General features: G+C 42.5%; 40 protein-coding genes, 2 pseudogenes and 2 riboswitches (2 of these 44 only partly in view). Of the genes and pseudogenes, 19 read left to right on the forward strand and 23 right to left on the reverse strand.

From position 1 onward, the window contains the following. A protein-coding gene (locus tag NBH01_RS06370; RefSeq protein ID WP_074859600.1) for an asparaginase crosses the window boundary here: on the reverse strand, window positions 1-510 show its beginning. 528 nt of this gene lie to the left of the window's left edge; the window shows 510 of its 1038 coding nt (coding positions 1-510); its start codon is at window positions 508-510; its stop codon lies beyond the left edge, outside the window. A 400-nt stretch (window positions 511-910) separates the two neighbouring features. On the opposite strand from NBH01_RS06370, the gene thrA reads away from it, so the two are divergent. The 4 genes from thrA to NBH01_RS06390 are packed head-to-tail and all read left to right on the forward strand — an operon-like array spanning window position 911 to window position 6490. Continuing rightward, entirely contained in the window at window positions 911-3346 is a 2436-nt protein-coding gene (thrA, locus tag NBH01_RS06375; protein WP_011108282.1) for a bifunctional aspartate kinase/homoserine dehydrogenase I, read from the forward strand. A 15-nt stretch (window positions 3347-3361) separates the two neighbouring features. Further along, on the forward strand, window positions 3362-4585 hold the full coding sequence (locus NBH01_RS06380) for a cofactor-independent phosphoglycerate mutase (RefSeq protein WP_118337533.1): 1224 nt from the start codon (window positions 3362-3364) through the stop codon (window positions 4583-4585). Next, window positions 4582-5883: a threonine synthase gene (gene thrC / locus NBH01_RS06385; protein ID WP_008764077.1), complete on the forward strand. Its 1302-nt coding sequence runs from the start codon at window positions 4582-4584 to the stop codon at window positions 5881-5883. The genes NBH01_RS06380 and thrC overlap by 4 nt, the downstream gene beginning before the upstream one ends. 34 nt (window positions 5884-5917) lie before the next feature. Further along, window positions 5918-6490, forward strand: coding sequence for a DNA-3-methyladenine glycosylase I (locus NBH01_RS06390; protein ID WP_008764076.1), 573 nt, complete (start codon window positions 5918-5920; stop codon window positions 6488-6490). Window positions 6491-7208: 718 nt separating this feature from the next. Here NBH01_RS06390 and NBH01_RS06395 read toward each other — a convergent pair. The 6 genes and pseudogenes from NBH01_RS06395 to NBH01_RS06420 form a co-directional block, all read right to left on the reverse strand. Further along, window positions 7209-7832 carry a thiamine diphosphokinase gene (locus tag NBH01_RS06395; RefSeq protein WP_016268791.1) on the reverse strand — a complete coding sequence of 208 codons (624 nt, stop codon included), beginning with the start codon at window positions 7830-7832 and terminating at the stop codon, window positions 7209-7211. Beyond that, window positions 7829-8395 (reverse strand): nicotinamide riboside transporter PnuC, encoded by a 567-nt coding sequence (gene pnuC, locus NBH01_RS06400; protein ID WP_032813667.1) that lies wholly within the window; start codon window positions 8393-8395, stop codon window positions 7829-7831. Before pnuC ends, NBH01_RS06395 begins: the two co-directional genes overlap by 4 nt. Window position 8396: 1 nt before the next feature. Beyond that, a riboswitch (TPP riboswitch) is annotated at window positions 8397-8493 on the reverse strand. 141 nt (window positions 8494-8634) lie between these two features. Continuing rightward, a complete protein-coding gene (locus NBH01_RS06405) occupies window positions 8635-9531 on the reverse strand; it encodes a BT_3044 domain-containing protein (RefSeq protein ID WP_250700035.1) in 897 nt (298 codons plus the stop codon). A gap of 54 nt (window positions 9532-9585) precedes the next feature. Further along, complete coding sequence (locus NBH01_RS06410; protein WP_010535408.1) at window positions 9586-11565, reverse strand: RagB/SusD family nutrient uptake outer membrane protein; 1980 nt, start codon at window positions 11563-11565, stop codon at window positions 9586-9588. A gap of 12 nt (window positions 11566-11577) precedes the next feature. Then, window positions 11578-14661: pseudogene (locus NBH01_RS06415) on the reverse strand (SusC/RagA family TonB-linked outer membrane protein). A gap of 16 nt (window positions 14662-14677) precedes the next feature. Further along, window positions 14678-15997, reverse strand: coding sequence for an NHL domain-containing protein (locus NBH01_RS06420; protein WP_022471391.1), 1320 nt, complete (start codon window positions 15995-15997; stop codon window positions 14678-14680). A gap of 361 nt (window positions 15998-16358) precedes the next feature. Between NBH01_RS06420 and NBH01_RS06425 the strand changes: the two genes are divergently transcribed. Together NBH01_RS06425 and NBH01_RS06430 are read left to right on the forward strand one after the other, a co-directional pair. After that, window positions 16359-18302 (forward strand): ligand-binding sensor domain-containing protein, encoded by a 1944-nt coding sequence (locus tag NBH01_RS06425; protein WP_250700036.1) that lies wholly within the window; start codon window positions 16359-16361, stop codon window positions 18300-18302. A 109-nt stretch (window positions 18303-18411) separates the two neighbouring features. Beyond that, window positions 18412-20463, forward strand: a complete 2052-nt coding sequence (locus tag NBH01_RS06430) for a hybrid sensor histidine kinase/response regulator transcription factor (RefSeq protein ID WP_250700037.1) — start codon at window positions 18412-18414, stop codon at window positions 20461-20463. Between the two features lie 53 nt (window positions 20464-20516). Here the strand turns inward: NBH01_RS06430 and NBH01_RS06435 are convergent, their stop codons facing one another. Beyond that, window positions 20517-22748 carry a TonB-dependent receptor gene (locus NBH01_RS06435; protein WP_225710294.1) on the reverse strand — a complete coding sequence of 744 codons (2232 nt, stop codon included), beginning with the start codon at window positions 22746-22748 and terminating at the stop codon, window positions 20517-20519. Then, window positions 22749-22845, reverse strand: a riboswitch (TPP riboswitch). It lies immediately after the preceding gene. 134 nt (window positions 22846-22979) lie between these two features. Between NBH01_RS06435 and NBH01_RS06440 the strand changes: the two genes are divergently transcribed. After that, window positions 22980-23891 carry a mechanosensitive ion channel family protein gene (locus NBH01_RS06440; RefSeq protein ID WP_008763771.1) on the forward strand — a complete coding sequence of 304 codons (912 nt, stop codon included), beginning with the start codon at window positions 22980-22982 and terminating at the stop codon, window positions 23889-23891. Between the two features lie 99 nt (window positions 23892-23990). On the opposite strand, the gene NBH01_RS06445 is transcribed toward NBH01_RS06440, so the two are convergent. Together NBH01_RS06445 and NBH01_RS06450 are read right to left on the reverse strand one after the other, a co-directional pair. Continuing rightward, window positions 23991-24230, reverse strand: coding sequence for a hypothetical protein (locus NBH01_RS06445; protein WP_008763772.1), 240 nt, complete (start codon window positions 24228-24230; stop codon window positions 23991-23993). A 124-nt stretch (window positions 24231-24354) separates the two neighbouring features. Next, window positions 24355-25641 carry an O-acetylhomoserine aminocarboxypropyltransferase/cysteine synthase family protein gene (locus tag NBH01_RS06450; RefSeq protein WP_250700038.1) on the reverse strand — a complete coding sequence of 429 codons (1287 nt, stop codon included), beginning with the start codon at window positions 25639-25641 and terminating at the stop codon, window positions 24355-24357. Window positions 25642-25819: 178 nt separating this feature from the next. On the opposite strand from NBH01_RS06450, the gene NBH01_RS06455 reads away from it, so the two are divergent. Beyond that, entirely contained in the window at window positions 25820-26290 is a 471-nt protein-coding gene (locus NBH01_RS06455) for an Lrp/AsnC family transcriptional regulator (RefSeq protein WP_008763774.1), read from the forward strand. A 47-nt stretch (window positions 26291-26337) separates the two neighbouring features. On the opposite strand, the gene NBH01_RS06460 is transcribed toward NBH01_RS06455, so the two are convergent. After that, complete coding sequence (locus NBH01_RS06460) at window positions 26338-27207, reverse strand: RsmD family RNA methyltransferase (protein WP_250700039.1); 870 nt, start codon at window positions 27205-27207, stop codon at window positions 26338-26340. 277 nt (window positions 27208-27484) lie between these two features. Between NBH01_RS06460 and NBH01_RS06465 the strand changes: the two genes are divergently transcribed. Continuing rightward, window positions 27485-28108 (forward strand): CatB-related O-acetyltransferase, encoded by a 624-nt coding sequence (locus NBH01_RS06465; RefSeq protein WP_008764064.1) that lies wholly within the window; start codon window positions 27485-27487, stop codon window positions 28106-28108. A gap of 73 nt (window positions 28109-28181) precedes the next feature. Here the strand turns inward: NBH01_RS06465 and NBH01_RS06470 are convergent, their stop codons facing one another. Continuing rightward, window positions 28182-28925 (reverse strand): acyltransferase, encoded by a 744-nt coding sequence (locus NBH01_RS06470; protein WP_008764063.1) that lies wholly within the window; start codon window positions 28923-28925, stop codon window positions 28182-28184. Window positions 28926-29526: 601 nt separating this feature from the next. On the opposite strand from NBH01_RS06470, the gene NBH01_RS06475 reads away from it, so the two are divergent. Next, complete coding sequence (locus tag NBH01_RS06475) at window positions 29527-30975, forward strand: glycosyl hydrolase family 28 protein (RefSeq protein ID WP_250700040.1); 1449 nt, start codon at window positions 29527-29529, stop codon at window positions 30973-30975. Between the two features lie 154 nt (window positions 30976-31129). Continuing rightward, window positions 31130-32503 carry an MATE family efflux transporter gene (locus tag NBH01_RS06480; protein WP_054959726.1) on the forward strand — a complete coding sequence of 458 codons (1374 nt, stop codon included), beginning with the start codon at window positions 31130-31132 and terminating at the stop codon, window positions 32501-32503. Between the two features lie 46 nt (window positions 32504-32549). Here NBH01_RS06480 and NBH01_RS06485 read toward each other — a convergent pair whose 3' ends face one another. Then, window positions 32550-32708: a hypothetical protein gene (locus tag NBH01_RS06485; RefSeq protein WP_155249858.1), complete on the reverse strand. Its 159-nt coding sequence runs from the start codon at window positions 32706-32708 to the stop codon at window positions 32550-32552. Between the two features lie 299 nt (window positions 32709-33007). After that, on the reverse strand, window positions 33008-33433 hold the full coding sequence (locus tag NBH01_RS06490) for a DUF3788 domain-containing protein (protein WP_008763789.1): 426 nt from the start codon (window positions 33431-33433) through the stop codon (window positions 33008-33010). 602 nt (window positions 33434-34035) lie between these two features. Between NBH01_RS06490 and NBH01_RS06495 the strand changes: the two genes are divergently transcribed. Next, entirely contained in the window at window positions 34036-35991 is a 1956-nt protein-coding gene (locus tag NBH01_RS06495) for a DUF3857 domain-containing transglutaminase family protein (protein ID WP_225719554.1), read from the forward strand. Between the two features lie 6 nt (window positions 35992-35997). Further along, on the forward strand, window positions 35998-37560 hold the full coding sequence (locus tag NBH01_RS06500) for a DUF3857 domain-containing protein (protein WP_250700041.1): 1563 nt from the start codon (window positions 35998-36000) through the stop codon (window positions 37558-37560). Window positions 37561-37740: 180 nt separating this feature from the next. Here NBH01_RS06500 and NBH01_RS06505 read toward each other — a convergent pair whose 3' ends face one another. After that, window positions 37741-38688 carry an AraC family transcriptional regulator gene (locus NBH01_RS06505; RefSeq protein WP_008764058.1) on the reverse strand — a complete coding sequence of 316 codons (948 nt, stop codon included), beginning with the start codon at window positions 38686-38688 and terminating at the stop codon, window positions 37741-37743. Window positions 38689-38914: 226 nt separating this feature from the next. Here NBH01_RS06505 and NBH01_RS06510 point away from each other — a divergent pair, with 226 nt between their 5' ends. Then, window positions 38915-39493 (forward strand): DJ-1/PfpI family protein, encoded by a 579-nt coding sequence (locus NBH01_RS06510; protein WP_008764057.1) that lies wholly within the window; start codon window positions 38915-38917, stop codon window positions 39491-39493. A gap of 144 nt (window positions 39494-39637) precedes the next feature. Here the strand turns inward: NBH01_RS06510 and NBH01_RS06515 are convergent, their stop codons facing one another. Further along, window positions 39638-40108 (reverse strand): DinB family protein, encoded by a 471-nt coding sequence (locus NBH01_RS06515; RefSeq protein ID WP_008764056.1) that lies wholly within the window; start codon window positions 40106-40108, stop codon window positions 39638-39640. A 197-nt stretch (window positions 40109-40305) separates the two neighbouring features. Between NBH01_RS06515 and NBH01_RS06520 the strand changes: the two genes are divergently transcribed. Both NBH01_RS06520 and NBH01_RS06525 read left to right on the forward strand, forming a co-directional pair. Next, a complete protein-coding gene (locus NBH01_RS06520; protein ID WP_225679676.1) occupies window positions 40306-40935 on the forward strand; it encodes a hypothetical protein in 630 nt (209 codons plus the stop codon). A gap of 532 nt (window positions 40936-41467) precedes the next feature. Next, the gene (locus NBH01_RS06525; protein WP_008763800.1) at window positions 41468-41692 is read left to right on the forward strand and encodes a winged helix-turn-helix domain-containing protein; all 225 of its coding nucleotides are present in this window, start codon (window positions 41468-41470) and stop codon (window positions 41690-41692) included. A 168-nt stretch (window positions 41693-41860) separates the two neighbouring features. Here NBH01_RS06525 and NBH01_RS06530 read toward each other — a convergent pair whose 3' ends face one another. The 6 genes and pseudogenes from NBH01_RS06530 to NBH01_RS06555 form a co-directional block, all read right to left on the reverse strand. Next, complete coding sequence (locus NBH01_RS06530; protein ID WP_061473696.1) at window positions 41861-43009, reverse strand: acyltransferase family protein; 1149 nt, start codon at window positions 43007-43009, stop codon at window positions 41861-41863. Between the two features lie 109 nt (window positions 43010-43118). After that, window positions 43119-43672 (reverse strand): annotated as a pseudogene (locus NBH01_RS06535) (Crp/Fnr family transcriptional regulator). 262 nt (window positions 43673-43934) lie between these two features. After that, window positions 43935-45428, reverse strand: a complete 1494-nt coding sequence (locus NBH01_RS06540) for a RagB/SusD family nutrient uptake outer membrane protein (protein ID WP_250700042.1) — start codon at window positions 45426-45428, stop codon at window positions 43935-43937. A 33-nt stretch (window positions 45429-45461) separates the two neighbouring features. After that, window positions 45462-48539, reverse strand: a complete 3078-nt coding sequence (locus NBH01_RS06545; protein WP_215709822.1) for a SusC/RagA family TonB-linked outer membrane protein — start codon at window positions 48537-48539, stop codon at window positions 45462-45464. 242 nt (window positions 48540-48781) lie between these two features. Beyond that, on the reverse strand, window positions 48782-50614 hold the full coding sequence (locus tag NBH01_RS06550) for a RagB/SusD family nutrient uptake outer membrane protein (RefSeq protein WP_250700043.1): 1833 nt from the start codon (window positions 50612-50614) through the stop codon (window positions 48782-48784). Window positions 50615-50632: 18 nt separating this feature from the next. Then, complete coding sequence (locus NBH01_RS06555; RefSeq protein ID WP_250700044.1) at window positions 50633-53719, reverse strand: SusC/RagA family TonB-linked outer membrane protein; 3087 nt, start codon at window positions 53717-53719, stop codon at window positions 50633-50635. 330 nt (window positions 53720-54049) lie between these two features. On the opposite strand from NBH01_RS06555, the gene NBH01_RS06560 reads away from it, so the two are divergent. The 3 genes from NBH01_RS06560 to NBH01_RS06570 all read left to right on the forward strand — a co-directional run bounded on the left by NBH01_RS06560 (window position 54050) and on the right by NBH01_RS06570 (window position 57395). Next, complete coding sequence (locus tag NBH01_RS06560) at window positions 54050-54457, forward strand: helix-turn-helix domain-containing protein (protein ID WP_008764049.1); 408 nt, start codon at window positions 54050-54052, stop codon at window positions 54455-54457. A 37-nt stretch (window positions 54458-54494) separates the two neighbouring features. Beyond that, window positions 54495-54905, forward strand: a complete 411-nt coding sequence (locus NBH01_RS06565; protein ID WP_008764048.1) for a helix-turn-helix domain-containing protein — start codon at window positions 54495-54497, stop codon at window positions 54903-54905. A gap of 1092 nt (window positions 54906-55997) precedes the next feature. Then, window positions 55998-57395 carry a bacteriophage abortive infection AbiH family protein gene (locus NBH01_RS06570; RefSeq protein WP_032840461.1) on the forward strand — a complete coding sequence of 466 codons (1398 nt, stop codon included), beginning with the start codon at window positions 55998-56000 and terminating at the stop codon, window positions 57393-57395. Window positions 57396-57625: 230 nt separating this feature from the next. Here NBH01_RS06570 and NBH01_RS06575 read toward each other — a convergent pair whose 3' ends face one another. Next, window positions 57626-57671: the 3' portion of a DUF6463 family protein gene (locus tag NBH01_RS06575; protein ID WP_008764046.1), read on the reverse strand. The gene runs 323 nt beyond the window's last position; 46 of the gene's 369 nt are visible here — the last part of the coding sequence; its start codon lies beyond the right edge, outside the window; it ends in the stop codon at window positions 57626-57628.

Consider the following 57671-nt stretch of genomic DNA (forward strand, 5'->3'; position numbering starts at 1 on the left):
CTTTGTCGTACGGTTTCCCCTCATCAGATGATTCTCAAAGAAGATACAGACTTCCGGAACGAGTGCTTTCCCGTCCTTATCCTGTGCGGCGGCAATTTCGATACTTGTCATCAGGTTTTCCTTTCCGTCCGTGCGGAGCACCCCTATCGGGAGTTGGGAACCCGTAAGGATCACAGGTTTGTCCAGTCCTTCCAGCATAAAACTCAGGGCGGAGGCTGTATAAGCCATCGTATCCGTTCCGTGCAAAATGACGAAGCCATGATAGAGATCATAGTTCTCATGAATAATGTGTACCAGCTTTCTCCACATATCGGGTTCCATGTCCGAAGAGTCCATCGGAGGGTCAAACTGATAAGTATCAATCGGGAAGTTGAATTTTTGCAATTCGGGGATATGCCTTTGGAGTTGCTCGAAGTTGAAGTTCTCCAATGCGCCTGTTGCGGTGTTTTCAATCATTCCAATTGTTCCACCGGTGTATATTAACAATACGGAAGTATTTAACGGGGTCATATGCTGGTTTTATGCTGTTGTTTTTGCAAATATAATAATATAAACGATATATAAATAGCAAAATGTCATAAAAGTGCAGGACTTTTATGGGAGGAAAAAGAGACGGGATGTTCTTTTTATCAGAAAAAAACCGAAAAAAGTGATAGATTGAACGTTTTTATTATTACTTTTGCGACACTTATCAAAAACAATGGTAGAAACAGAGACTATGATGAAGTACTATCCACATACAGTCACATCCATGTGTACCATGACCCTTTGGGGTTAATGGATAGTATTTGTGTATCTACGTGATTCACGCCTGTGTAAGTAGGCAAAACTCAAATTTAATTTTTTCGTAAACAACCAATCACCCTGTAATAACTATACTCGAGGGGATTGTATTTAAATATGTATCTTCATGAAAGTAATGAAATTCGGCGGAACGTCCGTAGGTTCCGTGAACAGCATTTTAAGTGTAAAGAGAATTGTAGAGTCGGCCGGCGAGCCGGTAATTGTAGTTGTTTCCGCGTTAGGGGGCATCACTGACAAATTGATTAATACATCGAAGATGGCGGCAGCCGGAGATTCGGCCTACGAAGGAGAGTTCCGCGAAATCGTCTATCGTCATGTGGAGATGATTAAAGAAGTGATACCTGCCGGAGCAGGGCAAGTGGCATTGCAACGTCAGATTGGCGAATTGCTGAATGAGTTGAAAGACATTTTCCAGGGTATCTATCTGATCAGAGACCTTTCCCCGAAAACATCGGATACCATTGTCAGCTATGGCGAACGTCTTTCGTCCATCATCGTTGCCGAACTGATCGATGAGGCAAAATGGTTTGATTCACGTACTTTTATCAAGACTGAAAAGAAGCATAATAAACATACGATTGATGCCGATCTGACTAATCAGTTGGTAAAAGAGGCTTTCCATTCCATTCCGAAAGTGTCGTTGGTTCCCGGATTTATTTCTTCGGATAAGGTGTCGGGAGACGTAACGAATCTCGGTCGTGGTGGTTCGGATTATACGGCTGCCATTATTGCCGCAGCGCTCGATGCCAGCAGTCTGGAGATATGGACCGATGTAGACGGCTTTATGACTGCCGATCCGCGTGTGATCTCAACAGCTTATACTATTTCCGAACTGAGCTATGTAGAAGCAACCGAACTCTGTAACTTCGGTGCGAAAGTTGTTTATCCGCCGACGATCTATCCGGTATGTCATAAGAATATTCCTATTATAATAAAGAATACGTTCAATCCTGACGGAGTGGGAACAGTTATCAAGCAAGAGACTTCCAATCCGCAGAGTAAGGCCATTAAAGGTATTTCCTCTATCAATGATACGAGTCTGATCACTGTTCAGGGGCTGGGTATGGTAGGTGTGATCGGTGTAAACTACCGTATCTTCAAGGCTTTGGCAAAGAATGGAATCAGTGTATTCCTTGTTTCGCAGGCTTCATCAGAGAACAGTACCTCTATCGGTGTTCGGAACGCTGATGCCGATCTGGCTTGTGAAGTGCTGAATGAAGAATTTGCGAAAGAGATCGAGATGGGAGAGATTTCTCCGATCCTTGCAGAGAGAAATCTGGCTACGGTGGCAATCGTTGGCGAGAATATGAAGCATACACCGGGTATAGCAGGGAAGCTCTTCGGTACACTGGGACGTAATGGTATCAATGTAATCGCTTGTGCGCAGGGAGCTTCGGAAACCAACATTTCTTTTGTTGTCGATTCCAAGTCATTGCGTAAATCTCTGAACGTTATCCATGACTCTTTCTTCCTGTCCGAATATCAGGTATTGAATCTCTTTATCTGTGGTATCGGTACGGTTGGCGGCAGTCTGGTAGAACAGATTCGTTGCCAGCAACAGAAACTGATGATGGAGAACGGATTGAAGTTGCACGTCGTAGGTATCATCGATGCTGCGAAAGCCATGTTCAGTCGTGAGGGATTTGACCTTGCCAATTTCCGTGAGGAGTTGCAGAAGAAAGGCAAGGATAGTAACTTGCAGACGATCCGTGACGAAATAGTCGGAATGAATATCTTCAACTCCGTATTCGTGGATTGTACGGCAAGCCCCGACATTGCATCACTTTACAAAGACCTTTTACAGCACAACGTTTCCGTAGTGGCAGCCAATAAGATCGCTGCGTCTTCGGCTTACGAGAACTATCGCGAACTGAAAACGATTGCCCGTCAACGGGGTGTGAAGTACTTGTTTGAAACAAACGTAGGTGCGGGACTGCCGATTATCAATACCATCAACGACCTGATTCACAGTGGTGATAAGATACTGAAGATTGAAGCTGTACTTTCGGGTACATTGAACTATATCTTTAATAAGATCAGCGCTGACATTCCTTTCAGCCGCACGATCAAGATGGCACAGGAAGAACGCTATTCCGAACCGGACCCGCGTATCGACCTGAGCGGAAAAGACGTGATCCGCAAACTGGTGATTCTGGCACGTGAAGCCGGATATCACATCGAGCAGGAAGACGTAGAAAAGAATCTCTTTGTCCCGAACGACTTCTTCGAAGGTTCGCTGGATGACTTCTGGAAACGAGTGCCGAGCCTCGACGCAGACTTCGAAGCCCGTCGTCAGGTATTGGAGAAAGAACATAAACATTGGCGCTTTGTTGCCAAACTGGAAGACGGAAAAGCCTCTGTCGGCCTGCAGGAAGTGGGTGCCAACCATCCGTTCTACGGACTGGAAGGCAGCAACAACATCATCTTGCTGACTACGGAACGCTATAAAGAATATCCGATGATGATTCAAGGATACGGTGCCGGTGCCGGAGTAACGGCTGCGGGAGTATTCGCTGATATCATGAGTATCGCAAACGTTTAAATAAGGGGTGTTAAAATGAAGCATATTATCATACTGGGAGACGGAATGGCCGACTGGCCAGTGAAGTCATTGGGGGACAAGACGCTCCTGCAATATGCGAAGACGCCTTATATGGATAAGTTAGCCCGCATGGGACGCAATGGACGTTTGATAACTGTTGCCGAAGGTTTCCATCCGGGTAGTGAGGTTGCCAATATGTCCGTGTTGGGATATAATCTTCCGAAAGTGTACGAAGGACGCGGGCCGCTCGAAGCAGCCAGTATCGGTGTAGACCTGAAACCGGGAGAAATGGCGATGCGTTGTAATCTGATTTGTGTGGAAGGAGATATTCTGAAGAATCACTCTTCCGGACATATATCTACGGAAGAAGCGGATGTACTGATCCAGTATCTGCAAGAGAAGCTGGGGAATGACCGCGTACGCTTCCATACAGGAGTTCAGTATCGTCATCTGCTTGTTATCAAGGGGGGGGATAAAGAACTGGATTGCACCCCTCCGCACGATGTCCCGTTGAAGCCTTTCCGCCCGTTAATGGTGAAACCCTTAGTGCCGGAAGCGCAGGAAACGGCGGACCTTATCAATGATCTTATTCTTAAATCACAGGAACTGCTGAAGAACCATCCGTTGAATCTGAAACGGATGTCGGAAGGCAAGGACCCTGCAAACAGCATCTGGCCCTGGAGCCCCGGCTATCGTCCGCAGATGCCTGCTTTCTCCGAAACCTTTCCGCAAGTAAAGAAAGGAGCAGTTATTTCGGCTGTCGACTTGATTAACGGAATCGGATATTATGCCGGCTTACGCCGCATTGCGGTAGAGGGAGCCACCGGACTGTATAATACAAATTATGAGAATAAAGTAGCTGCCGCTCTGGAAGCACTGAAGACGGACGATTTCGTTTATCTTCATATCGAGGCCAGTGATGAGGCGGGACACGAAGGGGATATCGACCTGAAACTCCTGACGATAGAGAACCTCGACAAACGTGCTGTAGGTCCTATCTACGAAGCAGTGAAGGACTGGGACGAGCCTGTGGCGATTGCCGTATTGCCCGACCATCCTACTCCCTGCGAACTTCGCACCCATACTTCCGACCCTATACCGTTCCTTATCTGGTATCCGGGCATCGAACCGGATGAAGTGCAGACGTATGACGAGATATCGGCTTGCGATGGCAGTTACGGTGTGCTGAAAGAAGATGAGTTTATAAAAGAATTTATGAATCAAAAGAATATCCAATGAAATACTATAGTACAAATAAACAAGCGCCGATGGCTTCTTTGCAGGAGGCTGTAGTAAAAGGGCTTGCCGCCGACAGAGGACTTTTCATGCCAATGACTATCAAGCCTCTTCCCCAAGAATTTTACGATACGATAGATACTTTGTCTTTTCAGGAGATTGCTTATCGGGTAGCCGATGCTTTCTTTGGCGAAGACATCCCCACCGATACACTGAAACAAATAGTGTACGATACATTGAGCTTTGATGTACCGTTGGTGAAAGTGACGGACAACATCTATTCTCTGGAACTTTTCCACGGACCGACTCTGGCTTTCAAAGATGTAGGCGGCCGTTTTATGGCACGTCTGCTGGGCTACTTCATCAAGAAAGAAGGTCAGAAGGATGTGAATGTGCTGGTAGCGACTTCCGGTGATACGGGAAGTGCCGTTGCCAACGGTTTTCTGGGTGTGGAAGGTATTCATGTATATGTACTTTACCCGAAAGGAAAAGTCAGCGAAATACAGGAAAAGCAGTTCACTACTTTGGGACAGAATATTACCGCTCTCGAAGTGGACGGAACGTTTGATGATTGCCAGGCACTGGTAAAAGCTGCTTTCATGGATAAGGAACTGAATGAACATCTGTCACTGACTTCCGCCAATTCTATCAATGTAGCCCGCTTTCTGCCGCAAGCATTCTATTATTTCTATGCTTATGCACAACTGAAACGTGCCGGAAAAGCCGATAATGCCGTGATTTGTGTTCCTAGCGGAAACTTCGGAAACATCACAGCCGGATTGTTCGGCAAAAAGATGGGCTTGCCTGTCAAACGTTTTATTGCTGCCAACAATCGCAACGATATATTCTATCAATACCTGCAAACAGGTAAATATAATCCCCGCCCATCCGTTGCAACCATAGCCAACGCTATGGACGTAGGTGATCCGAGCAACTTTGCCCGTGTGCTTGACTTGTATGGCGGTTCTCATGCAGACATTTCCGCTGAGATCTCGGGAACTACATATACCGACGAGCAGATTCGCGAAACTGTGAAAGAAACCTGGAAGGAACATCATTACCTGCTCGATCCTCATGGAGCTTGCGGTTATCGCGCTTTGCAAGAAGGACTGAAACAAGGCGAAACGGGAGTCTTCCTTGAAACTGCTCATCCTGCTAAATTCCTGGAAACGGTAGAAAGTATCATTGGCGAAGCGGTAGAAATACCTGCCAAGTTGCAGGAATTTATGAAAGGGGAGAAGAAGAGCTTGCAAATGACGAAAGAATTTGCAGACTTCAAGAAGTATTTGCTTTCTGTTTGATTGGGTTTTAAAGCAAGGTATAAAAGAAATAATTATGCAAGATATAGTAAACGGACGCTGTGGTTGGTGTGGAACCGACGAACTGTATGTGAAATATCATGATCAGGAGTGGGGAAATTTGGTGACTGACGACAAGACGCTGTTTGAGTTTCTTGTATTGGAAAGTGCCCAGGCGGGGCTGAGCTGGATAACCATCCTCAGAAAACGGGAGGGTTATCGCAAAGCCTTTTGCGATTTTGATGCCGAACGGGTGGCACAGATGACCGATGAAGATGTTGAACGGTTGATGCACTTTGAAGGCATTGTGAAAAACCGTCTGAAAATCAAATCGACCATTACCAACGCCAGACAATTCCTTGCTATACAAAAGGAGTTCGGTAGTTTTTACGACTACACGCTCTCATTCTTTCCCGACAGAAAGCCCATTGTCAATACCTTTTGTTCATTGAGCGAGATTCCGGCATCTTCTCCCGAATCCGATGCAATGAGTAAGGACATGAAAAAGCGCGGATTCAAATTCTTTGGAACAACGATTTGTTATGCTCACTTACAGGCTTCGGGATTTATCAACGATCACTTGAAGGATTGTATTTGCCGGAAAAAATAAATGACGTGCGGAAATAATTCAAATCTGTTTAGGAATGAACTAAACAGTAGTACACAATAGTAACTCCATTCTCCTCCTTCGGGAAGGAGGAGTGGTCGCAGACCGAGGTGGTAGGAGAAATAATGTTTATACATATTTCTTTGTAAATGACAGGATTATGTATTCACCTACCACCTCCCCCTACGGGTACTCCTCCTTCCCGAAGGAGGAGAATGGAAGATAGAACCGATTATCATTTAGCTCATAACAATACGAAAAGGAATAAATTGCTTTGAGCCGCTCTACTAGAGAATTGAAATATCCAAAATTGCTGTCATCTGTCACCAAATGACAGATAACGCACTGATTATAAACTAATAAAGAGGTGACAGCACAGCGTGACGGCATTGTGATAGCAAAATATGCTGTCACAATGCCGTCACGCTGTGTTATTATATCCTGCTACAATAATATACTGACCTCTTGGAATGATAAGTCAGGAATACCTTAGCTTAGTTAGTTTCCATGCAATGAAACTATAGTTCCAAAGCCTTGAAACCAATAGTTTCAAGCTGAAGAAACTTTAGTTCCAAACTGCAGAAACTAAAGTTTCAAGCGCTGGAAACTCTAGTTCCAAGGCCGTGAAACTAAAGTTTCATTAGGCAAAAAAATAATAGTTCCACAGTAGGAAACTATCAGTAGTAAGGCAGATGAAAGAATATTTTTCCGGAACAGGGATTTAATAAGCAAGGAATACTAAATATTCTCCTGTACAATGAATGGTAAACTCATCTGCTGTTGCTTCATTAAGTGTTCCCTGCCACCAGTTGCTGAAGTCGCTTAGCGGATAAAACAATCCTTCTCCTTTTAATCCTTCAGCTCCAAAATTGATGATAGAGACCTGCTGACCGGGATGTGAGGCAAAACTTTGCGTATCACTCACAGGAATAAATGTCCCGTAATCAGTGACTGTCCGTACTTCCATACCACTTCTCATATACTCCACGAGCAGGCTGATGTTTCCTAATGTATGATCTTCCCGTTTGCCGGTAGCACCTACGATGGCGATTTTCCGTATCCCTTTACTTTGCAGATAATGGACAGCTTTGGTCTGATCATTCGTCTCCTGATCCGAAATTTGAAGGATAATAGAGGAAAAACGCTTTTTATATTCCGGCAGGAGCGAGTCTCCATCGCCTATGATCACGTCGGGAGTATGTCCGCGGGAAATATATTCATTGGCGGCCCCGTCGCAACAAACGACGAATTGGGCTTCTGCCAAAAGACGCAGGGGAAGTTCGTGCGCAGGATATTCACCGTTGGCAAGTATGACGGCTTGGGGTATATAGTGTTCGTTTATCATTGCATGTTCATTATTTTTTTCCATTTAAAGTAGCCAAAGATAGCTATAATGGAGTAAAGTCCGTACAATGCGGAGGTGAAATAGAGATCTTTATAGATATAAAGTCCGCAACAGACGATGTCGACAAGAATCCAGGCAAACCATTGCTCGATGTATTTGCGTGCCAGCATCCACATTCCGACAATGCTCAACGCCGTTGTGAAACTGTCCAGCCACGGAACGTTACTGTCTGTGTATTCGATAAGTATCCGGGCGATGCCGATGAAAGACACGATAAACACAAGGAATAGTGGCAGATAGCATTTCCACGGGGTATGTATAATGGGGAGACTTTTCTTTTCCCCGTGTCCCCACATCCAGAAGAACCATCCGTAGATGGCAGCTATCAGATAGTAGATGTTGATGCCGAAGTCGGCATACAACCCCGCGTCGTAATAAACAAAGATATAAATGGCCGGCATGATGATGCCCGCCAGCCACAGATAGATACTGGCGCGATACTCCAGCCACAGGTAGATAATACCGATAAACGTACCGAATATCTCCAGATAATTCATTTCCATATTTGCTTATTTATTCGTTCTCTACGCCGGCATTACCCGGATCAGATTCTATGGGTATGTTCTCAGCCTGTCATGTTAGGGCACCCCTATTGCGTGAATCGGCGGTAAAATTACGAATTTAGCAGAAGGAAAACAAGGAATCATGTAAAAACAAGTCCTCCGTTGAAAAAACGAAGAGGAGATTTCAGCGGCATTTTTGCAATGCCGTGAAATCTCCTCTTCTCCTCATTTGTCGTGTATTATAAAACTTCTTTTTCTTTGGTCAGTTGCTCTTCATATAGCGTGTTACCGATCGTATATTTGAGGCTGAACTTTTTGGCGGTTGTGTTGTAGGTACTTTCTCCTGAGTCGATAATTACCGGTCCGTTTTCAGCATCCCATGCTTTGATAGAAACTTTCTTCACATCATTAGTGCCTTCCACTATCTGGTCCAAGATGGTCAGTTCTATTGTGTTCGTTTGGATATCGGCCTTTTGGTCACTCTCATTGTTCATAGCATAGAATAGTCTGACAGTGTTGACACCGGTAGGTTTGACTGTTTTAGGCTTTTGAATCGTCTTCGGAGTTTCTCCTTCTAAGGTAGTATGTCCATTCATCTGATAACTGCCCGAATAGTCATTCTTTAATTTTAATAGAACCAGCATTTTACGTCCGGATGCACTTATTGGGTATACTGTTGTACTTTCTATTTCGACAGGGATGACGTATGACTGGTCAATCTTCAGGCTTGCTGTCTTTATCAATACAGGAACTTCGGCGGAAATACCTTCAGCGTGCTTGATTACCGTATTCTCCAAAGAAGGAATAGAATATAAATCAGGATCCAATGATTTATAATATTTGTCTTCATTCAGAACGGTCCAGTACTTTTTATTGTAAATATCTACCAGTTCTTCGTTAATCTTCATTTTTACGTTCACATCTCGATCTAATGCTAATGTACCGGAACTGCTGACCGTGAAATAAGTTTTCACTTCTTCGTTACTGTAGCTTACTTCTGTGGTCCACACACGGTTGTAAGCACCGATCAGGTAGATTTCTTTCTGATATTGTTCTTTGTCAAGCAGGTCTTTTTCACAAGAAGTGATGGAGAACGTTAATAAAGAACAGATCACTAGTTTGTATATTGATCTCATTATATATTCAATTTTATATGATTAATAATCAGTTATATGATGGAAAGGGGAAAGTTACCAATCTCCGAATCCGTCCCATCCTGGATTTTGTTTCAGTTTGGCATTTTTATCCAATACGGCTCTCGGAATAGGATAGAAGTACATCTTCCTGTCAAAGCTGCGTAATGCATACTTATGAACTACATTGACAACAGTATAGAATTGGTCTCTTTCGGTTGTCTTCTTGGTAACGTCCATACCTTGTACCGGTTTGTTTTCTTCTGTTTCTGCTAGTCCCCAACGACGCAGGTCATGATATCTTCTTCCTTCGCACGCAAATTCGATCATACGTTCGCGGATGATTAACTGACGCATCTTCACTTGATCGCTGGCATCGGCAAGGGTGATGCCCGGCAATCCGGCACGGTAACGAATCATGTTGAAGTAGTACATGATTTCCTCCGGATTATACAAAACATGATAAGTGGTGTTATCTGCCGCTTCCGTATATTCCGGTTCTCCTTTCAGTTCATTCAATGCTTCTACATAGTTCAATAGTATTTCCGCATATCTGAATACAGGGAATGTTTTCGGTTTTATTTTAGCACCTGTATGACTGGTACAGTTATCCTCCGGATGGATATATTTCTTTAGAGTATATCCCGTTAAGTTATAGTCTTCGGGATTGGCAGCCTGTTTTGCACAGTTGCCATTCACGTAATATCCTGCTGTAAAGTTAGTCACGTTGGGAGCTTCGGTTCCTGTTACCGAAGTTGCGGGCCAGAAACATTCACAGAATCCGATAGATGCGTAGAAACGCGGTTCGCGGTCCAGATACATTTTGGCAACGGTTGGTCTCAGCTCATATCCTGTGGCGATGGTAGGTACAGTACCCGCTTCTTCATAATAATCAGGTTGTTGCACATAATCTTCTCCATCTTTCATGTAGTAGGCATCTATGAGTTTCTGAGTGATTCCTAAGCCGTTCCATCCTCCCAGTTTCAACGGGAAGGCGATTGAAATGATGTTGTTGTTCAAGGGAGTAGCATAAATAAGTTCAGGGTTTTTCACAGCCAGTGCTTCTCCATTGAACATGTCTATATACGAATGGTAAGGATCGATTCCTCCTACTCCTAACGGAAATTCCGCTTGTGACGCCTGAGAGGATGCATACGTGTTTTCATCGCTGGGTACAGTGTATAATGAGTAAATACCGCTATCGATAATTCTCTTGGAGGCAGCAGCTGATTTCGCCCATTTCACCGGGTCATATTGCTGGGCTATCATGTTTCGTCCGTCGGAAGTGGTCCAGTCGGCATAATATTGATTGCCGTTGTACCACTTGGAAGCTTGGTAAAGCCGGACACGTGACATGAGGGCGGCTGCCGCATATTTGGTAGGACGTTCGAACTGAGTGCTCGGGCGCGTCGGGTCCAGTAGACTGTAAGCTTCTTCGAGGTCTTTGCAGATATATTCCACACATTCATCGTACGTGTTACGTTCGAATGACAAGTTTTCAATGTTTTCATCTACCGACAGCGGCTCTTCGGGAAGGATGACTGCCGGTCCGTAAAGTTCCAACAGATAGAAATAGAAGGAAGCTCTCATGAAATGAGTCAAACCCATAATTTCACGTCTGTCCAATCCTTTCAGGTCTTTGCATTCATCGATGCGGGTGAAGATAGTGTTACACTTACGGATACCTTTGTAGTATTGTCCCCACATGTTGTAGTAAGAATCGTTTTGCGTAATTTTGTCTGCGTACAAGTAGGTACCGGCGTACTCAGCTTTCTGCCATGACAGAAGAACTTCATCTACCGCAGTCTCGTAAGGACCGTAGGAACCGGAAAACAAGTTGCCTTGAGCGGGCATTAATGCCGCAGTTCCCCACACATAACGCTCCAGATAATCTTGTCTGGCAAAGATGGAGTCGAGTGGAGTCAGGTCGTTAAAGTATTCATCAACTGCCAGATAGTTGCATGAAGTCAGCATGAACGGGATGATTCCCAGTGTCGTGCATAGAATATGAAGGCTTTTCTTTAATATCTTTTTCATAATAGTTTTCAATTAGAACGTAGCTGTTAACTGTAAAGAGAAAGTACGCTGTAGCGGATATACGGCGCCGTTTTTAGATGCCTGTCCCGGATCCCATAGTTTCACTGAATCCCATACTGCCAGATTCTGTCCGACAAATTGCAGATTCATATCACTGATGCCCACTGTCCTTAGTACTTTATTCGTTCCGATACGATAGGAAATATCCAATGATTTCCAACGCAGGTAAGAACCATCTGCCAGCCAGAAAGTAGAAGCACGGTTATTGTTCTTATTCTCTCCGTAAGTCAGGCGCGGGAAACGTGCATTCGGGTTTTCTGTAGAAGGATCCCCTGAATACCATGCCGGTGTCCAACGATTCTTCGGGTCGTTTACGATGGATAGAATGTTGCCGACTTCTCCGCCTGAGAAGGGATAGAATCCGGAACCGCCGTATAAGAAGTTAACTTTGGCTGCTCCAGTGAATAAAGCACTGATAGTCCATCTTTTATATCTGTATTCCAGTGCAAAACCGTATTGAATTTGCGGTACATTGGAGTGTGCAATAGGAACAATATCGTCATCGTCAATTTTTCCGTCAGCGTTCACGTCTTTATAGCGGATATCTCCGGGGCGTACTTCGCCGTATGTCTGTTTCGGGCTTCGGTTGATTTCATCCTGATTTTGAAATAAGCCTAATGCAACCAAACCGCGCATAACACCATAATTTACATCGCTATACGATTGGTAAGGGTAGCGCACCGCATCCTGGTCCCAATGTACAACTTTGCTGACAGCATATGTCATGTTGGCACGCACCGTGAAAGAGTTGTCTTCGTTTATTTTCTGGTTCAGGTAAATGTTACCATCTATACCACTACTGCGCATACGTCCTACGTTGGTATATGGGTTGGTCACGACGCCTACTTCCGAAGGCATCATTTTTCTTTCCTGGAAGATATTATCACGAGTGTCTCTGAAGATATCTACCGTTCCACCTATTTTATCATTGAGAAATTGGAAGTCGATACCCAGGTTATATTTCTTGGCTACCTCCCAGTGTAAGTTGTTGGCTCCGATTTGTTTTTCTGTCAATCCATTGGAACCCCAACGACTACCACCTCCAAAGTTAATCAACGTCAGATATGGGAACCGACGTCCACCACCGATCTGATCGTTACCAACTTCACCATAAGAAGCTCTGATCTTCAAAAAGTTGAGCCATCCTGCATGATTCTGCATAAATTCGTATTGGGTCGGGATCCATCCTAAGGCTATTGCAGGGAACAAACCGAATTGTTTGCCCGGTTCAAAGTTTTCGGAACCGGTGTATCCTACGTTTCCTTCTATCAGATAAGCATCTTTATAAGAGTAAGTGGCTCTGGCAGATAACGCTTGATAACGTTTGGGAATAGATGAAATTTCATCATTTGCTTCGGTGGTTTCGGTGCTTTGCATATAGTAATGTATCAAACCGGTTACACGATGTTCCTGATTGAAAAGTCTTTCATAGGCAAGTTGCGATTCGAAGTAATATCTCCGGTCACTGGCAGCACTCTTGGCGAATTGAATGTTACTGGCTGATACCGTACGTTGTGTCATTAATGAACCGTCATTGTAACGGCCAAAGGCCTTGTATAGGTCCGGCATTTTGGAGCGGACTACGTTGTGTATATTGTTATTGTTATACGAGAACATTCCTCTGGCAGTCAAACCCTTGATCCATTTTCCGAAGTCTTGACGTAAGGTGAAATTGATGTTCATAGTGGTCCGGTTTCCCTTTTTAAATCCGGTATGGTTCAACAAGATATATGGTGAGATTTGTTCTCCGTTTTTACCATAAGCAGGAAGCATTCCATTGGAATAACGTAAAGGCACCGTCAGGGGAGTCAGATAGGCTTGTGCGGCCCAGAGTGCGTCATTGTTAGTTCCGAATCCCGGTGCTCTGTCTTCTACAATAGCTCCGTCCATAGCCAATCCCATGATCGTCGATGAAGTTAGGTTCATGTCTACCTTTGCGCGGAAATTATATTTAGCCTATTTGACATTCGTGTTGTATTTGTTAACTTTGTCTTGCTTGAAGATAGCATCTTTGAATGTACCTCCTACACTGACAAAATATCTGGCAACTTTTCCACCACCGGATACATTTAAATAGTGCTGATGATTAATAGTTACATCTTTCAATATCTCTTTTTGCCAGTTAACGTTTGGATATAAGTCATTGTCCAGTCCTGCTTTAATAATCTCCAGTTCTGTCGGGCTATAAAGAGGGTCCATATTGCTTACCACTCGGGCTTCGTTTGCCAAGCTGGCATAATCGTATGCTTCCAGATATTCGGGCATACGGGGAGAATAAGAGAGAGTCATACTGCTCTTCCAGGTTACCTTGGTTCGACCTTCCTGACCGGAACGGGTCGTTACCAAAACAACGCCATTTGCACCACGTACACCATAAACGGCTGTTGCCGAAGCATCTTTCAAGATAGAGAAGCTCTCAATATCCGACGGGTCGAGGTCGTTGAGGTTTCCTTCAATACCGTCAATCAAAACCAGCGCAGACTGGTTGGCACCAAATGTGCTGATACCGCGAATCCAGAACTCAGAAACATCCTGCCCCGGTTCGCCGCTTCGGTCAACGGCTATAATACCGGGAACCACACCTCCCAGCATATTGGCTACGGAAGTTGACGGAGCACTGATGGCAGCCGGATTGACACTGGTGACAGCACCTACCACGCTGACTTTACGTTGTGTTCCCATACCTACAACAACTACTTCGTCCAATGATTCTGAGTCGGGCTCCAGAGATATACGCATCTTCTTATCGGTTTGAGCAACCACTATTTCTTTGCTCTTATATCCCATAAATGAAACAATCAGCGTTGTTTTTGGAGCTAATGATTTCATACTGAAGTTACCATCCATATCTGTTATAGTTCCGGTTTTTTCTTTCCCTTTTACAGATATGTTTGCACCCGGGAGCGGATCACCATGTTCATCTAACACGATTCCGGCAATTTGAATTGGTTCTTGTTGGGCCCATATCCCTTGTGTTGCATTTCCTGCCAATAGCAGAAAGAAACACAGGGTTAATTTAAAATATAGTGTTTTCATTTCTATTCCTTATTAATTATTCAATAGCAAGTTTTCTGATGCAGTGGTTGTTTTGATCTGCAATGTAAAGAAATTCATTTTTGTCCAAATAGACACCCCAAGGCTGATTGAATTGGGCTTCCAAAGGATCCCCGTCTTTGTATCCTTTCCCGCTACCTGCTATCGTGGTCACGATATTTAACTTGGTGTCAACTTTACGAATCCGATGGTTATTAACATCCGCTATATATAAATTGCCTTCTTTATCAATAGCAATTCCACGCGGCTCATTGAATTGTGCTTCTTGTACATCTCCGTCCCGGAAGCCTGCGCCTGCACCGGGAATATATTCTTCAATGTCTCCGTCTAGAGCTGGCCAACCGTCCGTATCGCGTGTGAGCTTAAAGCGATAAACTGCACTTTTACTATGCAACACACAATAAACATACTTATCAACCGGATTGTAAGCACATAAACCATTGGAGCCTACATTATAGAGTGTACCGATTCGTTTTGCTTTGTTGGGATTTAAGGTTCTTTTATTCTTATCAAAAGGTTGTGTCCACAATTGTCCTGTGTTTTGGCGGTATATCACAAAAGTAGAATCTACAGGGTCGAGAACAACACTATGCATCCATCCTCCGTTGGCTAAAAGCTGTCCCATTTTATCAGCCACCCAGCTCACATTAGCATCGAATAAGAAACAACCGAAGTTGGCATTATCGCATGGACCAAATAGTTGTTTCTTTTCTTTATCGATAAATAAAGGTTGGTCGATTACCATGCCATCCAGTAAAGTGATCGTTTTATTTTGTTCGATGGATGATAAACGCGTTCTTCCATCAGAGTCGAATATGAATACATTGTCATCATTGTCTACAGCTACATACCTTGGAGTATTGAATGTGGTCTCACCGAGAGTTCCGTCTTTATTGCCACCTTCTTTGGCTTTTCCTACTACTGTAGATACGGAAGAAGTTACAATATATTTGAATGTTTTTTCAGCATTGCTGAGTTCAGCTTCTTTTCCGGCAATCTCCACCCGTACATGGCTTTCCCCTCCGGCTTGCTTGGGCACTTGGGCATAAATAACATCAGGCTTGACACCTAAAACCAATGCCTCCCGTTCATTACCTACTTCATCCTTGAAGTAAACTTTCACTTGGCTTTTGTCTTCTCCGAAATTGGAACCTTTAACAATGAATTTGGTTCGTATGCCACCGGAATCGGGCATAAACTCTGTAAACTTGACTGGTTGATTAGGATCGAAAGCTGTACTTTTCTTGTCTTCATTACAACCTACTATTAGTAGCAGGAAGCCGAAAACCATCCAGATTAGATTAAATGATTTACGCATGTTTTTCTATAAGATTTTATTAGTTTGAAAAAAGGTCTTTTTAGGCTTTCTATTTAAATAAGGTTTAATAGATTCTAATTGATTTCAATTTGACTTAAGGGCTTTTGGCTTTTTCTCTCATGTGATTAATTGTTTTAAATATTACAGATTCAAAGGTGTAAATGGCTATATATAATTGTGAAGCACACTTTCCGTTCGGTTTTCAGGATACAAACTTAGGGGATTTCAAGGAATCAGGAGCATATGCTTTTATTCATCCATGTATATCTTTTCATTCAAAATTGCTTTTTTTATCATTTGCTTCGCCTTTCTGTTATAATATTGATTATTTTTGTGACACTTAAACTAATATGAATATATAATGAAGCGAACCGTTCGATATACCGTCCTTGTTTTGATTGCTATTATAAATTCTTTAGTTATTACTACTTCTCTCTATGCTGTTCTGCCTTATAATGAACTTCATCAGTTGAATATGAGTAATGGCTTGGTAGATAACATCATTACTTGTATCTATCAAGATCAAGATCGTTTTATGTGGTTTGGATCCAGTAATGGGCTGAGTCGATATGACGGGAAGCAGATTCGCAATTTTAGTGTAGACAATGCGAGGATGTATGTTTCCGATATAAAAGAGACTTCTGATGATAAATTGTGGGTAATAGCTAATGAGTATTTATATTGTTTTGATCGACGGAAAGAGAAATTTGTTCTTCCGTCTTTTCAGGATGGAAAAAAGGCCATTTCTGTAAGTGCTATGGAAATAACGGGGGATTCACTTTTTTGGATAGTAAAAGGCGGACAATTGCAATGCTTGAAACGACATTATAAATTAGTGAAAGGTGACTTACAAATAGAGATGACCGTCGAAGCAGGCTATCCGTTTTTTTTAGATGAGGGGGAATCTTTTTCGAATTTATGTGCTTCACAAGACGGGCATTTCTTGTATTTGGTTACCGATAAGGGAAATTTGTTGTTCTTTGATAAGATTGCAGGTAAAGTGGTCCGGAAGTTCAAATACTCTATTAATCCTAGTGCTAATGCTACTACTATCATGAGTGAAGGGGAATATATTTGGGTTTCTTCTATAGTGGGTGGAGTAACTCGTCTGCATATTCCCACGGGAAGATCTGATTATTATCAGTATAATGAGGATGCCAGGTTGTCTTCTTTATCACATTCAGATGCGTATGGGGTGGTTGCGTTGGATAATGATTCTTACATTGCAGTAACCTGGAATGGATATACTCTGTTAACTCCTGAAGAAAATGATCCTTCTAAGTTGTCGGCAACGCCTTATACGAATACCTCATTTTTGCAGTACCGGAATGTAGAGACAAGAATGATTTCTGTTTATTATGATAAAGAGGGAATACTATGGATCGGAACTAGAGGAGGAGGGATTGTCTATTTTGATTTTAGACAGCATTCTTATATGCAATATCACAGCAAAAAACATAATGAAATCTCTGCTCAGGTAGCTGACAAAGATGGTCGAATTTGGTTGGGCACTTACCATGAAGGAATTATGCGTAGTGACCAGCCTTATGCTAAATCGCGACCGCTGAACTTTTCTCCTGTGGGCAATCAAAAGGAAGTCCCGGTGTTTTGTGCAATCAAAGATTCATGTTCTAATTTATGGTTTGGAAATGCTTCCGGAAACTTGATTTGTTATGACTGGAGTTCCGATTCTTTCCATATATATCCGCTCAATCATTTAGGGAAAAAGGTAAACTCCTATATAGTGGCCTTAATGATTGACTCCCGTTATCGGTTTTGGGTATGCACTTCTGCCGGATTGTACTTATTTGATCATCAGACAGGTCATTTTGAATTATTCTCATTGCGTGAAGCCTTGAAAGAAGATGCAGAGCCATGGGTCACTGCTATTTGTGAAGATAAACAGCGGAATATCTGGATAGGGACAGCAAAAGGTATTGTACGATTATCACAGGTAAATGTTCGTCCATTCAAGATGGTTCATGGATATGAAGAAAAAGAAAATATAGGAGCTCGTGTAGTTAGTGCTTTACTGACTGGTACTGACGGAACTGTATATGTAGGTTATAAAAATGGATTTGGAATCATTCCTGTGGGCGAAGATAGGATAACGTCTTTTTATACAGTAAAAGATGGACTTTGTAATGATTGTATAGATTGTATAGTGGAAGATGAGAAGAAGCGTATTTGGTTGGGGAGTATATCCGGTATCTCAAGATATAGCCGACAACAACATGTCTTCTACAACTATTATATTTCTAGTAGCAATAAATCTGTGATGTTGTTTAAGAATACTTTATTTTGAACCGGAAATACTGACATCTGCCACCATTGCCAGCAAAACTCTTTTAACTGGATTGGAAGTCGATAATAAGCAAATCAATATAGGTGAGAAGATAAAAGGGCAAGTTGTTTTGGACTCAAATATTGCATCAATTGACCATTTGGAACTGGTCAATGCAAACCGTGATTTCTCTCTCCTTTTCAATAATCTGGCTTTTTCGAAGGATCTGCAAAAATATAGCTATCGGTTATATCCATATCAAAAAGATTGGATTGTTTCTGAAGCGGGTAAGGTCTCGTTTACCAACTTGTCTGCCGGTTATTATATTTTTGAAGTCAAAACATTGTTCCCTAATAATACGGAAGGAGACGTTACTGCATTGCCGATAACAATCCTTCCACATTGGAGCCAGACCGTTTGGTTTCGTTTGCTTTTGATTTTCTCGGTTTTATTTTTGGTTGGTTATATTTTCTATAGTTTGTTGCGGCGGCAACGTCGTTTCAAAAAAATGATTCAATTGAAACATGAACTGACGATTGCAAATTTGGAGAGAAACGCAGAACGGCATATACGGGAAGAACGTGAGAATTTTTTTATGAATGCTGCTCATGAGTTAAGAACTCCTCTTACTTTGATACTTGCTCCTATACATGATATAATGAAGTCCATTACCCCATCGGATAATTGGTTTGATTCATTTAGCAGATTGCACAAGAATTGTCTTTCTCTACAGACACTGGTTGATCGTCTGCTATATGTACAGAAGATAGAGGGAGGCATGATAAAACTTCATTTGTCAGAATCGGATATAAAGGAGATTGTTAGCCGGGTGGCTAATCCTTTTCTGCAAATGGCTATGGTCAAGAAGCGGGAATTTTTGGTCCAGGTGGATACAGTGCCTTTGTATTTATGGGTGGATGTGGCGAAAATAGAATCAGCTGTTCAAAATTTGTTATCAAATGCCTTTAAATACACTTCTCAGAATGGACGTATTGAACTGGCTGTGTCAGAGGCGGAAATTGACGGAAGACCTTATTGCCTTGTAACAGTGTCTGATAATGGAGTTGGGATACCTGATGATTTGCAACAGCACGTGTTTGATTCGTTTGTAACAGGGAAACGTATCCCGCAATATTCCACGTCAATAGGTCTTGGATTACATATTGTAAAGCATACGATGGGGTTGCATCATGGATTTGTAACGTTGACCAGTCGTGTTGGAGAAGGCAGCCGATTCGTTCTGCACATTCCGATGGGGCTTTCTCATTTTGCGCCGGGGGAATATGAAATGGTACCTGATCCGATGAAGGGGGATTTGTTGGAAGAGTGTCCGGCAGAAGAACGTCCGATGGAAGAAGTAGTAGAAGAAAAGAATGAGACTATGGAAGAGCCCGTTAACAGAGTGAAAAATAATAAGGAATTTTTATTGATTATAGAGGACCACGATGAGATGAGAGAATATTTATGCAGTCTATTTAAAGAAGATTATAATGTTATTGAGGCTGGAAATGGAGAAGAAGGGGTGGCTATGGCTGATAAATATATACCTAAATTAATCATATCTGATATAATGATGCCTGTTAAAGATGGGTTTGAATGTAGTCGGGAGATTCGTGAAAATAAGCGGACTTTTCATATACCGGTTATCTTTTTAACAGCTAAAGCAGAGGATGCTGACCGGTTGAAAAGTTTACAAATAGGGGTAGATGACTATATAATGAAACCTTTTAATCCGGAGTTATTGAAAGAGAAGGTGAAAGCGTTGATAGAACAACGTGATCTGTTAAGAAAACTTTATGCGAAAACTCTTATGCTGGATGAAGAGGTACTGGAATCTTCAGAAGATGTTCAGGATGTTTTTATGCCTAAAATGCTTCAGATTATAGAAGAAAATTTATCAAACCGGAATTTTACAATAAAAGTGCTGACGGACAAATTGAATATGAGCCAGCCGACCCTTTATCGCAAGGTTAAGCAGAAAACTGGTTTGTCGATTATAGAGGTGATTCATGGAGTACGGATGAGTAAAGCTGCCTCTATTATCATGAGCGGGCGATATAGCAGTCTGACAGAAGTGGCGGAAATGGTAGGGTATGATTCGATGATTTCCTTCCGTAAGCAGTTCGTTGCACAGTTTGGGGTGCTTCCTTCCAAATATATGGAAGAGAAAATGAGGAAATAAGAAGCCGCGTTCCATGTTGGCGGCTTCTGGCTTGTCTGTTTGAATAGTTATTGTTAAAAACGGAAAGAGACATGGGCCATAACATTTGTACCCGCTTGCGCAGCGTATCCGGCAGAGTCTATTCTGTGATTCACATCCTTGTCGTAAGAACTGGATGCCCAACCGTTGTTCTCGTATTCTTCGTTGAAGAGGTTGTAGACGGTCACACCCATAGTTACTTCTTTCACCACTTTTCGGGGTTTGAATGTATAGGCCAGATTTAGGTTGCTCACGAAATACTTATCCAGAGTCAATGCTTCCACTTCCGCATTTGTCATATATTGCTTGCCGACAAACTGGGATTGAAGGGCTGCTTCGAATCCTTGATAGGTAAAAGCAAAACGGTTGTTCAGCAGGAAATCCGGTGAAAAAGCGATGCGGGTACTCTTATGAGAAACGCTTACGACGTCCAGTAAGTTCCAGCCATCGTAAATGGGAATGTTTTCTACGAAATTCTTGATACGGTTTTTGCTCCATGTCGCATTGATATCCCATTGGAACCATTTACAGGGCTTGATACCTAGCATCAGTTCGATTCCCATCCGGTAGCTGTCCGGAACGTTTTCTGTCAGGGCTTCACCGATATCGTTCAAAGCTCCGGTGAGGACAAGCTGGTCGGTATAATCCATGTAGTAGAAGTTGGCGCCTGCTGTCAGCCAATGATTGGCGAATGTGTATCCGGCTTCGTAGTCGAGCAGCTTTTCAGCTTTCGGATAACTGTCGGGATCACCATCCGTATAATTATTTCTTGTCGGCTCTTTTTGAGCTACGGAGAAAGAAGCGTAGACACGGTGATTGGAGTTGATATTCCAGTTCAGTCCGACTTTCGGGTTGAAAAAGTCGAATTTCTTGTCTACGGCCAGCGGACGCAACGCACTTTTATTCCAGTCGTATTTGTCATTTGCTCCGTCGATGGTGTAGTCGATGTGCCGGTATTGCAGGTCGGCATAGGCACTTAGTCCTCCGGTAAGGTCGTAGCTTGCTTTCAGATAGATGTTACCGTCGGTTTTCTTCGATTGGTTGCGGTAGTATTCATGGTCGGGAGATAGTGCGCCGATGTAGTTCTTTACCCAAGTCACTTTCCCGAAGTTATTGCCCCGATATTGATTGATGCCTCCACCCAAAGATGCCGTTAGTCGGTGGTTGGTATAATTGAGGGAGAAAACACCCCCGCCAAACTTATTATCCATTTTCTTCTGGCGGACCAGATCGCTTTCCGAAATTTCTTTTCCGTCTGTTGTAAAAGGCTTCAGACCGTATTCTACGAAAGATCTGTCTTCTTTATATTCCTCATAGTAGCCGTCACCTTTGGTGTAGTGCAGAGCTACGTTCAGATTCCATGCGGTGGAGAAAGTATGGTTGAAAAGGAGTTGATAATTCTTTTGCAGATAGTTATCCGTCTGGTCGGCATAATAATGTTTTTCATTATCGTCTCCGGTATATTCGCCGCAAGGGTTATACCGTCTTCCGTGTTCTTCCATTTCTGCTTTAGTAGCATATCCCCAGGCATGATACGTCTTTTCTTTTCCTGCGAATGCGATCAGTTTGACAGACGTATTTTCGCTGAAATATCCCCCTTGCAGATAGTAAGAGTTGAGATTGACGGAGGCACGGTCAATATATCCGTCCGTACCGATGTTGGAAAGTCGGGCATCGAATGTCCAGTGATTGTTCAGCAGTCCGGTTCCCACTTTTACAGTTTCCTTGTGGGTGTTGAAAGAACCATAGGAACCGTTGAACTCGGCATACGGTTTCATGGACGCGCCTTCGGTCTGCATATTGACACTGGCTCCGAAGGCACCGGCGCCGTTGGTCGATGTTCCTGCGCCACGTTGCACTTGCATATCCTTTACGGAAGAAGAGAAGTCGGGCATATTTACCCAGAACAGGTTGTGGCTTTCGGCATCGTTCATCGGGATGCCGTTTACAGTGATATTGATACGCGTGCCGTCAGTGCCTCGTACACGAAGAGTCGTATAGCCGATGCCCGATCCCGCATCCGATGTGGTCAGCGTGGAAGGAGTCATGCTCAGCAGGTAGGGAATATCCTGCCCGAAGTTCACTTTTTTAAGTTCGGCTTTGCCTATATTGGTAAATGCTACGGGAGTTTTTGCTGTAGCACGTGTGGATACTACCTGCACTTCTTGCAGGTTGATTACTTTCAGACTATCCTTTGCACTCGTTTGTGCATGGACAGGGAAGCCTGCGCCCAATAAGGCGACGGCCATCATCATCATTTTTTTCATCTTGCTTATTAATTAGTTCTCTACGCCGGCATTACCCGGTTCAGATTCTATGGGTATGTTCTCAGCCCGTCATGTTAAGGCACCCCTACTTAGTGAATCGTTGGCAAAATTACTGCTTTTGCGGGAGGAAAGCAAAAAAAACTTTTAGATTTGCTAAAAACAATATAACTTTGTAGTTTGTTGAAATATGACAAGTCAGCTATTTATTCATTTTAATATAATTATCAAATTATGCTACTATTATTTCAAGCGACAGCAACACAGCTTGCGGATTCTACACAAATCGTCGCAGATAAATTAATGGAAGAAGCGATAGCCAATGCGGACGGATTGGATAAGCTTTCTCTGATCACCCAGCAATTGGTAGATTTCGGTATCCGTGCCGGAGAACGCATCCTGATTGCAACCCTTGTCTTCATTGTCGGACGCTTCCTCATCTCGATGCTCAACCGATTTGTCGGACGTCTGATGGACAGGAGAAAGGTGGATATAAGCATCAAGACTTTTGTGAAGAGTCTGGTAAATATTCTGCTGACCATTCTGTTGATTATCTCCGTAGTCGGTGCTCTGGGAGTCGAAACAACTTCTTTTGCAGCCCTGTTGGCTTCTGCCGGTGTGGCTGTCGGTATGGCGTTGTCCGGTAACTTGCAGAACTTTGCCGGCGGACTGATCGTATTGCTTTTCAAGCCTTATAAGGTAGGAGACTGGATTGAAAGTCAGGGAGTTTCCGGAACGGTCAAGGAAATACAGATATTTCACACCATTTTGACTACCGGAGATAATAAAGTGATTTATATACCGAACGGTGCAATGAGCAGCGGAGTGGTGACAAACTATAATACACAGACAACGCGCCGTGTAGAATGGATTGTTGGCGTGGATTATGGAGAAGATTATAATAAGGTACAGCAGATTGTCCGTGATATACTGACGGCCGACAAGCGTATTCTGACCGACCCCGCCCCGTTTATTGCCCTTCATGCGCTGGATGCCAGCAGTGTGAATGTGGTAGCCCGTGTGTGGGTGAATACGGCAGATTACTGGGGAGTTTATTTTGATATAAACAAGACTATTTATGAAACCTTTAATGAAAAAGGCATCAACTTCCCGTTCCCGCAACTTACCGTGCATCAGGGAAACTGATCACTATAAGATATATACTAAAACGAGAGAGTTTCACTTCGGTGAGGCTCTCTCGTTTTATATGAACAAATTGTCTGGTGTGATTGGAAAATTTCTTTTTTATTTGATGCCGAAGTCTTCTGCAAATTCATATCGGTCTTCTTTGATTCCCAGTACATGGTTGATTTTCCTTCTTTTTTCAAGGTCCTTAAAGTAGCTTTCTACGACCTGATAGAGATCAAAATTACTGGTTGATCCTGCGGCAAGATCGAGTGACTCCACCATTTTCTCTACTGCCTGGTGGATTTTCCCTGCGTCTATCAGATGCAGTTCGTTGCTGTGTATTAAATATTTCTCCATAACTGCAATGTTTTAATGTTATATTGTTATAACGTATCATAGTGATGGAAAGTTCAATCCCCGAATCTTCATTGCGTCTTGTTGTCAATCACATTTTAACAGACAAATAGGTTAGAATCTAATGTCAGATTTTGGCGAGTGCCTGTTCCAGATCGGCTATCAGGTCATTGATATGTTCCGTTCCGATGGATAGACGTACAGTGCCCGGATAAATCTCCTGTTCTGCAAGTTCCTGCGCATTAAGTTGCGAGTGTGTGGTACTTGCCGGATGGATGACTAGTGATTTCACGTCAGCTACATTGGCCAGCAACGAGAAAATCTCCAGACTGTCGATGAAGCGGTGTGCTTCTTCCTGTCCTCCTTTTACTTCAAACGTAAAGATGGAGCCTGCACCATTCGGGAAATAGCGTTGATAGAGTGCATGATCCGGATGATCGGAGAGTGACGGATGATTGACTTTCTTCACCTTCGGATGATTATTCAGGAAGTTCACCACTTTTAGCGCGTTTTCTACATGACGTTCTACACGCAAAGAAAGTGTTTCCAGCCCTTGCAGCAGGATGAAGGCATTGAACGGACTGATCGTTGCTCCCGTATCCCGTAGCAAAGTGGCACGAATGCGGGTGACGTAAGCAGCCGGACCGGCAGCGTCTACAAAGCGTACTCCGTGGTAACTCGGATCGGGCTCTGTCAACTGTGGGAATTTACCCGAAGCTACCCAGTCGAATTTACCGGAGTCAACGATTACTCCTCCCAAGGAACTGCCATGACCACCAATGAATTTGGTTGCGGAGTGCACTACAATGTCTGCTCCGTGTTCGATGGGGCGGATTAAGTAGGGAGTGCCGAACGTATTGTCTATAATCAAAGGTATTTTGTGACGGTGAGCAATTTCAGATACCGCTTCTATGTCTATAATATTGGAATTCGGGTTTCCGAGTGTTTCGATAAATACGGCTTTGGTGTTCTCCTGAATCGCTTTCTCAAAGTTGGAAAGGTCGCTCGGATCAACGAAAGTGGTGGTAACGCCATAATTGGGCATAGTATGTGCCAGTAAGTTATAGCTTCCTCCGTAAATTGTTTTGGCAGCTACGATGTGGTCGCCTGCACGAGTAATGTTTTCGAAAGCATAAGTAATAGCGGCGGCACCGGAGGCAACTGCCAGACCTGCTACACCTCCTTCGAGGACGGCTACACGTTCTTCAAAAACTCCTTGGGTGGAGTTGGTCAGGCGGCCGTAGATATTGCCCGGATCTTGCAAGCCGAAACGTGCGGCTGCATGAGCGGAATTGTGGAATACATAAGAAGTGGTCTGATAAATAGGTACTGCGCGTGCGTCTGTTGCCGGATCTGCTTGTTCCTGTCCTACATGAACCTGTAATGTCTCAAAGTGTAAATTCTTTCTTTCCATAATCGTATGCTTTTTAAGTTTGATATTCTCTCTTTATTTTCTTGCAAAGTTATGGGATGCAGATATATCGAACAATATATAGTAGAAATATAGAAAATAATGCTATTTTTGTATCGTTATACAGAATAAAGCAGCTGCTTTATTCTTAAAAATCACCTGTTAGAAGAATATTTTTCTTATGGATACTTTTGAGAAATTGGATAAAGTGGATTTGCAGATACTCCGTACTTTGCAAGAGAATGCGCGGTTGACGACCAAAGAGTTGGCTGCGCGGGTCAGTCTTTCATCGACTCCTGTTTTCGAGCGCCTTAAACGTTTGGAGAGTGGGGGATATATAAAGAAGTATATCGCTGTGCTGGATGCCGAAAAGCTGAATCAGGGTTTTGTGGTCTTTTGCAGTGTCAAGCTAAGGCGGCTGAACAGGGACATTGCGGCTGAGTTTACCCGAATCATACAGGACATTCCCGAAGTGACCGAATGTTATAATATATCGGGCAGTTACGATTACTTGCTGAAGATCCATGCTCCTAATATGAAATATTATCAGGAGTTTATTCTGAATGTATTGGGAACCATCGATAGCCTGGGTTCGCTGGAAAGTACGTTTGTGATGGCGGAAGTGAAGCACCGATATGGAATACATATTTAGTGGGAAGATTGATGTATTTCCTATTTTTGCGACTCTTTGTTTTCGGCTCAGGTTTCTGGTGGATTGCCGATAATGTCTCTGTATAAGCTGCCGTCATGGTCCTTGTATTTTGCGTATTGGTAGAGGCGGACCAGTATATCACTGTAATCAAGAATGGCTGTATTTGATTTCTGTGATAAATTGGTGCCCAAGATACCACTGCCTATGATACCGGGATTGTATAATACGGTGTCTTGTCTGATAGAGTTCATTATCAGTTCTGCACAAATATAGTCTTTAATCCTTGCCTCTTCTAGTCGGGTCGTGATGTATGAGTTCAGATGGCTTTTGTCATGTTGAGTCATAAAGCCGTACCATAATAAACACTTCATTCCTAACTGGGTAGCCTCTATTAATATATCCAGATAGGTTAGTCCCGATGTTCCTTTCTTATCTATCTCATAAGGATCGATATGAATGAAAGAATCTTTGGGGAGTGATGGCAGTAACTTCATGACTCCTTCGAGAGAATCGGTATTATATAGGTGGACGGATGTCTGTAGTTCCGCTTGCTTCGCATAGCGTTCCACATTATCCAAAGCACTCTTTTCTATATCGAAGAATAGAAATTTTTGTGCCTGTCTTCCTAATACCTCCATTGCTAAAGCCGGAGAACCTAAATAGTATCCTTTCTGCATTTCTGCACTTTCTATCTTATAGTAAATGGAGTCCTTTAGAACTTGATTGTCTTCCTCTGCCGTTTTTTCTAAGAAATAGTAAATGCCATATTGCTGTTCCGAAGTCTGCTGCATCGGGTAGATGGCACAGGCAGAATTTGTTTCTACATAGACTTGTGGATGCTCGTTCCGAAGAACTTCGCAAAGTATCAGATGTTTCAGTACATCCGGTTGTTTGCCGAAATGAGTATAAGTTGCCATGATGCTAAAGGTTTATAGTGACGATATAAATGGTATACAGCAAATATACGGGATAATTTTTAGATCCTTGCATCTGATTTTCAAAATTATCCTGTACATTTGTTATGTGATATGAACCTTATTTTTTTAACGCAATGAAATGGCAACGTTGTAAATAGCTTCGCTCTATATGGATGATGGACAATGGTGAAATCTGTTGTTCGAGTCTTATGTGGCTAAACAGGTCACCCGATATTTTATTATTTTATTTAAGAAATCTTATAAAGAAGCAATTACAATGAATACAAATATTTATCCGCGTACCAATGACCTTCAGACTGTCTATCTGAATGCTGTTATCAATAATCCTCATATAAAGGTTGGTGACTACACCATATACAATGATTTTGTAAATGATCCTGTTCAGTTTGAGAAGAACAATGTTTTATATCATTATCCTGTCAATGGAGACCGGCTGATCATAGGGAAATTCTGTTCGATAGCCTGTGGAGCTAAGTTTCTTTTCAACAGCGCGAATCATACGTTGAATTCTTTGTCGAATTATCCGTTTCCTATATTTTTTGAGGAGTGGCAGTTGGATAAGGGAAATATCACTTCGGCATGGGATAATAAAGGGGATATAGTGATTGGAAACGATGTATGGATTGGTTATGAGGCTGTTGTCATGGCGGGCGTACATATCGGCGACGGAGCGATTATTGCGTCGAGGGCAGTAGTCACCAAAGATGTACCTCCTTATACGATAGTAGGCGGGACCCCTGCGAAGAAAATCCGGATGCGTTTTGACGAAGATACGATTGCGCAATTGCAGGAATTGAAATGGTGGGACTGGAGTACTGATGAGATAGCTCATTATTTGCCTCATATCATGAATGGGGATATGGAGGAACTTATGAAATAAAAAGTATCATAGTGACATAGAATGGAAGCTCCAATAAAATCTATGTTTCATAGATCCTATTGGAGCTTCCTTTTTATAATCTTTCTTTTAGATACTTATTGATACATCTCCGGTCCCAATTTATCCCTCGCTTGACAATTTTGGCCGGTATACCTGCAATGATTACATTCGGCTCATTAAATTCTTTTGTTACGATGCTTCCCCAACCAACGATACTGTTGTCCGCTATCTTCACATTCTTGCCAATCTTGCTATCTTTCCCTATCCATACATGCTTGCCGATTTCTATGCACTTGGCAAAATTGATCGGTTCACCCTTTAAATCTGTTATTGTATGTGCATCAGTACACCATATATCAATTCCCCAGCTTAACTGACTGTCATCTCCAATACTAACATATGAGTCATCTTCCTGCAAATACAATGTAACCCCATTGATTACAACACGGTTTCCGATATCTATCCGGCAATTGTTGGCTGTTCTTGAAACACCGGCACCCAGTCCCGGCAGCTGTCCGATGATTAGTTTCAATCCTGTCATACCTAATATGGTAGAATATCGTAGGATGATTGTTCCCATATTTACGATATTATTATCTCCTTTTACGATTAGCAGAAATCCGTTGCTAAGCAGCAATTCTTCCGCACTTTCTTCAGTGTCGAAATACATTGAGATACGATTGTTGTTTCCTGTGATTGTGATGTTGGCCTGATTAATAATCTTATTGAATTTGTCATTCTGAGAAGAAGTGCAATCAATTCTGTTATGTGGGAATATTAATGTAAATTCGTTGTTCTGTCCGGTAATATTTTCCATTTCATTCTAAGTTTTATAGTTTATATTCGTACCTTTTTGATACGACTTTCCACAAAGATACGAAAAGGAATAGTCAAAGATTCATTAGATGGTTCTTTTTCTTTGTTTGTATTCTTATGGAGATTTCCATATCTTTTCTGTGCTGCTTTGATTTACTCCGTTGCCCGATATTCGTTCGTTCCTGCACCGTTATGAACTAGTTCCGAGTTTACGTAGATTTACTTTTTATGTTTAATGGATGTAAGATTAATGCTGCAATGTTTTATTCGTCTGACAGTTGTTAGACGAAAGAATAACAGTTGTCAGACGAAAGTTCAACAGTTGTCAGACGAATAAGGTTATATAAACCGAGCATTAGATGATTGCATACAGCAAATTAATTTTAAGAGAGACTGGGATTAGTTCGTTACGATGCGTTTCAGTGAGTTGTTATTTACCATTTGAAATATTTATTTCTCTCTGTGATTACATATTTCCGCTTTATTTCTCTATTTTATAAAAGTAAAAATATTCATTCTTCTGTTGGGCGCTTTTTATAGTCAAAACGTATTCAAATTAAAGTGTTTAATAAATTTCAATATCAAATTTAAAATCAAAGAATATGAATTATCCAAAAGCGATACTTCTTTCATTGGCGTTATTGGCTATGCATTCGCTTAACGCAGAGGTAGTCACATACCCTGCTGGGGTCGGGGTGAAAACCTTAAACGATTTTTCTGTGGAAGTGCGTCAGGGTAGCGGACCGTGGTTGCCCGTTGACGTTTATCCTGTTAAAGTTGATAGGGTTGATGAAAAAGGGCATAACGTAGAGGTTGCCTCCATTGCTTATTTCGATTTTGACGGAATGGTAGATGTGCGAGTAATCAGCAACAAAGAGAGAGTCAATAGTGCGAGAGTACGTCCTTTAAGCTATAAGATAACACCGGATTGTGTTGGAGACACAGTGACATTCTCACTTTCGCGTCCTCGCAATCTCTCAGTAGAGGTCAATGGAGATATTTTTCACAATCTTCATCTTTTTGCGAATCCGATTGATAAATTTCGTCCTTCCGATAAAGAAATCCAAAGGGCTCTCAAGAAAAAAAAAGGGTCCAATTTGATTTATTTTGGTCCCGGTGTGCATAATCTTCCTAATGATACTCTATTTGTCCCTTCAGGAACTACTGTTTATATCGACGGGGGAGCCCGTGTTTATGGCAATATATTCACGGAAGGAGCACATGATGTGAATATTTTCGGGAGAGGCGAGGTACACCCTGATGGCAGGGGAGCCGGTGTTTGGGTCAGACGTTCTAAAAATGTCAGGATCGACGGAATTGTGGTTTCGCAACTCCCCATAGGACAATGCGATTCGGTAGAGTTGACGAATGTGAAATCAATCAGCTATTATGGTTGGGGCGACGGAATGGATGTTTTCTCAAGCAGTAACGTGATATTAGATGGGGTTTTCTGTCGTAATAGTGATGACTGTGCCGCAGTTTATGCTTCTACGCAAGGATTTAAAGGGGGAAGCAATAATGTATTGGTGAAAAATGCGACACTTTGGGCTGACGTGGCTCATCCAATCAATATCGGAGGACATGGAGATCCGAACGGCATGGATACAGTGCAGAACGTCACTTTTAGGAATATCGACATTCTTGATCAGGCAGAAAACCAGATTGATTATCAGGGATGTCTGGCTATAAATCCAGGCGACAATACATTGGTGCGTAATATTACGTTCGAGAATATTCGGATTGAAGATTTTCGTAACGGACAGCTTGTGAATTTCAGAATCAGTTTCAATCCGAAGTATTGTGTCTCTACTGGCAGAGGTATTCAGAATGTGCTTGTTAAGGATGTTACTTACAATGGATCGGGTGAAAACTTGTCGATCATTGCAGGGTATGATGAGAATCACAAGATATCCGGTATCAGGTTTGTGAATCTTGTGGTCAATGGGCGAAAGATTACAGACGACATGCCTGGGAAGCCGAAATGGTATAAAACCGGAGATATGGCCGGTATCTTTGTTGGAGAACATGTAGAAAATCTCTCTTTTGAATAGAAACGAAGCAGACAGAATGTTAGAAATGGCGCCACATGCCAAAAACTGTCATGCGGTCAGAAGGAAAGATTATACTTCAATTTTTATCACAATATAGATAAAAATTGAAGTTTTTTATCTATGTTGCAGCCGATTTTAGAAAAAGAAGTTTGGAATGAACAATAAATACGAAGAACGGCTGGGAACAGAACGTATGTTACCGCTTGTTTTTAAGATGGCACTCCCGGCAGTGGCTGCACAATTTGTCAATCTGCTTTATAGCATTGTGGACCGTATATACATCGGGCATATTCCGGGAATTGGCACCGATGCGCTGGCGGGTGTAGGGGTGACTACCTCTCTCATTATACTGATTTCTTCTTTTTCGGCAATTGTCGGCGGCGGTGGTGCTCCGCTGGCTGCCATTGCACTCGGACAGGGCGACCGTGTACGAGCCGGAAAGATATTGGGAAACGGGTTTGTTCTGCTGATATTGTTTACTTTGCTGACTTCTGTCATTGCATATACTTTTATGGAACCTATTCTCCTCTTTACAGGAGCTTCGGAAAACACCTTGGAATATGCGGTTGACTACCTGTCCATTTATCTTTTGGGAACGATATTTGTCGAAATATCCACAGGGTTGAATAGCTTTATCAATGCTCAGGGACGTCCTGCCATTGCCATGTTTTCAGTTCTGATCGGAGCCTTATTGAACATCATTCTTGATCCTATTTTTATTTTTTGGTTTGACATGGGCGTGAAAGGTGCTGCTTTGGCTACGGTACTTTCCCAAGCATGCAGTGCGGTGTGGGTGGTAAGTTTCCTCTTTTCCCGACGTGCCTCTCTACCTTTGGAGAAACGATATATGGGACTGGACCGGAAGATTATCCTTTCCATATTAGCTTTAGGAGTATCCCCCTTCATTATGGCAAGTACGGAAAGTCTGGTTGGGTTTGTCCTCAATAGCAGTCTGAAGGAATTTGGAGATATCTACATCAGCGCATTGACGATTCTGCAAAGTTCGATGCAGTTTGCCAGTGTACCGCTGACCGGATTTGCGCAAGGATTCGTTCCGATTATAAGTTATAACTTCGGGCATGGTGACAAGCAGCGTGTGAAAGATTGCTTCCGTATTGTGCTGGTAACCATGTTTTCCTTCAATTTGATATTGATGCTTTTCATGATTCTCTTCCCTTCGACGGTTGCCTCTGCTTTCACCAGTGATGAAAGACTGATAGAAACTGTACGTTGGACAATGCCCGTTTTCTTGGGTGGCATGACCATCTTCGGCTTGCAACGTGCCTGTCAGAATATGTTCGTTGCATTGGGACAGGCCCGAATCTCTATCTTCATTGCTCTGTTGCGTAAAGCTATCCTGTTGATTCCGCTGGCGTTAATTTTGCCGAACTTTATGGGAGTAACCGGAGTGTATGCAGCTGAGGCTATATCTGATGCGACTGCGGCCATCTGTTGCACGTTATTGTTCTTTTGGCAGTTCCCTAAAATTCTGGGAAGGATTAAAGGGAATACTTTGCGTGTGGAGTAATCGTTTCTTTGTAATTTATTTTTTTACTTCACAGATATGCATGGTATTACGGTTGTATTCTGACTGTTATCTCTCTCTTTATCTCATTTCCTGTGCGTAAATGTTGATTTATCCGGATATCTGTACCTGTTAATATATAGAAAAGTGTGTCTGTTTGCCAGGCGATGGTACCGGCTATCCTCTGATATAGGATTTCTCTTTTCATTCTTATTCTGTATCCGGCAAAGATACAAAAAGGATGTTTGTATCCTGGCAGGAGGTAAAAGGTGAATCTAAACCGGATATTTTTCAATAGTGTGAGCAACTGTGGCAGTCGGGCTTTTGGGAAGAAGCAGTTGTAGCCTGCGAATGGGCGTATCGTTCTCGTAGAAATTAATGAGATATTCGATTTTGTTACGAAGCATCGTTCTGCAATGCCTCGTACAGCTTACTGGTATGCACTGGAGAAAATGCCTAAAGATATGAGAGCGGAAGCTATGAAAAAATAGCTTCCTTTTCCTTCCTTTACTCTGCTTTTCTGTTTGGTTTTCGCTTAATAAGCAGAAGCCGTTCCATATCATTGAATAGTTTTGTGTCTTTTAATTCAAACATGATCCATTTGCCGTCGTGGAAAGTGGTAGCTGCATCATAGATCATCTGTACCTCGTTTGAAAACTGTCCCCGCTGAATTTCAAATTTGGCACGTTCATCTTTTCCTAAGATAACCATAAATCCCAGAGTCTTTTCCTTCGCATATAAAGCACAGAGGGTTTTACCGCCTTTGCGGTATTTGTATTCATACGTCCACGCTTTGCCGCCATGGTTCCAAAGTAGCTCCATTTCGTAGCTCTTCTCGATGCGCTGGCAGAGTGAGTTCCATACATCATAAAGGTCTGTTCCTATCAGATTCTCTATATCTTCGGAAGTCGGTATTTGAAAAGGTTCTTTCATGGTATTTGCTGTTTTATCATATATGCCGCAAAGATAGGATGATCTTTTAGTAAATCGTTGTCCAATATAGGCATCCTGGGTTATAATTATTAGAAGAAGTTTTATTTTCATCAGCATTTCAATCTCTTTTTTAATTCTCATTGCACTCTTTCAATTATAGTCATGAGATTTAAAATTAAAATGTAAAGACATATTTCATACTTCACTCCAAATATAGTTTTAAATTTTAATCTATTTGTTGGGAAAAATTAAATGCTCTGAAGGGCGTTTATGTGCATTTTACAAAAAGTTGTATATCAGACGGTTATGAAATCTTATTTTTGGTTTAAAACCAACGGGGCGTTCCTTTTAAACCAACGCCTCGTTTCTTTAAAACCAAGAGGACATTTCTCGGTGAGAAATGGAGTATTGGTTAAAAGCTAGATCCAAATCCGGAGTGAACATTCAAATATTTCAAATACAGTATTTGTTGATTTAAGTAAGGTGATGTAACTATTTGTTGCATTCAAGTAGGAAAAAAGATAATTGCTTTAGCATGAAGTAAATAAATTCCAAAGATTTTACTTACATTTGTTTCTATAAATAAAATGTAAGTGAAAAACATGAGAAAACAACTATCAGTATCGCTTCTTTGCTGCCTTCTTGTTTCGGCTGCGTCATTGGCTCAAAGCTGGAAACCTTATGAACAGACTTCGAAGGGGAAGACTTACGAAGCATCCGATTGTGTGACATTGTTGGATAGCACATTGGTATCTGTCCAGCCTACAGGACAAGGGTCGTTTGCTGTATGCAAAGTGATAAAGGTACAGACTCCGAGGGGAGCAGTGGATAATCGGGTGATTAAATACGATTATGACCCTTTGACTGCTTATGCCGAATTTAAACGTGTAACCATCCATCGTGCTAATGGAAAAGTAGATGAACTTGATGTCAGGAAAACCTGTGATTATGCTGCTCCTGCCCGTGCCATTTATTGGGGCGCAAGACAAATCATGATTGAAGTGGGCGCCTTGCAGCCGGGTGATATTGTGGATTACGAAATAGCCAAGAAAGGCTTTACCTATGCGTTGCTTGCAGCCGGTAATGAAGATGAGTCACGCTTTATTCCGCCTATGCGCGGACAGTTTTATGATATTGTTCCTTTTTGGAGCAATACTCCTACTGTACGTAAAGTTTATGTAGTAAGCATTCCGATGGAGAAGGAACTTCAGTTTCAGTTCTATCAGGGTGAGTGCGCATCATCCATGCGTTATGAAGACGGTCGCAAGAAATATAGCTTTGCGATGGATGATATGATGCCTTTTGCTAAAGAGCCAAATATGGTCGACCTTTTCGATGCAGCTCCCAAACTGATGATGTCTTCTACTCCCCAGTGGAAAGACAAGTCGTTGTGGTTCAATAAAGTGAATGAAGATTATGGTAGTTTTGATCCATTGCCCGAAGCACAGAAAAAAGTAGATGAACTGATAAAAGGCAAGAAGACCGAAATGGAAAAAATAGCTGTGTTGACTCATTGGGTGGCAGATAACATTCGCTATTCCGGCATTTCGATGGGAAAAGGAGAAGGATTTACACTTCATAATACTAAAATGAATTATACTGATCGTTGCGGAGTCTGCAAAGATATAGCAGGTACACTGATTTCGTTCTTGCGCATGGCTGGTTTCGAAGCCTATCCTGCCATGACAATGGCAGGCAGTCGGGTAGAAAGTATTCCTGCCGACCATTTTAATCATTGTGTGGCAGTGGTGAAACTGAGCAATGGAGCATATATGCCTCTCGATCCTACATGGGTTCCTTTCTGCCGCGAGTTATGGAGCAGTGCCGAACAGCAGCAGAACTATCTGCCGGGTGTACCCGAAGGTTCTGATTTGTGTATCACTCCGGTTTCGGCTCCCGAAAATCATTATGTACGTATCAAAGCCGACAACCGCTTGTATACAGATGGTACATTGCGCGGTACTTTTACTCTTACAGCCGAAGGACAGAGTGACAGCAATATCCGTCGCATCTTTACCACCGGCTTCCAGAGCGAATGGAAAAGCACGATGGAACGTCAGTTGTTGGTCATCTCTCCCAAAGCCAGATTGTTGAGCGTAGACTATGGAAAAAATCCCAAAGACTATCAGGCTGCACCTATTAAAATCACTTTTCGTTATGAAATACCCGATTATGCCTTGAAAGGAGAGGGCGAGATGTTTTTCCGTCCGATGGTGATGAATAACCTTTATAATCAGGTACGATCTTATATGTGGATCGATACTTCGGTAGAAAACCGCAAGTATGGTTTCAAAGATGCTTGTTCCCGTTTGGTCGAACTGGATGAAACGATTCAGCTCCCAGCAGGATACAAGTTGGTGAGTGCGGTCAAGGATGAAACCATGCAAGGAGTGGGAGCCGATTTTGAGGGTTCGTTGGTACAGAAAGGAAATAAAGTGTTGCTCCACAATCGATTGGCTTTGAAGAAGCGTGTTTATGAGGCTTCTGATTGGGAAAGTTTCCGCAATGCTGTGAATGCCCACAAGGCGTATGGTGAATATTGGGTGATTAAAAAGTAGAGCAGAATGAAAAATACATATTATTATATAGTTACGCTGGCGATGTTGATTCTGGCATTTCCGGTGAAAGCGGCATCCGAAGCTGAATTTGGGAAATTGAGCAAGGCTTATACGTTACACGCTGACGGCAGTCAGGAAATGCGTGTGCAAAAAGAGCTGACTTTGTTTACTCATGCAGCGATGAACCGTGTGTATGGAGAGAGTTTTATCATTTACAATCCGGAGTTTCAGACACTGAAGATACACGATTCTTATACTCGTCAGAAAGACGGTACTATTGTGAAGACTCCCGAAAATGCGCTCCTTGAGGTGCTTCCTTCCGCAGCGGCAGATGCTCCGGCTTATAATGGTCTGAAAGAGATGGTAGTCGTTCATACGGGACTGGAATTGGGAGCTACCATTTATCTGGACTACTCCGTCGTTACCCGTCCGGGATATCTGCCCGAACTGGATGTGTGCGAGCAGGTGGAAGAGCTTTCCCCAATCAGGGAATATGTGTTTTCGCTGTCAGTGCCCGAAAGCAAACCTCTGCATTATGAATGGTTGAATGGAAAAGCTGCTCCGGTTGTAAAAACGGCGGGTGGTATGAAAACAGTGATCTGGACACTGAAAAATGTGCAACCGCGTCCTTATTCACTTGACGTCTCTTTGCCGGCAGGTAATGTACAGGCTGTTGTGGCGTCCACTTATGCTTCAAAGGCTGATGCACTGAAAGTGATAAAACAACAACTGGAAAGTAATGGAAAGGGTGTTACCGAATTGGCACAGAAGCTGACTGTCGGTGCGCAAACCACAGAACAAAAAAAGGAGTTACTCACTGCTTATGTAGAAGGATTAGGAAATTGCCGTCTGACCCTGTCGCAAACCGGATACCGTTTGCGTCCGGCTTCCGAAGTGATCCGTTCGGCATACGGAACTGAAGCGGAGAAGGCTGCTTTGTTGGCTGCCTTGCAACAAGCGATAGGCATCCGTGCGGAGATAAAAGCGGCTTTTCCTAAAACAGAAGATAAAGATGCAGCCGGACTTGCTGCTGTCAGCGGATTGTTTGTGACCAATAAGGGGATTGCTGATATACAGAATTTTGTTTCTGTAGTTGATCTGAATGCTCAGCCGATAATTTTAGAGAAGGTTTCTCATGTTGTTTCACGAACTGATACCTTGCGGGTGAGCGATAAAACCGGAAAGGCATTGGCTGATGGTTATCGGAAATTCGACTTACCGCAGGCTCGCGGTGGATGGGCAAGTTATGATGGGCGTGTGACGGCTCTGAATACAACTCGTCCCGTTAACCTGCTTTTGCGGTATTTGCCCGATGAGGCTTATACTTATATCGTAAAGATTGATGCAGGAATGAAACCAGTGGTTGTGCCGACTAACAAAAAGATTGAAAATGCTGTCGGTATCATGGAAGTTACAGTGAAAAAGGCGGAGGATGAAATAAAGATATTCCGTACCTTGAAACTGAAAAAACAATTGATAACTCCGACTGAATATCCGGCGTATTATCGCTTGATGGCGGAATGGATGGATACCAATGGCAATAGTCTGTTATTTCAAACTGCGAAGTAAACCTGACGGGCATATCGTTCCGATGGGGCTGCCATTCTGAACAAATCAAAGAGGATGTGTCGAAACCTTCATAAATTAAGAATCATCTTCGCTACAACTATCTGTGGCGAAGATGATTTCGTTAAAAGGGGAGTCTTGACACATCCTCTTCGTTTTTTATCTGGTAAGACAGATGATCCTCTAAAGAGGTTTTATCGGAATACAAATATCCACAATGTGTTTATTCTCCGGATGTGTCCGGTGACTGTTATGGTATAACTCATAAGTACATCCATCTCCTTGCTGATACCCACTTTCCGTAAACCACTTGCACATTGTGTTCCATGCCTTCTCGAAATCTTCAGTACCCAATTCAAAATGTCCCACAGCATATTTCCCACCGGGAATGACGAGATTACCGATTTCACCTTCTCCTTTTACGTCTCCTTCCACGATGATACAGGCACTCTGGCGCACTTTACTCAATTCCGTTACCGAAGGATCATCATGTGTGACGGTTGCCGATTTCGTAACATTCGGAATATACAGGCCACGAGGTTCTGCCCATTTGATAAGTTTCTCATACGCTTTTACAATCTCTTTGAATGCTCCCATATGCCGGCAATAAACAGCTTTCATGTCCGGCATCTCTTTTACTTCGATTTTTGTTTCCATAAAATATGATATTTTAAATTTGACGCTGCAAAGTTGGGGAGATAATACATGCTTGGGTGTCAAATTTTTGCTAACCATTTGTCCGTTCTTGCTAAATAAGATTCCGTCCTGGGCATAAACGGGTTTCTCCATTTTACGGAACTGGCTTGGCGTCAAACCAAAAAACTTTTTGAATACACGGCTAAAAAGGGATACTGTGCAAAAGCCGCAACTATCGGCAATCTCACTGATAGAAATATCCATATTTTCCCGTAACCGGCAGGCTGCTTTCTCAATTCGGAGGCGTTGGATGTAATCAATCGGTGTTTCACCTATCAGGAACGTGAATATCCTGTGGAAATGAAAAGGCGAAAAGTTAGCTATTTCTGCTATACTTTTCAGTTCCAGAGGCTGGTCGAGATGTATGTCAATGTAGTCCATCACCCGATTGATCCTGGAACGATATTCTATTTTACTTTTTTCTTGTATGTTCATGTCAGACGGTTTTTAATCGCAAAGATAGCTGCCGTCTGTCAGATCTGTTTGTCTATTCTTGCTAACTATCTTGTGAATTTTATCCTTACACTGTATTTGCAGAAGTCTTTTTATGTGTGAAAGATGAAGTAAATATAGCAGTTTTTAGCGGATTATTCTTGTTTCATGAGGTATCTGCCTATCTTTGCAGTATAAACGGTTTGTTTAATTTATAACACTGACGATTATGAAGTTACTGGTTTTTCTTGCTAAAGGCTTTGAGACGATTGAATTTAGTGGTTTTATTGATGTGATGGGATGGGCGAAAACTGATTTTGGCTGTGATGTTGAGGTGGTAACAGGTGGTTTTAACGAGAAAGTCATCAGTTCTTTTAATATTCCCGTTTTGGTGGATAAGACGATTGATGAGATATCCGTTGATGAATATGATGCTCTTGCCATCCCCGGAGGTTTTGAGGTTTTCGGCTTTTATGAAGAAGCTTATGAAGAGAAGCTTTTAAATCTGATTCGTCAGTTTGATGCCCGGAAGAAATGGATTGCAACAGTTTGTGTAGGTGCTTTGCCTGTCGGTAAAAGTGGTGTGCTGAAAGATAGAAAGGCGACTACTTATCATCTCGGAGGGGCAGTCAAGCAAAAGGTTCTTCAAAGTTTCGGAGCAATAATCGTCAATGAACCGATAGTGGTGGACGACAATATAATCACTTCTTATGGTCCTCAAACCGCTTCGGGAGTAGCCCTTCTTTTATTGGAGAAACTGACTTCCCATCGTGAAATGTCTTTGGTAAAAGAGGCTATGGGATTCTAAAAATAAAACCGGAGAAGCATCAAAATTAGTACGGAAGGATTATTGACTTATGATACAATGACTCAATCTGCTGCAATAACAGAGATAAGAAAATATTAATCTTCTTATCTCTGTCCTCTACTATATCATATAGCAAACAGGCTGCTAAATCAGTTCGTGAATTTCCTGAATATGGAGATTCAGATGATCTAAATATCCTTCTATCATTTCTTTTAAAGTGACTTTTGTCCCTTCGAAGTCACACCAGTAACTATCTAGTTTCGTTTGATCTGCCGACTTTATTACCTGAATGATATGCAGATTAAAGAATTTCCATAACTGAATCAGATTATTCCAGTCCGTATGCTGATAATCCTGCAAGGCTATCCACAGATCATTATCCTGCCGATAATCAGGAAAGAAAAGCAGGTCCTTACTGTATTGTAACCTGATCATCCGTTGATGATTGTTTGAGGCGGAATCAATCAAATGTCCGAGAATTTGTTTGATAGTACGATTCTGCCTGTTACGTTTTTGTGTGATTGTCTCTTCCGGCAGGCTGATTAATACTTTTTCTTCTGTCTCTATAACATTATAAATCCCTTCTGTTATTGGGGAAAAATCAAACTCTGGCATAATTCCTCTCTTTCTGTTTTAAAGTTTCTTTTGCGCAACTGCGCAATAATGCAAATATAGACAAATGAATGAAATATATGCGGAATTGCATTCTATAAAAGCAAACTTGTTTGTTATTCTGCTTGTTAGGATAACATCTTTTCCATATATCCTTTATATTTGCATGATATTAGAACCAACAATTATATAAAAAAGATATGAGAACAGTATTGGCAGCATTAGGAATTTTGTGTTTCATGAGAAGTTGTTCGTCAGGTATGACAAGTTCAAAAGGCATTGTTTGTGATGCGACCATGAATACAGTGGCGATTGTTACAGACAAGAATGATACTCTTTCATTCAGTACGATGAACGCGAATAAAGAAGAAGTCGATGGCTTGCTTCTGAATGATACTCTGGAAGTATTCTATACCGGTAAATATACACCGGGGATGCAGGCCTCAAAATTAGTCCAGTATCCGCAATCTCTCAAACTTGGAGGCGATCGGGATGAACACGGTTGTATCGGCTCTGCCGGATATGTATGGTGTGAAGTGCAGCAAGACTGCATCCGGTTGTTTGAAAAAGGTATCCGGACGGAGGCTGTTGATGGAAGCACTGCTTCTGCTTTTATTGTGTTCAGTCCCGATTCCACACGTTTGGAACTTTTCTTCTCTGATGAACAACCGAATGAGATTTTGGAAAGACGTGGCTTACCTTCGGGAGGTTATGCATGGAACGTGGAGGATGATGATACGAAAAATGTACGGTTTATAGACGGATTGTGGACAATCAGTCAGAGAGATAAGGTTATTTATCGTGAGAAAAAGACGAAAGCCGGAGAATAATTCCGGCTTTTATAGCTGTTTATTTATTACTTTTATCAGATAAAAGTATAGCCGAATCGTGCTCAACAATGTCTTTTTACGACTGTAGTGCTAAAAAATGTGATAATCTAATAGTAATGGAATAAAAAAGGAGGGATACTGTAACTTTTAATTCTGATTTTTATTATATTTGTATAGCCGTTGAAAGGTGCGTTCATTGAGACTAAATATCGAAAAGCGTTCAGCTTTTTTACGTAGTAACGAAACTACCAATTTCTTTTACCCTCAGGGTAAATATTACAACACGTAAAAATGACTGAACGCCTACGCTTGTTATACATATACTTTGCGTGGGCGTTCTTCTCATTTGTGTTGTAGGGATTGGTAGTTCCTGTTGCTACATTTGGGAAGAAAAGGCTCACGTTTTTTATATCTATTCTTGACATAACATTCAAAACATATGAAAAGATCTTCATTTTGGGTTTTATCGTAAAAGTGCGTTGCTTTTTTAACGAGTTAGTTTTCCTTTTTATTAATTTAAAAAAAGACTACTATGGATAAGAAAATCGTAGGTGCCAACGCAGGCAAAGTATGGCACGCCCTTAATGAAGCTGATGGAATTTCGATTCCCGAACTTGCCCGGAAAGTAAATCTGAGTGTGGAAAGCACAGCTCTGGCAGTCGGTTGGCTGGCTCGTGAAAACAAGGTAGTGATTGAACGCAAGAATGGATTAATTGAAATTTATAATGAAGGTCATTTTGACTTTTCTTTCGGATAAGTTTAATGAATATAATGCTGGTTAGGTTATATAATGAAAGAAGCTCTCGATAAAAAACTGAATTCAGTGATATTGAAAGCTTCTTTTTATTATATACCTTGTGTCAAAATGCCTTATTGAAGAGTAACTATAATGGAGTGTTCACCCTTCTCTGTTATGATAATTACCTTATTTCTTTGTCAGAAACTTCTTGCTCAACCACTTTCTTACAGGCTCGTCATACAGTTTCAGGCAAAGGTAAGCCAACACAATGCTTCCGAAGAAGACACATAAGGCTACCGGCCATGACTGGGAGAAAGTGATATGTGGCTCTTTGCTCCATAACCAGGCATAGAACAGATACATGAAAGGATAATGTATGATATATACCGGATAAGATATATCTCCCAGGAATTTACAGATTTTGGCTGTACCTTTATCTGTCGTTTTTCCCGAAGCACCCAGATAGACAAGTAGTGGGAAAATAAGAATGGTGCATACAGCATCATAAATACCATTCATCCACGGAGATGTCTCACCGCCTACATACGGCATGGTAAGTAAAATGAGAATCGACAGACTGCATATCCAGAAAGCCCCTTTGATATGGACCGGTTTAAATATGCGCGACATCAATAATCCGATAGAGAATGCGAACAACATACGTAGAAAACCTCCGATCAGGTTATAGTCGATCATCGACCAGCCTACTCCTAAATGATGACTACCGGAGAGATTGCATATCGAGAAAGAAGCCAATCCGATTCCTGCTATCACAACAAGTATCGTAAGTGCCTTGGTAGACATCCGGCGAATAAATAGGGCATACAAAATATTACCGATATACTCGAAGAACAAAGACCAGCTGGGACCATTCAAAGGATACATCTCACCATTTCCACGGACCTCGGGACCCGTGCCCGGAACAGCCGGAATCAGGAAAAGATTGAGAAGCATAGCCACCATTACCATTGATATGTAAACACGGGTACCGTCCCACTGCTCGCAGCCTTGTATGCAAAATGTGATAGCACCCAAAACGGCTCCCATAACAACCATCGGATGCAGACGGATTAACCTGCGTTTGAAAAACTCTTTTGGGGTCATCGTTGTTTTCCAGCGGTCATCATAAGCATAGCCAATAACGAAGCCCGAGAGAATAAAGAAGAAATCGACAGCCAGATACCCATGATTGAATTTTTGGTCTATGGGACTTGTAGCAAAACCTTCGAATACATGATACCATATCACCAAAAGAGCCGCAACCCCTCGCAGTCCGTCAAGGAGTACGTAATGAGGTTTAGAGTCTGCAAATGCAGAGGAAGAGATTTTTTGCATGTTTTAAGTTATTGTTCAAATTAGTATTAGTCATTGAAGAAGCCGCAAAAATACGGAATTTATAAGTTTAAAAATTTGTCCTGCATCAAAATCTTGCCGTGTATGGGAATTATTTGTATGCTCTGAGGCGGCTGAGTGTTGATAGTGTGATGCCCAGATAAGAGGCGATATATCCCAATTGTATCCGCTGGCACATTTGAGGAAACTGAAGTTTGAATGCTTCATATCTTTCTTTTGCAGACAGGGTGAGGCGGTCTTTGTGCGAACGGTGCAGGCGTCTGTATGAATCACTCTTCCCCAGTTTGCCAGTTCGATATTGGTCTGAAACAGCCGGAGCAGATCGGTTAGTGATATTCTGTATGCGACGACGTCCTCAAGCGTTTCCACAAATTCTTCACTCATCTTATTATAATACAATTCATCCATGCTGAAGACAATCGCTCCTTCGCACGCAAAGGAAGTCGTTATTTCCTCTCCGTTTACCAGCCAGAAAGAGCGGGTCATTCCTTCTTCAATAAAATAAGCCGATTTGCAAAATTTGTCAGCCTCTATCAGTTGATGTCTCTTTGGAAAATGACATAATACTGTATTTTCTTTTAGTATTTGTATCGTTTCATCCGAAATGGGATACAAAGAGTTCATCTTATCTATAATGTTTCTCATAAAGTAGCCTTAATAATTTTCTGTCAAGTGCAAAAATAGGAAAAACAATTCTGCCTACAATAGATGCCGGTGAAAAAGGGGGGTGTTTTATCGATTCGTTCACTAAGGAGGAGAGAAACCGGAGAGTGGGAACTGCTGCTGAAAGACAAAGAAGGTACATTTCATTCTTTGGTGAAATGTACCTTCTTTGATATCGGGAAGAGGCTAAACACATGAGTATAGCCAGCTTATTCCGGAAACGGTATACATCAATTGATGTTGCTTACCTTGGATTCTGCTGTATATTCGGATTGGCATCTATCTCGCTTTGTGGAATAGGCAGAGCTATTCTCAGGTCGGTAGCTTCTATCTTTTGTGCGTTAGACGCTTTCAAAGTCTCAAGATGCCAGCTGCCCTTGCGTTCAATAGCCAGACCATTGCGCAAGTAGTCATAGAAGACTTCCCCTTCGCCAACCAGTTCCTTGCGGCGCTCTTTAAGAATCCTGTCCAGAGTAAAAGTCTCCGTTGATACTTGCTGACTGGTATCCGTGGTACGGCGGCTGATGATGTCATTCAGATAACCTTGTGCTTCTTCAAGATCCGTTCCTTTTTTCAGTCCTGCTTCAGCCGCGTTCAGATAGACTTCGGAAAGGCGGATGATGCAAATGTTATTAGTTTTGGGATCATCTCCGGTCTTGCCGGGGAACTTGGCAAGATAGACTTTCTCGTGCATGGCGGCAGCCGGAAGTCCGGTGTTGTTTTCGATGACAGATTCCTTTGTCAGGCAGTGGCGTACATCCTTGGGGTCTTCATTCAGCAGGTTCAGGAAATCTTCCGACAAGATCAGATTATTCCAGTCGACCGTTGCTTCGTTGGCATAAACCATCGGAGCACCCTCACCGCCCGTACCTCCTGAAGGTTCGGATAAAGTGATGTAAAGTTCGAATAATGATTCGGACTGGAAATCCTGCCCCCATACATTGGGATATTCCTCATAGCTGTAAAGCTGATAACGTCCGCCGTTGTTTTTGATGACATCCGTAGCGGCATCATAAGCCTTCTGATATTCACCCATATTCAGATAGACTCTTGACAGTAATGCCTGAGCTGCGCAGTAGTTTATATAGCCATTGGATGTCTCTTGTCTCAACCCGGACAGTGCATTGCTCATGTCGCTGACTATCTGTTCGTAGCATTGCGCTACAGTGCTGCGTGACGGTTTATGGGTGGGATCGGAAGGGGAGGTCTCGATGGGTACTCCCAATGAAGCCCCCTTGTCATTCGTATAAGGCATTCCGAACAACCGGGTCAGGTTGAAGAGTGAAAGCCCCCGCATTACCAGCGCTTCGGACTTGATGCGGTTCAATTCTTTAGTATCACTGCTTTGAATACTGCCCGACTCTATTTTCTGTATCAGATTATTTGTCTGTCGTATTACTTTATAAACAGTATTCCATGGCAGTACAATATTCAGATTATCGGAAGCGAGCACATTGTATTCGTAATAGGGAGATACACGTTTTCCGTCTCCTTTGGTGATACGTGCCTGTACATCGGCGGCACGGCAATCGCCGTAATACCAATAGTTGTCTCCGTAGTAGCTATGGCCGGATGCCAGACGATAAATTCCGTTCAGAGCGATCTGGGCATCGTCCAGTGTTACGATGGCCTGTCCGGTTTCTACCGAGCTGGTGGTGTTAAGGTCTAGCCAGTCTGCCGAGCAGGAGCTGTTCAGTAGAGCCATTGCTGTAAGTATGTATATATGAATTCGTTTCATTATGTTGTTTATTTAGTTAGAATGATAGGGATGTTAGAATGATAATTGAGCTCCGAAACTGAAAGTACGCATGGCGGGAGCCTCACAAAAGACTTCACCGTTAACGGGTGTTTCGGGGTCATACTGTTTCCATTTGGCCCAGGTCAGCAGATTATTTCCCGAGAAATATACCCGTACTTTGTCAATCATCAGCTTTTGAGTCCACTGGTTGGGCAGTGTGAAGCCGAGGGTAAAGTTTTTCAGGCGTAAATGATCGGTGCTGTGGATATAGCGGGACGAGTTGGTGGAAGTAGCCGGTTCACCATATACGAAACGTGGGGTATCCGTCTGATCTCCGGGCTTTTGCCAACGGTTCATCATATATGCGGGCAAGTTGTATCGTGAACTGTAGATGGAACTGCTGCCGTTTTCAATATAAGTTCCCAGTTTGTCGAATGAGTAACCGCCCAGTGAATAAGTTAGTGTAAAGGTCAGGTCTATCCATTTGTAATTCAGGATATTGGTGAATCCTCCTGATACTTTGGGAGTAGCGGTCTTGTACGGAATAGATTCTGCTTTGGCAGCGTCGGTGGTGAGTTCCCGATTGTAGCTTCCGTCTTCATTTTTTGTATTCAGATAATATTGGGCAGAACCGGTCAGCGGGTCTACTCCGGCAAACTCTTTTACATAAAATGTATGATAGGGGAGTCCCACTTTATGGATGAACCATGTTCCCTCAATCGTCTGGTCTAATAGTCCGTTGAGTGAAACGATCTTATTCCGGTTATGGCTCAGGTTGAAAACACTGGTCCAGTTAAAGTCGTTGGAAACAACATTCAGCGTACGCAATTCAAACTCTACTCCCTTGTTGTTCAGGCGTCCGATGTTGCTTAAATAACTGGTAAATCCGGTAGTGGCGCTGATGGGGAGACTGTAAAGCAAGTCCTTGGTATCCCGGTTGTAATATTCCAGACTCGCAAAAATACGATTGATAAATGAAAGGTCGATGCCCAGATTCAGGCTGTAATTCTTTTCCCATGTCAACAGATCATTGGGTTGTGCCGATTCATACGATCCGGCTGCCTCCATGTAGTTTTCTCCATAACTGTACAGTCCTTTGTAGCCGTAGTATGAACCGGGCTGATTTCCGTTTACACCATACGAGGCACGTATCTTGATATCACTCAAAACCGGCTTTACGGCTTTCATGAAATTCTCGTTGCCCAAATGCCACATACCCGACACAGACCAGAAATTTCCCCAGCGGTTGTTGGGTGAAAGGCGTGAACTTCCGTCGCGACGGTAACTTCCGGCGATGTAGTAACGGTCGTCATAGTCATAATTCAGTCGTGATAGATAAGAAATCATCCGATAGGCTTGGGTGGCAGACTTGAAACTGTTCAATACGGCGGCATTATCCGGTTCTGTCAGTTTATCACTGGGCAGTTTGGACTTTTCACCCGAAGCGTGGTCTGTCTGGTAGCTTTCTATTTCATAAGCCGCCAATACATCGAGATGATGTTTGCGGGCGAAAGTACGCACATAGTTCAGTGAGGTCGATGAGATCAGTTTGCCGTATTCAATGAAGCCTTTGGCTGTCTGGGCGTCGCTTCCGCTTTTAGGGCCTGCCGAGCTCAGAGGGTTATAGTAGCGTGAATCCTTCTGGATAGTATAATCATAGCTTAATGTCTCTTTCAGTTTGAGACCTTTGATCGGCTCTATCGCTGCGTAACCGGTTGAAAACATACGTGTCATACGCACGCGGTTGTAATCGGTGAGTATGTCGCGCAACGGATTCAGGCTGGTGCCGTCATAAGCTCCTACATAGTTTCCTTCTTCATCACGCACCACCATGGAAGGTGTCATGGTCATGGCCACGCACAGAAAAGGGTTGATAGATGATCCGCGTTCCTCATTCATTTCCTGGTTCATTTGCGAGAACATCATATTTGCTCCTACTTCCCCGTATTTGCCGACTTTCTGCGTAACGTTCAAGCGTGCTGAGTAACGGTCCAGACTGGAGTTTTTGGCCAATCCTTCCTGATTGTTGTAGCCGAGCGAGGCATAGAATGTAGAACGGTCGTTACCGCCGGAGACGGAAGCTTCATAACTCTGATGCATAGCGGTGCGGAGCAGCTCTTTTCGCCAGTCCGTATATCCCATGGACGGCTTATATGCATATGTGCCGATATTGGAATTGGCATATTCACTCGGAGACTCCATACCGTTGTCTATTGCGTAATTCAGCAATCCTTCATAGAGCAGTTCTTCCCGTTGGTCACCGTTGAGGGTAGGGCGGAAGTCGACAGCCGCATGAGAGAAGCCGCCTGACACGTTCAAGTCCACACGTACCTTTCCGGTATTTCCTTTTTTAGTTGTAATCAATATGACGCCATTGGCGGCGCGGGAACCATACAGGGAAGCCGCTGCCGCATCTTTGATTACAGTCACGTTTTCAATATCCGACGGATTCAGTGTACTCATTATATTGGTCTTGGAGTTGTTCATATATGCTGCATCAGGACCACCGGAACTCATACTCCCGGAAGTAACCGGTACTCCATCTATGACAAACAAAGGTTCCTGTGAAGCGTTGAACGATCCCATTCCTCTGATGCGAATACTTTGGTTGGCACCCGGTTGACCGGAACTGCTGGTTATTTGTACACCGGTAGTCATACCTTGCAACTTTTGCTCAACGCTCATCACGGGTACTTCTTTCAGCATATCTGTACGCAGCGTATTGGCCGATCCTGTGAACGAGGATTTGGAGAAATTACCATACCCTGTTACTACTACCTCGTCAATATCCATCGTTTCGGGAATCAGTACTATTTTGAGTTCTTTCTCTTTGCGGGGGACGCGTATTTCCTGTGTCTTCATTCCCACATAAGATACGACCAGCATCTTGGTTCCGGTTTCCACGGACAATTGAAACTGACCGTTGATATCGGTAATCACTCCTTTGGTGGGATTCCCCTTTACACTGACGGTGGCACCGATAAGTGGTTCATTATCCTCTGATGATATAACAACACCGGATATGTTCAGTTGCTGAGCGGATGCATACGAAATACTCAACAAACAAAACAGTAAGCTAAAACATAATGTTAACCTTTGATTAATCTTCATACTTTTATATTTAAAAATACATTTGCTATAAAGTCGATACAAAGGATATACCAATAGGATATAAAGAAATGCTGAAAAGATAAGATACAGATTAACAGCGGAGTTGAAAAAACGATATTATTGGGGCGGTGTGGAAAAAAATGTGGAAAGGTGTGGAAAATATCCCCAATCATTGGTACGATAAATAGCGTGGCTATATGGATTATCGTACCGATAATGATTGGGTATATAGGTCTTACAATTTAATATCCCGGATTCTGATACTCGCTGCCGTTGATAATGGTAGCGGTAAAGGTCGTAGAAATGGGACGTAAAGCATAATTCGGATCAAAGAACCGTGCGAGATCCGGGTGAGTATCTTTCAGATAATCGGAACTCTTGAACATCCCTGTCCGTTTCAAATCGTAGAAACGGCAATATTCACCGCATAGTTCGCGTCCTCTTTCGTCTAATACGTCACGAACCGTCATGCTGCCCGTTAACGGGTTTGCTCCGGCGCGTTCGCGAACCTTATTCAGGTATTTGGCGGCATTCGCTCCTCCGTTCAGATAAATGTCAGCCTCTGCGGCAATCAGATAGACTTCCGCCATACGCATGATAAACGTAGCGTTTAAGTTTCCGTTTCTTTGTTTGGAGGCGTTTGCAACGTAATAGTTACTGCTGTTGTGCTTGTTTAGTGACGGATAATAGTAACGGAACAGATTCTCGCTGGTACCGTCGTTCTTGTAATTCCCTGTTACATTTGTATACGAGTAGTTCATGTTCACATTGTTGTTTTCATCACTGTAGACATGATTGTAATCAATCAACAAATAGTCGGTCTTGTGCTCATTCTGTTTTTCCGTAGAATAATCCGCATCCTGCGGCATGATAAATTTAATGGCCGGATCACCTTTCTTCAGAGCTTTGCCGATGACTGTTTCGTCTTTATCGTACATGTGTACGGCACTTTCGTCCCAAGTATAACTTTTATTGGCCTTCCATTGGGTAGTGAATGACTGGTGGAATCTGGGGTCTAACGTGCCGTCATTCTGTACATACAGATTCAGTAAGTGTTGCGTGGGCATGAAGATGCCGCTGATGGAGCCTTCCCATGTCAGTCGTGTCTCCTGATTGTCTTCACGGGCACCGAACTTATTGATGTCACACAGGAAATACTCGTCATTGCGGTTTAACTTGTAGTTACCGTTGCTCGAACCGTGTCCGTCCGTGCCTGCATACCAGCGATGTTTCCAGAGCGCTTCCTTGTTTTCCCAGTTATTGCTTTCTTCGAATACTTCACTGTACGTAGGATACATATAAGTGTTGTATTTCCCGCCACCCGATTCGCAGTCGGAGATCAGCTGCAAGGCTGCGTCGAGAGCTTCCTGCAGGTATTCCGTGCTTCCATACTCGTAGGTCTGCAGACAGGCTTTTGCCAGAAAGCCGAGAGCGGCCTTCTTGGTCGGAGTGGTAGTCGTGGCATGATTCCCGATTGACAGCCATTCGGATGCGAATCTCAGGTCGGGCAGGATGACTTCTTTGTAGATAGTCATCGGGTCGGTGCGGACAGGAGAGTAGTTAAGGCTGGTTTCCGGTTCCGTAAGCATGGTTACCCCTCCGAATTGTTCCACTGCATTGAAGTAATAGACAGCTCTCATGAAGCGGGCTTCGGCAACTTTTGCATTCCGTTCCTCTTCTGTGGCATAGGGAGGCTTGTCGCCTAAGGCGATGGCTTCGTTGCAGGAACCTATTCCGTCGTATGTCCCGTTCCACCAGTTATTGGTGTAGGTCGTGTTGGGCGATGTGCCGGCGAAAAACCAGAACCATTCGGTGTAGCTTGTCGATTGGTTAGCCTTGTACGTCCAGAGGTCCGTATCCCCTTCGGTCAGCGACATCCAGTCTGCGGCACCGTAGTAAAACCTTTCCATTGCGAAGTAGCACTGGTTGATCAGTGTTTCGTATCCCTCGGTCGAGGTAGCCAATGTTTCATTGGTAAATGCGCCCGGATTGTACTCTTCCAGCGAGCAGGAATGCAGGAATAGTGCGGACAGCAGGACAGAGCAAAAAACTGTTTTTAAATGTATACTTTTCATTGTCATTTTCTTCTTTAATTAGAATGTGAGATTAACTCCAAATACAAATTGCCGATAGGTGGGAAACGCGTCCGAACCGTTCGTTTCGGGGTCTGTGTCCTTCAGTTGCTTGTCTTTCACAAAGATGAACGGATTGTAGGCCGTAGCGTAGATACGGCATTTCTCCATCAATACCTTGCGGGAAATGTTGGCGGGGAGGGTATATCCCAGAGTGATATTCTTGATCTTGATGAAGGAGCCGTCGTGTACTCCCAGCGAAGGATATACCGTTTTTTGTTCGTCTCCCGTTCCGGGACGCGGGAAGTATGCGCCCTGATTGTCCTCTGTCCAGTAATCCACGCCTGCCAGCTGATTCTTGGTCACACTTTGCTCTGCGGTATAGTAGCCGAGCAGGTCACTGTTGATCGTCTGCCCGTAGCGTGCCATTGCAAAGACGGATAAATCGAAGTTCTTGTAGGTGAAGGAGTTGTTCAGTCCGATGATCCAGTCCGGATTCGTGTGTCCCAGAATTTGTCTGTCATCGGTGCTGTATTTATGCACTCCGCCGTCTCCGTTTTTATCCACAGTCTCTATCTTGATAAATCCCGGATTTACGCCATATGCATCCAGCGTCTCCTTCGGAGTGTCACTTCCCCAGATACCTGCATATTTATAGCCGTAAATGGCGTGAATCGGTTCGCCGGTAAACAGGTTCTCGGAGATCAGGTCACCGTCGGGCAGCTTGTCTATCTTCTCTTTGCTCCAAGTGGCGGACAGGGTCGTGTTCCATGTAAAGTCCTTGTGCTGTATATTGTGGGAGTTCAATATCACTTCCACGCCCTGATTGCTCGTTTGGGCGATATTCTGCCAGATAGAGAGAGGAGACCCCCATCCGGTCAGTCCGCTGGTGATGGGTAATATACGCTTGAATAATAATCCTTTGGTGGTTGTTCTGAACCATTCAATGGAACCGTCGATGCGGCTGTTCAGTATGCCGAAGTCCAGACCGATGTTCCAGTTGTACGATTTTTCCCAACCGAGGTCGGCGCTGCCGTAAGTCTCCGAGTATTGTGTGAAAGGAACGATTTTTCCGCTGACGGAGACTCCGCTGGCAGAATATACGTAGGCTTGTGTAGTGGTGCTGTAGGCGTCCGTTCCGCCGGAATTGCCCGTGATGCCGTAGCTGACTCTCAGTTTCAGGTTGTCCAGCCAGCTTCGTGTCTTTTCCATAAAAGCCTCGTCGGAAATTCTCCAGGCTATGGCGCCTGCCGGGAAAGCATCCCATTTGTGTCCGGCGGAGAATTGTGAGACACCGTCCCAACGGGTGGAGAAGTTGAATAAATACTTGCTCTTGTATGAATAGTTGAGGCGGAAAGCAAAAGACATTTTCTGTGTCTGTGCGAAGTCCGATTCCACATGTGGGGAGGAACCCGAAGTCAACCGCCAGAACGACCATTGGTCTACCATCTGTCCGCTTGCGGCAGCCATGTTGCTTTCCGACTGGTTCTTGTTCCACGAAGTGATTAAAGAACCTCCTACGGTGTGCGCTTTGGCAAGGGTAGTGCTGTATGCCAGAATGTTTTCCCACGTGTAATTCCATGCGTTGTCATTGGTGATGGAGGCGTGAGGCGAACCCGCATAACTCGGACGGTTGGCGTTGCATTGGTTTCCCCAGTATTGTCCTCGTCGGGAATGGTTCAATGTCCCGTTGATCCGGCTGGTGAATGTGAAATCTTTGAGAGGAGTCAGCTCGACATACCCGCTCATATTCAGGTAAGTGGAACGGGTGTTGTTCGCATATTGATTCTCTATGAAATCTCCCATCGGCGAATACTGCCCTGTGATATATTCGTGATTGATCTTGCCTTCCTCATCGTAGGCATCCCCCAACGGGAAAGCAGAGAGGGAGCGGGTAAACGTGTTTTTCACGCCGGAATTCAAATCACGGTACACCAGATTGGAGCTGAAACCGACTTTCGCCCACGAAAAGAGTTGCTGGTCGATGTTGAGCCGCAAAGAGTACCGGTTCAGATTTTCATTGCTGAGCAGGCCTTCTTCCCGGTTGTAGGAGGTCGAAGCGAATATCCTTGTCTTTTCCGTTCCGCTGCTTACCGAAAGGCTGTACTTTTGTGTGGTAGCTGTATTGCCGGAAACCTCGTCTACCCAGTCAATCCATTTTCCGGCATTATACGCATCTGTAAAAGCCTGCTTGCCCAGTAGGGCAGACATATCGGAAGGGAAATCACCGTTCTTATATCGGTATGCCTCTTTTTGGTAAGTCACCCATTCATCCTGAGTCATTCCGTGTTTGTAGTTGGGCGATCCGCTGAAGCCGTAATACGCGTCAAAGTTGATTGTGGCTTTGCCTTCTTTTCCTCTTTTGGTGGTGATAATCACAACACCGTTTGCTCCTGCCGAACCGTAAATGGCGGTGGATGAAGCATCCTTCAGAACATCGACACTTTCAATATCGGAAGGGGTGACCTGACTATAGCTTCCGGGGATTCCGTCGATAATAAACAGTGGCTCGTTATTGCCATATATGGAACGCGAACCACGCAGCAGGATGCTGACTTCACCGCCTACCTGTCCCGATGTTTTGGTGATGTCCATGCCGGGTATCTTTCCTTGAAGAGCCTCCATCACATTACTGGTAGGAGCAGCCAGTACCTCGGCACTTTTGACAGAGGTTACCGCTCCTGTCAGATCCCGCTTTTTGACGGAGCCGTATCCTACTACTACCACTTCGTCAATCAGTCGGGCATCTTCCACCATTATGATTTCCAGTTTGCTTTTATTACGTGTGCTGACTTCCTGTTCTATGTATCCCATATAAGATACTTTGAGTATTGCGTTGGGCGACACACGCAGTGTGAAGAGTCCGTCTACATTCGTAATAGTCCCGTTGTTTGTGTCTTTTTCTACAATATTAGCTCCGATTATCGTCTCTCCCTGAGAGTTTTTCACTACGCCGGAGATGCTTCTGCTCTGCTGGCCGTAGACTTGTGTGGCTCCGACTACCGATATTATTCCTGTTAAAAGGAATAGCAGGTAGAATCTTATTATATAAACTGTCTTTAGGGTAACGTCTGTCCCTATGTTTGTTTTATCAGAAAATGATTTCATGTTTTTTGTTTAATTGTATGTTCACTAATTGGTTTTTGAATAGTTAAATCTCTGAATGATTTAAATCTATGTTCCGATTATACCGATTTGATTTACCTCATAGGCTATTAGATTTTATTGGTTAAAACTGCGATTGTACCGTGAATTGACGGTCAATCTTTGAGTGTATGTATTTGATGTGGCGCCACTATCAATATCAGTTTATTTAGACTGATTGGACAAAAGTAGGCATAGAGCGTTGTGGATTGAAAAAAATAAAGTTGACTTTTATTTGAATTAAGTTGATTCTTACTATCTTTGCCTAAACGTATTCACTTAAATAACAATGATATGGATGTTGAAATAAAAGATAAGGCTAGCCAAAGGCATGTCGGTCGCAATTTACAGAGGATTCGTGTGTATTTAGGCATGAAGCAGGAAGCTTTGGCGGCTGATCTTGGTATTAGTCAACAGGAGATTTCAAAAATAGAAAAGCAAGATGAAATAGAAGATAAGCTTTTAACGCAGATAGCTACTGCCTTGGGGGTATCTGCTGAAGTAATAAGAGACTTTGACGTCGAAAGAGCGATTTATAATATTAATAGTTATAAAGATGCAACGATTTCTCCAGGAGCAACAGCAACTGTTTATGCTCATACACAACAAATTAATCCTCTTGATAAAATCGTGGAGTTGTATGAACGTTTGTTGCAGAGCGAAAGGGAAAAGATTGAGTTGTTGAAAAACGCAAACAAATAATCACAGAACAAATAAATTCTAAGCAAGAACCATTATTATGAAACCTGAGACTTATACCAATGCCTTACACATAGGGCGGAAAATAGAAAGAGTGCGTCGCCTTCGTGGAATGACTCAAACTGATTTGGGAGACTTACTGGGTATTACCAAGCAAGCTGTCTCCAAGATGGAGCAGACAGAGAAGCTTGACGATGAAAGAGTGAAGCAAGTAGCAGAAGCATTGGGTGTTACTGAAGAAGGATTAAAAAAGTTCACCGAAGAAACTGTCTTGTACTATACAAATAACTTTTATGAGAATTCCAATGCGACCGCTACTAATATTGGTACAATCTCAAATCTTGAGAATATAAATCACTTTTCAATGGATCAAGCTGTGAAGTTGTTTGAGGAATTGTTGAAAATTGAAAGAGAAAAATATAGTGGAGGAAAAGAGGAAAGCGCTAAATAATAATAGGTTTATCCTTTTCCTTATTTAGGATTCTTAGAAATATATGATAAAGCTCCATTTAGTTGTTCGGACATTGAAGAATAACTAAATGGAGCTTTAAATTGATAGATATCCTATAAATGTGTTCTAATCAAATAATTGATAGAAGTCAGCAATTGAATTATTGCTTCTTGCCTATCATTTAAAATGGATTGAATGATTCAATAATGGGCTAACCGATACGCAAAAGAACTAAATCGTCCAAATATGAATTCAAATCATATAAATCTAAAAGTCGTTTATTGGATAAAGAATTCCTATGCTAAATTTAGCTCCGGCTTGTGCAATAAATAATCTCTTTCAGTACATAAATTAATTCGTCCGACTATAGCCGGACGCAAGTTTGCCTATAGCCGACGTTACGTTTGCCTATAGTCGGACGCAAAGTTGCCTATAGGCGGACGAATTAATTTATGCACCCGCGGATATTATTTTTTATAGAGAAAATGTTTATTGTGTTCGTCTGCAATGATTGCAGTAACTCGAAAGTAGATTCAAGAAACATCAATAGAGTAAGTAATTCATAGTCACTTTTTTCTATAATACTCTATTATACAAATGAATACAATGCACCTTCTTTTTTGGGTATTATGTTCTCTCTCTGTATATTTGAATGTCGCAATCATGCTTTTCTATCTATGATATTGATTGGCGCATATAGTGCGACAACTAACTCACATAATGTGCAATAGCTACCGCACATAATATGGATTAGCTATCGCACATTATGTGAGTTAGCTTAAAGGCATAAATTATTTTATAGAATGACAATTTCAAATCAGCAGACTATGTGTCTGTTTGCATTAAAAGAATAAGAAGATGCATTGTAACAGGCTGAACAATTGAATGATAGATGAAAATATGATTTGCTGACGAGGTTTTATTTTATTCATAACTGCATAACAATAGGTCAAACGGTATGAAATTGGTTAGTTATCTTTGGGCAATGAGACTAGCGAACTTTGAAAATTATTATCTTTGTTGTCTTATGTAATGATACAGTTTGGTCTAGAACAATAGATGCTGTAATCTGTGACTGAAAATTTGATAATTATGAATATTGGCGATAGTGATATTCTATATTCTTTTGATAGAGCCCGTCTAATTGACAGAGCTCGCAATGGATTCATGAGAATAGACGGGCTTACCTTTAAACGAGCTAGAGATTATATGGACAAATATAGTGCTCGTGATTATTTGATGCAATGTCCGCTTGACCTTTCAACGAAAGAATTGGTCAGTGGGATGAAAGATTATTGCCTGCAGCGTAGAGCCGAAATGCTCGAACCTTATCGAAAAAAAAGATATTCAATTCATGGTGATCCCATACATCATCTTTATATTATAGGTAATGGATTTGACAGATATCATGGTGCTGATTCTACATATATGGATTTTCGCAGCTATCTATTAAAGCACAATGATTTTGTCGTGAAGATGTTCGAACTCTTCTTCGGTCCCCGATCTATGATGAATAATTTTGATGATTATAATGATTTTCTTTTGTGCCTTCAATACGGACGCAAATTGCCAGCTCCAAAGAACACTTGGGCTAAAGACTATTTATGGAAGGATTTTGAGAAATATCTTAGTGAACTGAACAGGGAACGTATTTTTGATTTTGTTGATGAGAATTTGCCGCGATTATACGAAGATGACGAGAATTTTAGTTATGCTGAATATTTAGGTCCTATAGATATTGTTGCTGATGTTGTTTCTTCTTGTACCTTCGAAATGCAATATCAGTTTCACCGGTGGATTAATACAATACATTACAAGAAAGGGTTTAGGAAAAATATGCTGTATCTTGATCCGAACGCTGTTTACCTGAATTTTAATTATACATTGTTTCTTGAAACAGAATATAATATTTCCCGGGAACATATTCTTTATATTCACGGCGATAGAAGGCAGAAATTTGGCTCTTTGGTTTTAGGGCATAATGTAGAGGATAATGAAGTCGCTTTTGATGAGTGGGTTCATAAACATAAAAATCGTCGGAGATATCGCCCGAATCTGAAGGATAAGAAGGGTAAATATTTTGCCAATGATAAGTTGGTCTATCTCGCTTTCTTTTTAAAGGATATGAAAAAAGGGAATTGGAAAAATCCAATAAGGTATTATGCTGTAGATCATATTGAGGAGCGTTTGGAAAATTATTATGCGAAGAACATAAAACATTCTAATGACATAATAGATCATAACTTGGGCTTTTTTGAGTCACTGAATGATTTGAAAGAGATTACATTGCTTGGTCATTCGCTGGGTGATGTAGACTTTCCATATTTTAAGGCAATTGTTGAAAATGTAAGAAATGTGAATGATCTGATTTGGGATTTTAGTTATTATAGTGATAATGATATTATAAATATCAGAAGATTTTGCAGACATCTGAATATTCCCCAAGGAAAAAATGTCCGGCATTTCAAGATGTCTGATATAAAGCGGTAGCCGGACTCACACCATTCGCATATCTTTAATTCTAAACGATCTGTTTGGCGGTATGTGACTAGTTAATGCTGCTATTATGCAGTGTTCTATTGTATAGGTGTGTACGCTTTCTGCCTTGAGCAGAGTTTCTAAAACCAGAATCGCTAGTAGGTCTTTAAGATTCGAATGTGATTTGTTTAATGGTTATGAGGGCAGGCACAAGCCTGCCCTCTTTTCAAAATTGAAGGATATCACAATCCTCTTTTTTTATTTGAATAAATAATAATAATTGCTTGC

This window comes from Bacteroides sp. B1-V-101 (assembly GCF_023656585.1).
Lineage (GTDB): Bacteria > Bacteroidota > Bacteroidia > Bacteroidales > Bacteroidaceae > Bacteroides > Bacteroides thetaiotaomicron.

What these genes read in the sequence shown, in the direction of transcription:
- thrA (WP_011108282.1), top strand. Translation starts at nt 911, where the DNA reads ATGAAAGTAATGAAATTCGGCGGAACGTCCGTAGGTTCCGTGAACAGC.
- NBH01_RS06380 (WP_118337533.1), top strand. Translation starts at nt 3,362, where the DNA reads ATGAAGCATATTATCATACTGGGAGACGGAATGGCCGACTGGCCAGTG.
- thrC (WP_008764077.1), top strand. Translation starts at nt 4,582, where the DNA reads ATGAAATACTATAGTACAAATAAACAAGCGCCGATGGCTTCTTTGCAG.
- NBH01_RS06390 (WP_008764076.1), top strand. Translation starts at nt 5,918, where the DNA reads ATGCAAGATATAGTAAACGGACGCTGTGGTTGGTGTGGAACCGACGAA.
- NBH01_RS06395 (WP_016268791.1), bottom strand. Translation starts at nt 7,832, where the DNA reads ATGATAAACGAACACTATATACCCCAAGCCGTCATACTTGCCAACGGT.
- pnuC (WP_032813667.1), bottom strand. Translation starts at nt 8,395, where the DNA reads ATGGAAATGAATTATCTGGAGATATTCGGTACGTTTATCGGTATTATC.
- NBH01_RS06405 (WP_250700035.1), bottom strand. Translation starts at nt 9,531, where the DNA reads ATGAGATCAATATACAAACTAGTGATCTGTTCTTTATTAACGTTCTCC.
- NBH01_RS06410 (WP_010535408.1), bottom strand. Translation starts at nt 11,565, where the DNA reads ATGAAAAAGATATTAAAGAAAAGCCTTCATATTCTATGCACGACACTG.
- NBH01_RS06420 (WP_022471391.1), bottom strand. Translation starts at nt 15,997, where the DNA reads ATGCGTAAATCATTTAATCTAATCTGGATGGTTTTCGGCTTCCTGCTA.
- NBH01_RS06425 (WP_250700036.1), top strand. Translation starts at nt 16,359, where the DNA reads ATGAAGCGAACCGTTCGATATACCGTCCTTGTTTTGATTGCTATTATA.
- NBH01_RS06435 (WP_225710294.1), bottom strand. Translation starts at nt 22,748, where the DNA reads ATGAAAAAAATGATGATGATGGCCGTCGCCTTATTGGGCGCAGGCTTC.
- NBH01_RS06440 (WP_008763771.1), top strand. Translation starts at nt 22,980, where the DNA reads ATGCTACTATTATTTCAAGCGACAGCAACACAGCTTGCGGATTCTACA.
- NBH01_RS06445 (WP_008763772.1), bottom strand. Translation starts at nt 24,230, where the DNA reads ATGGAGAAATATTTAATACACAGCAACGAACTGCATCTGATAGACGCA.
- NBH01_RS06450 (WP_250700038.1), bottom strand. Translation starts at nt 25,641, where the DNA reads ATGGAAAGAAAGAATTTACACTTTGAGACATTACAGGTTCATGTAGGA.
- NBH01_RS06455 (WP_008763774.1), top strand. Translation starts at nt 25,820, where the DNA reads ATGGATACTTTTGAGAAATTGGATAAAGTGGATTTGCAGATACTCCGT.
- NBH01_RS06460 (WP_250700039.1), bottom strand. Translation starts at nt 27,207, where the DNA reads ATGGCAACTTATACTCATTTCGGCAAACAACCGGATGTACTGAAACAT.
- NBH01_RS06465 (WP_008764064.1), top strand. Translation starts at nt 27,485, where the DNA reads ATGAATACAAATATTTATCCGCGTACCAATGACCTTCAGACTGTCTAT.
- NBH01_RS06470 (WP_008764063.1), bottom strand. Translation starts at nt 28,925, where the DNA reads ATGGAAAATATTACCGGACAGAACAACGAATTTACATTAATATTCCCA.
- NBH01_RS06475 (WP_250700040.1), top strand. Translation starts at nt 29,527, where the DNA reads ATGAATTATCCAAAAGCGATACTTCTTTCATTGGCGTTATTGGCTATG.
- NBH01_RS06480 (WP_054959726.1), top strand. Translation starts at nt 31,130, where the DNA reads ATGAACAATAAATACGAAGAACGGCTGGGAACAGAACGTATGTTACCG.
- NBH01_RS06485 (WP_155249858.1), bottom strand. Translation starts at nt 32,708, where the DNA reads ATGAAAAGAGAAATCCTATATCAGAGGATAGCCGGTACCATCGCCTGG.
- NBH01_RS06490 (WP_008763789.1), bottom strand. Translation starts at nt 33,433, where the DNA reads ATGAAAGAACCTTTTCAAATACCGACTTCCGAAGATATAGAGAATCTG.
- NBH01_RS06495 (WP_225719554.1), top strand. Translation starts at nt 34,036, where the DNA reads ATGAGAAAACAACTATCAGTATCGCTTCTTTGCTGCCTTCTTGTTTCG.
- NBH01_RS06500 (WP_250700041.1), top strand. Translation starts at nt 35,998, where the DNA reads ATGAAAAATACATATTATTATATAGTTACGCTGGCGATGTTGATTCTG.
- NBH01_RS06505 (WP_008764058.1), bottom strand. Translation starts at nt 38,688, where the DNA reads ATGAACATACAAGAAAAAAGTAAAATAGAATATCGTTCCAGGATCAAT.
- NBH01_RS06510 (WP_008764057.1), top strand. Translation starts at nt 38,915, where the DNA reads ATGAAGTTACTGGTTTTTCTTGCTAAAGGCTTTGAGACGATTGAATTT.
- NBH01_RS06515 (WP_008764056.1), bottom strand. Translation starts at nt 40,108, where the DNA reads ATGCCAGAGTTTGATTTTTCCCCAATAACAGAAGGGATTTATAATGTT.
- NBH01_RS06520 (WP_225679676.1), top strand. Translation starts at nt 40,306, where the DNA reads ATGAGAACAGTATTGGCAGCATTAGGAATTTTGTGTTTCATGAGAAGT.
- NBH01_RS06525 (WP_008763800.1), top strand. Translation starts at nt 41,468, where the DNA reads ATGGATAAGAAAATCGTAGGTGCCAACGCAGGCAAAGTATGGCACGCC.
- NBH01_RS06530 (WP_061473696.1), bottom strand. Translation starts at nt 43,009, where the DNA reads ATGCAAAAAATCTCTTCCTCTGCATTTGCAGACTCTAAACCTCATTAC.
- NBH01_RS06540 (WP_250700042.1), bottom strand. Translation starts at nt 45,428, where the DNA reads ATGAAACGAATTCATATATACATACTTACAGCAATGGCTCTACTGAAC.
- NBH01_RS06545 (WP_215709822.1), bottom strand. Translation starts at nt 48,539, where the DNA reads ATGAAGATTAATCAAAGGTTAACATTATGTTTTAGCTTACTGTTTTGT.
- NBH01_RS06550 (WP_250700043.1), bottom strand. Translation starts at nt 50,614, where the DNA reads ATGAAAAGTATACATTTAAAAACAGTTTTTTGCTCTGTCCTGCTGTCC.
- NBH01_RS06555 (WP_250700044.1), bottom strand. Translation starts at nt 53,719, where the DNA reads ATGAAATCATTTTCTGATAAAACAAACATAGGGACAGACGTTACCCTA.
- NBH01_RS06560 (WP_008764049.1), top strand. Translation starts at nt 54,050, where the DNA reads ATGGATGTTGAAATAAAAGATAAGGCTAGCCAAAGGCATGTCGGTCGC.
- NBH01_RS06565 (WP_008764048.1), top strand. Translation starts at nt 54,495, where the DNA reads ATGAAACCTGAGACTTATACCAATGCCTTACACATAGGGCGGAAAATA.
- NBH01_RS06570 (WP_032840461.1), top strand. Translation starts at nt 55,998, where the DNA reads ATGAATATTGGCGATAGTGATATTCTATATTCTTTTGATAGAGCCCGT.